This is a genomic window from Streptomyces crystallinus (assembly GCF_039521265.1).
GTDB lineage: Bacteria > Actinomycetota > Actinomycetes > Streptomycetales > Streptomycetaceae > Streptomyces > Streptomyces crystallinus.
This window is the reverse complement of sequence record NZ_BAAACA010000029.1, coordinates 1-48,367: the sequence shown is the minus strand read 5'-3', so window position 1 is coordinate 48,367 and position 48,367 is coordinate 1. Positions and strand designations below refer to the sequence as shown.

Annotated in this window: 42 protein-coding genes and 1 riboswitch; of the genes, 12 read left to right on the top strand and 30 right to left on the bottom strand. The window is 71.6% G+C overall.

Annotated elements, in window-relative coordinates:
- Nucleotides 1-39: 39 nt before the first annotated feature.
- Nucleotides 40-1,380 carry a class II 3-deoxy-7-phosphoheptulonate synthase gene (locus ABD236_RS21920; protein WP_425543925.1) on the bottom strand — a complete coding sequence of 447 codons (1,341 nt, stop codon included), beginning with the start codon at nucleotides 1,378-1,380 and terminating at the stop codon, nucleotides 40-42.
- 150 nt (nucleotides 1,381-1,530) lie between these two features.
- Between ABD236_RS21920 and ABD236_RS21915 the strand changes: the two genes are divergently transcribed.
- The 3 genes from ABD236_RS21915 (at nucleotide 1,531) to ABD236_RS21910 (ending at nucleotide 6,545) form a co-directional block, all read left to right on the top strand.
- A complete protein-coding gene (locus tag ABD236_RS21915; RefSeq protein ID WP_344075771.1) occupies nucleotides 1,531-4,326 on the top strand; it encodes an N-acetylmuramoyl-L-alanine amidase in 2,796 nt (931 codons plus the stop codon).
- Nucleotides 4,327-4,428: 102 nt separating this feature from the next.
- Complete coding sequence (locus tag ABD236_RS35040; RefSeq protein ID WP_101392327.1) at nucleotides 4,429-4,485, top strand: trp operon leader peptide; 57 nt, start codon at nucleotides 4,429-4,431, stop codon at nucleotides 4,483-4,485.
- 98 nt (nucleotides 4,486-4,583) lie between these two features.
- A complete protein-coding gene (locus ABD236_RS21910; protein WP_344075769.1) occupies nucleotides 4,584-6,545 on the top strand; it encodes an anthranilate synthase family protein in 1,962 nt (653 codons plus the stop codon).
- A 174-nt stretch (nucleotides 6,546-6,719) separates the two neighbouring features.
- Here the strand turns inward: ABD236_RS21910 and ABD236_RS21905 are convergent, their stop codons facing one another.
- From ABD236_RS21905 to ABD236_RS21885, 5 genes are all read right to left on the bottom strand, one after another.
- Nucleotides 6,720-7,721, bottom strand: a complete 1,002-nt coding sequence (locus ABD236_RS21905) for a 2-hydroxyacid dehydrogenase (protein ID WP_344075767.1) — start codon at nucleotides 7,719-7,721, stop codon at nucleotides 6,720-6,722.
- A gap of 127 nt (nucleotides 7,722-7,848) precedes the next feature.
- Nucleotides 7,849-8,877, bottom strand: coding sequence for a 6-phosphofructokinase (locus tag ABD236_RS21900; protein WP_344075766.1), 1,029 nt, complete (start codon nucleotides 8,875-8,877; stop codon nucleotides 7,849-7,851).
- A 178-nt stretch (nucleotides 8,878-9,055) separates the two neighbouring features.
- On the bottom strand, nucleotides 9,056-9,724 hold the full coding sequence (locus ABD236_RS21895; RefSeq protein ID WP_344075764.1) for a response regulator: 669 nt from the start codon (nucleotides 9,722-9,724) through the stop codon (nucleotides 9,056-9,058).
- A complete protein-coding gene (gene macS, locus ABD236_RS21890) occupies nucleotides 9,721-10,944 on the bottom strand; it encodes a MacS family sensor histidine kinase (RefSeq protein ID WP_344075762.1) in 1,224 nt (407 codons plus the stop codon). The genes ABD236_RS21895 and macS overlap by 4 nt, the downstream gene beginning before the upstream one ends.
- A 31-nt stretch (nucleotides 10,945-10,975) precedes the next feature.
- Entirely contained in the window at nucleotides 10,976-11,755 is a 780-nt protein-coding gene (locus ABD236_RS21885; protein ID WP_344075760.1) for a lysophospholipid acyltransferase family protein, read from the bottom strand.
- Between the two features lie 154 nt (nucleotides 11,756-11,909).
- Between ABD236_RS21885 and ABD236_RS21880 the strand changes: the two genes are divergently transcribed.
- Together ABD236_RS21880 and ABD236_RS21875 are read left to right on the top strand one after the other, a co-directional pair.
- Entirely contained in the window at nucleotides 11,910-12,689 is a 780-nt protein-coding gene (locus ABD236_RS21880) for an alpha/beta hydrolase (protein ID WP_344075758.1), read from the top strand.
- Nucleotides 12,601-13,227 (top strand): hypothetical protein, encoded by a 627-nt coding sequence (locus ABD236_RS21875; protein WP_425543924.1) that lies wholly within the window; start codon nucleotides 12,601-12,603, stop codon nucleotides 13,225-13,227. The genes ABD236_RS21880 and ABD236_RS21875 overlap by 89 nt, the downstream gene beginning before the upstream one ends.
- Nucleotides 13,228-13,554: 327 nt before the next feature.
- On the opposite strand, the gene ABD236_RS21870 is transcribed toward ABD236_RS21875, so the two are convergent.
- The 6 genes from ABD236_RS21870 to ABD236_RS21845 form a co-directional block, all read right to left on the bottom strand.
- Nucleotides 13,555-14,325: an endonuclease/exonuclease/phosphatase family protein gene (locus ABD236_RS21870; RefSeq protein ID WP_344075754.1), complete on the bottom strand. Its 771-nt coding sequence runs from the start codon at nucleotides 14,323-14,325 to the stop codon at nucleotides 13,555-13,557.
- A 126-nt stretch (nucleotides 14,326-14,451) separates the two neighbouring features.
- Nucleotides 14,452-15,393: an ROK family glucokinase gene (locus ABD236_RS21865; protein WP_344075752.1), complete on the bottom strand. Its 942-nt coding sequence runs from the start codon at nucleotides 15,391-15,393 to the stop codon at nucleotides 14,452-14,454.
- A 66-nt stretch (nucleotides 15,394-15,459) separates the two neighbouring features.
- A complete protein-coding gene (locus ABD236_RS21860; RefSeq protein WP_344075750.1) occupies nucleotides 15,460-15,972 on the bottom strand; it encodes a DUF5304 family protein in 513 nt (170 codons plus the stop codon).
- A 79-nt stretch (nucleotides 15,973-16,051) separates the two neighbouring features.
- The gene (locus tag ABD236_RS21855; RefSeq protein ID WP_344075748.1) at nucleotides 16,052-17,233 is read right to left on the bottom strand and encodes an ArsA family ATPase; all 1,182 of its coding nucleotides are present in this window, start codon (nucleotides 17,231-17,233) and stop codon (nucleotides 16,052-16,054) included.
- A gap of 1 nt (nucleotide 17,234) precedes the next feature.
- Entirely contained in the window at nucleotides 17,235-17,705 is a 471-nt protein-coding gene (locus tag ABD236_RS21850) for an SRPBCC family protein (RefSeq protein WP_344075746.1), read from the bottom strand.
- 93 nt (nucleotides 17,706-17,798) lie between these two features.
- Entirely contained in the window at nucleotides 17,799-18,560 is a 762-nt protein-coding gene (locus ABD236_RS21845; protein WP_344075744.1) for a metallophosphoesterase family protein, read from the bottom strand.
- A 271-nt stretch (nucleotides 18,561-18,831) separates the two neighbouring features.
- On the opposite strand from ABD236_RS21845, the gene ABD236_RS21840 reads away from it, so the two are divergent.
- On the top strand, nucleotides 18,832-20,628 hold the full coding sequence (locus ABD236_RS21840) for an AMP-dependent synthetase/ligase (protein WP_344075742.1): 1,797 nt from the start codon (nucleotides 18,832-18,834) through the stop codon (nucleotides 20,626-20,628).
- Nucleotides 20,629-20,641: 13 nt separating this feature from the next.
- Here the strand turns inward: ABD236_RS21840 and ABD236_RS21835 are convergent, their stop codons facing one another.
- Nucleotides 20,642-22,261: a GMC oxidoreductase gene (locus tag ABD236_RS21835; protein ID WP_344075740.1), complete on the bottom strand. Its 1,620-nt coding sequence runs from the start codon at nucleotides 22,259-22,261 to the stop codon at nucleotides 20,642-20,644.
- A gap of 264 nt (nucleotides 22,262-22,525) precedes the next feature.
- Nucleotides 22,526-23,668 carry a glycosyltransferase family 4 protein gene (locus ABD236_RS21830; protein ID WP_344075737.1) on the bottom strand — a complete coding sequence of 381 codons (1,143 nt, stop codon included), beginning with the start codon at nucleotides 23,666-23,668 and terminating at the stop codon, nucleotides 22,526-22,528.
- Nucleotides 23,669-23,782: 114 nt separating this feature from the next.
- On the opposite strand from ABD236_RS21830, the gene ABD236_RS21825 reads away from it, so the two are divergent.
- Nucleotides 23,783-25,030 carry a glycosyltransferase 87 family protein gene (locus ABD236_RS21825; RefSeq protein ID WP_344075735.1) on the top strand — a complete coding sequence of 416 codons (1,248 nt, stop codon included), beginning with the start codon at nucleotides 23,783-23,785 and terminating at the stop codon, nucleotides 25,028-25,030.
- Here the strand turns inward: ABD236_RS21825 and ABD236_RS21820 are convergent.
- Nucleotides 24,988-26,355: an MATE family efflux transporter gene (locus ABD236_RS21820; RefSeq protein ID WP_344075733.1), complete on the bottom strand. Its 1,368-nt coding sequence runs from the start codon at nucleotides 26,353-26,355 to the stop codon at nucleotides 24,988-24,990. The two genes, ABD236_RS21825 and ABD236_RS21820, sit on opposite strands and share 43 nt — an antisense overlap.
- 79 nt (nucleotides 26,356-26,434) lie before the next feature.
- Between ABD236_RS21820 and ABD236_RS21815 the strand changes: the two genes are divergently transcribed.
- A complete protein-coding gene (locus ABD236_RS21815) occupies nucleotides 26,435-26,959 on the top strand; it encodes a PadR family transcriptional regulator (RefSeq protein WP_344075731.1) in 525 nt (174 codons plus the stop codon).
- 12 nt (nucleotides 26,960-26,971) lie between these two features.
- On the opposite strand, the gene ABD236_RS21810 is transcribed toward ABD236_RS21815, so the two are convergent.
- The 5 genes from ABD236_RS21810 to ABD236_RS21790 all read right to left on the bottom strand — a co-directional run bounded on the left by ABD236_RS21810 (nucleotide 26,972) and on the right by ABD236_RS21790 (nucleotide 32,421).
- On the bottom strand, nucleotides 26,972-28,201 hold the full coding sequence (locus ABD236_RS21810; RefSeq protein ID WP_344075729.1) for a hypothetical protein: 1,230 nt from the start codon (nucleotides 28,199-28,201) through the stop codon (nucleotides 26,972-26,974).
- 16 nt (nucleotides 28,202-28,217) lie between these two features.
- Nucleotides 28,218-29,234 (bottom strand): C40 family peptidase, encoded by a 1,017-nt coding sequence (locus ABD236_RS21805; protein WP_344075727.1) that lies wholly within the window; start codon nucleotides 29,232-29,234, stop codon nucleotides 28,218-28,220.
- Nucleotides 29,235-29,485: 251 nt separating this feature from the next.
- Nucleotides 29,486-30,511, bottom strand: coding sequence for a C40 family peptidase (locus tag ABD236_RS21800; RefSeq protein WP_344075725.1), 1,026 nt, complete (start codon nucleotides 30,509-30,511; stop codon nucleotides 29,486-29,488).
- A gap of 257 nt (nucleotides 30,512-30,768) precedes the next feature.
- Nucleotides 30,769-32,130, bottom strand: coding sequence for an NYN domain-containing protein (locus tag ABD236_RS21795; RefSeq protein WP_425543923.1), 1,362 nt, complete (start codon nucleotides 32,128-32,130; stop codon nucleotides 30,769-30,771).
- Nucleotides 32,131-32,172: 42 nt separating this feature from the next.
- Nucleotides 32,173-32,421 carry a hypothetical protein gene (locus ABD236_RS21790; RefSeq protein ID WP_344075722.1) on the bottom strand — a complete coding sequence of 83 codons (249 nt, stop codon included), beginning with the start codon at nucleotides 32,419-32,421 and terminating at the stop codon, nucleotides 32,173-32,175.
- Nucleotides 32,422-32,616: 195 nt separating this feature from the next.
- On the opposite strand from ABD236_RS21790, the gene ABD236_RS21785 reads away from it, so the two are divergent.
- On the top strand, nucleotides 32,617-33,360 hold the full coding sequence (locus ABD236_RS21785; RefSeq protein ID WP_344075720.1) for a rhomboid family intramembrane serine protease: 744 nt from the start codon (nucleotides 32,617-32,619) through the stop codon (nucleotides 33,358-33,360).
- On the top strand, nucleotides 33,357-33,638 hold the full coding sequence (locus ABD236_RS21780; protein ID WP_067158275.1) for an Lrp/AsnC family transcriptional regulator: 282 nt from the start codon (nucleotides 33,357-33,359) through the stop codon (nucleotides 33,636-33,638). Before ABD236_RS21785 ends, ABD236_RS21780 begins: the two co-directional genes overlap by 4 nt.
- A 261-nt stretch (nucleotides 33,639-33,899) precedes the next feature.
- Here ABD236_RS21780 and ABD236_RS21775 read toward each other — a convergent pair whose 3' ends face one another.
- The 6 genes from ABD236_RS21775 to ctaE all read right to left on the bottom strand — a co-directional run bounded on the left by ABD236_RS21775 (nucleotide 33,900) and on the right by ctaE (nucleotide 41,155).
- Entirely contained in the window at nucleotides 33,900-35,330 is a 1,431-nt protein-coding gene (locus tag ABD236_RS21775; RefSeq protein ID WP_344075717.1) for an aminotransferase class V-fold PLP-dependent enzyme, read from the bottom strand.
- 240 nt (nucleotides 35,331-35,570) lie between these two features.
- Nucleotides 35,571-35,688: riboswitch (SAM riboswitch) on the bottom strand.
- 100 nt (nucleotides 35,689-35,788) lie between these two features.
- Nucleotides 35,789-36,853 (bottom strand): anthranilate phosphoribosyltransferase, encoded by a 1,065-nt coding sequence (gene trpD, locus ABD236_RS21770; protein ID WP_344075715.1) that lies wholly within the window; start codon nucleotides 36,851-36,853, stop codon nucleotides 35,789-35,791.
- Between the two features lie 134 nt (nucleotides 36,854-36,987).
- On the bottom strand, nucleotides 36,988-38,619 hold the full coding sequence (gene qcrB, locus ABD236_RS21765) for a cytochrome bc1 complex cytochrome b subunit (protein WP_344075713.1): 1,632 nt from the start codon (nucleotides 38,617-38,619) through the stop codon (nucleotides 36,988-36,990).
- Nucleotides 38,616-39,665 (bottom strand): cytochrome bc1 complex Rieske iron-sulfur subunit, encoded by a 1,050-nt coding sequence (qcrA, locus tag ABD236_RS21760; RefSeq protein WP_344075711.1) that lies wholly within the window; start codon nucleotides 39,663-39,665, stop codon nucleotides 38,616-38,618. Before qcrA ends, qcrB begins: the two co-directional genes overlap by 4 nt.
- Complete coding sequence (gene qcrC / locus ABD236_RS21755) at nucleotides 39,662-40,471, bottom strand: cytochrome bc1 complex diheme cytochrome c subunit (protein WP_101387985.1); 810 nt, start codon at nucleotides 40,469-40,471, stop codon at nucleotides 39,662-39,664. The genes qcrA and qcrC overlap by 4 nt, the downstream gene beginning before the upstream one ends.
- A 63-nt stretch (nucleotides 40,472-40,534) precedes the next feature.
- On the bottom strand, nucleotides 40,535-41,155 hold the full coding sequence (gene ctaE, locus ABD236_RS21750) for an aa3-type cytochrome oxidase subunit III (protein WP_067158287.1): 621 nt from the start codon (nucleotides 41,153-41,155) through the stop codon (nucleotides 40,535-40,537).
- 178 nt (nucleotides 41,156-41,333) lie between these two features.
- Between ctaE and ABD236_RS21745 the strand changes: the two genes are divergently transcribed.
- Entirely contained in the window at nucleotides 41,334-41,750 is a 417-nt protein-coding gene (locus ABD236_RS21745; protein WP_344075704.1) for a DNA-binding transcriptional response regulator, read from the top strand.
- Nucleotides 41,751-41,765: 15 nt separating this feature from the next.
- On the opposite strand, the gene ABD236_RS21740 is transcribed toward ABD236_RS21745, so the two are convergent.
- From ABD236_RS21740 to ctaC, 4 genes are all read right to left on the bottom strand, one after another.
- The gene (locus ABD236_RS21740) at nucleotides 41,766-43,019 is read right to left on the bottom strand and encodes a L,D-transpeptidase (RefSeq protein ID WP_344075702.1); all 1,254 of its coding nucleotides are present in this window, start codon (nucleotides 43,017-43,019) and stop codon (nucleotides 41,766-41,768) included.
- A gap of 174 nt (nucleotides 43,020-43,193) precedes the next feature.
- Entirely contained in the window at nucleotides 43,194-43,592 is a 399-nt protein-coding gene (locus ABD236_RS21735) for a cytochrome c oxidase subunit 4 (protein WP_344075700.1), read from the bottom strand.
- On the bottom strand, nucleotides 43,589-45,325 hold the full coding sequence (ctaD, locus tag ABD236_RS21730) for an aa3-type cytochrome oxidase subunit I (RefSeq protein WP_344075698.1): 1,737 nt from the start codon (nucleotides 45,323-45,325) through the stop codon (nucleotides 43,589-43,591). The genes ABD236_RS21735 and ctaD overlap by 4 nt, the downstream gene beginning before the upstream one ends.
- Nucleotides 45,322-46,293 (bottom strand): aa3-type cytochrome oxidase subunit II, encoded by a 972-nt coding sequence (ctaC, locus tag ABD236_RS21725; protein ID WP_344075696.1) that lies wholly within the window; start codon nucleotides 46,291-46,293, stop codon nucleotides 45,322-45,324. Before ctaC ends, ctaD begins: the two co-directional genes overlap by 4 nt.
- Before the next feature lie 279 nt (nucleotides 46,294-46,572).
- Between ctaC and ABD236_RS21720 the strand changes: the two genes are divergently transcribed.
- Nucleotides 46,573-47,955: a cysteine desulfurase/sulfurtransferase TusA family protein gene (locus tag ABD236_RS21720; protein ID WP_344075694.1), complete on the top strand. Its 1,383-nt coding sequence runs from the start codon at nucleotides 46,573-46,575 to the stop codon at nucleotides 47,953-47,955.
- Nucleotides 47,956-48,367 lie beyond the last annotated feature (412 nt).

Genomic DNA, 48,367 nt, shown 5'->3' with positions numbered 1-48,367 from the left:
CGCCCCACAGCTCGTACGAAGCTACCTACTGATCACCGCTCACTGGTCGCGGTACATCTCCGCGACCAGGAAGGCCAGGTCCAGCGACTGGCTGCGGTTCAGGCGCGGGTCGCAGGCCGTCTCGTAGCGCTGGTGCAGGTCGTCGACGAAGATCTCGTCGCCGCCGCCCACGCACTCGGTGACGTCGTCACCGGTGAGCTCGACGTGGATGCCGCCCGGGTGGGTGCCCAGGCCCTTGTGGACCTCGAAGAAGCCCTTGACCTCGTCGAGCACGTCGTCGAAGCGGCGGGTCTTGTGGCCGGAGGCCGCCTCGAAGGTGTTGCCGTGCATCGGGTCGGTGACCCAGGCGACGACCGCGCCGGACGCGGTGACCTTCTCGACCAGCTCGGGCAGCTTGTCGCGGACCTTGTCGGCGCCCATCCGGACGATGAAGGTCAGCCGGCCGGGCTCGCGGTCCGGGTCGAGCCGGTCCACGTAGGTGAGCGCCTCGTCGACGGAGGTCGTGGGGCCGAGCTTGATCCCGATCGGGTTGCTGATCCGGGAGGCGAACTCGATGTGCGCGTGGTCGAGCTGGCGGGTGCGCTCGCCGACCCAGACCATGTGGCCGGAGGTGTCGTAGAGCTTGCCGGTGCGCGAGTCGGTGCGGGTCAGCGCCGACTCGTAGTCGAGCAGCAGCGCCTCGTGCGAGGCGTAGAACTCGACGGCCTTGAACTCGGCCGGGTCGGTGCCGCACGCCTTCATGAAGTTCAGCGCGTTGTCGATCTCGCGGGCCAGCTGCTCGTAGCGCTGGCCGGACGGGGACTGCTTGACGAAGTCCTGGTTCCAGGCGTGCACCTGGCGCAGATCGGCGTAGCCGCCGGTGGTGAAGGCGCGGACCAGGTTGAGCGTGGAGGCGGACGCGTTGTACATCCGCTTCAGGCGCTCGGGGTCCGGGACGCGGGCGGCCTCGGTGAAGTCGAAGCCGTTGACGGAGTCGCCGCGGTAGGTGGGCAGGGTCACGCCGTCGCGGGTCTCGGTGCCCTTGGAGCGCGGCTTCGAGTACTGCCCGGCGATCCGGCCGACCTTCACGACGGGCACGGACGCCGCGTACGTGAGCACGGCGCTCATCTGGAGCAGGGTCTTGAGCTTGGCCCGGATGTGGTCGGCCGACACCGCGTCGAACGCCTCGGCGCAGTCACCGCCCTGGAGCAGGAACGCCTCGCCCTTGGCGACGGCCCCCATCCGGGCGCGCAGCTGGTCGCACTCGCCCGCGAAGACGAGCGGCGGATACGACTCGAGGTCCGCGATCACATCGCGCAGAGCCTCGGCATCGGGGTACTCGGGCTGCTGCGCCGCGGGAAGGTCACGCCAGGTGTTTACGTTCACGGTCACCCCCACCACCTTACGGGGTCGGCCAAGCCGTCCATACGCGCGCCCATCTGTTGAGACACGCGCGACGGCGGCCCGGTGACCGGACCCGCCCACCCGCCTGTTAGCCTCGGCCCGTTTCGGACTGCTTCAGAAATCAACAGAGCGATGCAGGGGTGGGCGTTGAGGCGGAGACACCGCAGAGACCGCAAGAAGAAGCTGATCGCTTACGGAGTGAGCACGGCGGTCGTCGCAGGCGCGGCGATCACCGGTCTGGCGGTGGCCGCGCCCGGCCCCGCCACCGCGCACACCAAGCCGACCGGCCCGGGCAGCGCGCTCCAGGCCCGGTTCGCCGACGCGGCGCGTGAGTTCCACGTCCCGCAGAGCGTGCTCATGGCGGTCTCTTACCGGCAGACGCTGTGGGAGACCCACGACGGGCAGCCGTCGACCACCGGTGCGTACAACGTCATGGGCCTGACCCGGGTGACGGCGGACGACGTCGAGCAGCCGACGGACGCGGAGCGGCTGTCGCACCTCAACATGAGCGGCGACCCGGCCGTCATGAAGCACTTCGACGCCAAGCGCGCCCTGAAGAACGCGCCCAAGGCCGTCGACACGAGCGACCCCCGGCTGCACACGCTGGACGAGGCCGCCGAGCTGATCGACAAGCCGGTGGACGCGGTCCGCGAGGACGAGAACCAGTCCGTCCGCGCGGGTGCGGCGCTGCTCGCGAAGTACCAGAAGGACGCGACGGGCTCGCTGCCCGAGGACGCGGGCAAGTGGTACGCGGCCGTCGCCCGCTACAGCCAGGCCCCCGACACCAAGGGCGCCTCGCTCTTCGCCAAGCGGGTGTACGAGTCGATCCGCACCGGCGAGGCCCGCGTCACCGCGGACGGCCAGCAGCTCGCCCTCCCGGCGGACCCGTCCGTGAAGCCGGTCCGGCCGGAGACGCTGTCACTGGCGGCGTTCAACGCGACGACGGCGCAGACGCCGGAGTGTCCGGCGGGGCTGAACTGTGACTTCGTACCCGCCAGCACGGCCAACTACAACGTTGCCAGCCGCCCGGACACGTTCGGCATCCGCCAGATCATCGTGCACGACACCGAGGGCAGCTACGAAGGTTCGGTCCAGACCTTCCAGGACCCCGCGAAGTCGGTCAGCACGCACTACTTGATCAAGGCTGATGGCAGCCTGGTCACCCAGATGGTGGCGACCAAGGACGAGGCCTACCACGCGGGTAACAAGTCGTTCAACATGCACGGAATCGGCGTCGAGCACGTCGGCTACGCCATCAAGGAAGGCAGCTGGTACTCCGAGCAGCAGTACGAGAGCTCCGCGCAGCTGGTCAAGTACCTGGCGAACAGGTTCAACATCCCGCTGGACCGCGAGCACATCGTCGGCCACGACGACGTTCCCGGCCCGGTGGACAAGCTGGTCTCCGGGCAGCACTGGGACCCGGGTCCGTACTGGGACTGGAACCACTACATGTCCCTGCTCGGCGCGCCCACAGGTGACCAGGGAGCGGGCGGCCCGCTGAAGGCCGGCCAGGTGGTCCGGATCGTGCCGCCGTTCACCACGGCGAACCAGCCGACGGTCGAGTACGGCGACCCCAATAACCCTCAGAAGAGCACGCGGCCCGCGAACTTCGGCTTCCTCTACCAGACTCCGTCGGCCTCCGGCCAGTCCGTGGGCGACCCGTACGTGAGCGCGCAGCCCGCGGCACGCGGCGACAACTGGACCAACAAGGTCGTCGCAGGCACCAGTTACGTCGTCGCCGAGGCGCAGACCAACTGGACCGCCATCTGGTACGGCGGCCAGAAGGCCTGGTTCTACAACCCAGGCGGCACGTACACCGCACCCGTCGGCAAGACCGGGCAGCAGGTCCTGAAGGCGAAGTCCGGCTCGACATCCATCCCGGTGTACGGGCGCGCGTACCCCGAGGACAGCGCCTACGCCGGGACCGGTGTGCCGGTCCAGGACAGCACGGTGTACGGCAAGAACTCGGACCCGCTGTTCAAGTACGGGCTCCCCACCGGGCAGGTGTACGTCCCCGCCGGTGCGCCGGCCGCGGGCGACTACTACTACGGCGGCACCACCGAGGGCACCCTGGTCAAGGGCACCACGACCTTCTACCCGATCCGCTACAACCACCGTCTGGCCTTCGTGAAGGCCTCCGACGTGGACGTCGCCACCAGCACCGCCCCCGACCCCGGCACCACCCGCTACAACCTGCTCGGCCGGGACTCCTCCGGCGTGCTGTGGCAGTACCAGGGCACCGGCAGCGCCTCGGCGCCGTTCTACGGGCGGTACAAGGTCGGCGGCGGCTGGCAGGGGTACAACACCGTCTCCGCGATGACCGCGCTGCGCGCGGACGGCACCGGTGACATGGTGGCCCGGGACGGCACCGGCACGCTCTGGTACTACCAGGGCAGCGGCAACCCGAACGTGCCGTTCAAGGGCCGTCTCAAGGTCGGCGGCGGCTGGCAGACGTACAACTTCCTGACCGGCGCGCGCGACCTGAACGGCGACGGCAAGGCCGATCTGATCGCCCGCGACGGCTCCGGCGTGCTCTGGTACTACCAGGGCACCGGCACCCCGGCGGCGCCGTTCGCCGCGCGGGTGCGGATAGGCGGCGGCTGGCAGGGCTACAACGCCATGGTCTCCACCGGTGACCTCAACGGCGACGGCCGGGCCGACCTGGTGGCCAGGGACGGCTCGGGTGTCCTCTGGTACTACAAGGGCACCGGCACGCCGACCGCCCCGTACGCCCCGCGCGTGCAGGTCGGCGGCGGCTGGCAGGGCTACAACGCCCTGCTCGGCCCGAGCGACCTGAACGGCGACGGCAAGGGCGACCTGGTGGCCCGCGACTCCTCGGGCGTGCTCTGGTACTACAAGGGCACCGGCAGCGCGACCGGCGCGCCGTTCGCCGCGCGCGTCCAGGTGGGCGGCGGCTGGCAGATGTTCAACCTGCTGGTCTGAGCAGAATCGATTCGGCACAGAGTCGATTCGGCAGGGGCCCGTCCATCCAAGGGGTGGACGGGCCCTTGGCGTCTCCCGCGCGCGATCCGCTAGGGTGCGGGCATGTTCGCGCACTCGAACCAGAACTGGTGGTGGACCGCTCATCCGGCGGCCCACTGATCGCGCGTACTCCAGACCACGCGAAAGGCCGCCCGAGGGGCGGCCTTCTCTGTTTCCCGGGGCCGTTCCTCCTCCGTATCCACCGGAAGGAACCCGCCATGCCCCACCCCGCGCACACGCCCACGCCCACGCCCACGCCCACGCACGCACACCTCAGCAGACTCCTCGACGACGACTGCCCGCCCTTCGCGCTGATCCGCCGCCGTACCCCCGGCCGCGCCCATGACGTGGTCGAGCTGCTGGTCGGCGGCGTACGGGAGGTGGAGCGGCTGGCCGACATCCCCTGCGGGGAGCGGCCCTCGCTGGCCCTGGTGCCGTTCCGGCAGATCCGTGAGCGCGGCTTCGACGTCCGCGACGACGGCACCCCGCTGGCCGTCCTGGAGGCCGAGGAGGCCTACGAACTGCCGCTGGCGGAGGTCCTCGAGGCGCTGCCCCGGCACGAGGTGGCGGTCGAGGGCGGGGGCTTCGACGTCGGGGACGAGGAGTACGCCGGGATCGTGCGGCGGGTGATCGAGGACGAGATCGGGCAGGGCGAGGGCGCGAACTTCGTGATCCGGCGCACCTACACGGGCGAGATCCCGGGCTTCGGCCGGGCGGACGCGCTGGCGCTGTTCCGGCGGCTGCTGGCGGGCGAGCGCGGGGCGTACTGGACGTTCGTCGTGCACACCGGAAACGGCACAGGGCCGGGAGGGCCTTCCCCGGCAGGGCGGGGGCGGGCGACGGGTGGGCGCACGCTGGTCGGGGCGAGCCCGGAGGTGCATGTGCGGATGTCGGGCGGGACCGTCGTCATGAACCCGATCAGCGGGACCTACCGCTATCCGGCGGGCGGCCCCACGGCCGACGGTCTGCTCTCCTTCCTCTCCGACGAGAAGGAGATCGACGAGCTCTCCATGGTCGTCGACGAGGAGCTGAAGATGATGTGCACGGTGGGCGACCGGGGCGGCGTGGTGGTCGGGCCCCGGCTCAAGGAGATGGCCCATCTGGCGCACACCGAGTACGAGTTGCGGGGGCGCAGCTCGCTGGACGCGCGCGAGGTGCTGCGCGAGACGATGTTCGCGGCGACGGTGACGGGGTCGCCGGTGCAGAACGCGTGCCGGGTGATCGAGCGGTACGAGGTGGGCGGGCGCGGCTACTACGCGGGCGCCCTCGCCCTGCTCGGCCGGGACGCGCACGGCGTCCAGACGCTCGACTCGCCCATCCTGATCCGTACGGCCGACATCGCGCCGGACGGGCGGGTGCGGGTGCCGGTCGGGGCGACGCTGGTGCGGCACTCGGACCCGGCGGCCGAGGTGGCGGAGACGCACGCCAAGGCGGCGGGGGTGCTGGCGGCGCTGGGCGGCCGGCCGGCCGCCGCACCCGCCGGCCCCGCCCTGGGCGAGGACCCCCGGGTGCGGGCGGCACTGGACGCGCGGCGGGCGGATCTGGCGCCGTTCTGGCTGCGGATGCAGGAGGCGGTCCCGCCGACCGGGGGCGAGGCGCTGGTGGTGGACGCCGAGGACACCTTCACGGCGATGCTGGCGCATCTGCTGCGGTCGTCGGGGCTCGCGGTGTCGGTGCTGCGGTACGACGCGGTGGGGCTGCGGGAGCGGGTGCTGGGGCATCGGGGCCCGGTGATCCTGGGGCCCGGCCCCGGGGACCCCTCGGACGCGTCCTGCGCGAAGATGCGGCTGCTGCGCCCGCTGGCGGCGGAGCTCCTGCGCTCCCATCGGCACGGGCTGCTGGGGGTGTGCCTGGGGCACGAGCTGATCGCGGCGGAGCTGGGGCTGCCGCTGGTCCGCAAGCGGGTGCCGCACCAGGGGGCGCAGCTGCGGATCGATCTGTTCGGCCGTGAGGAGCGGGTGGGGTTCTACAACAGTTTTACGGCGCGGTGCGGGGACGAGGAGGCGGCGGCGCTGGGGGCGCGGGGGGTCGAGGTCAGTCGGGAGGTGGCTACGGGAGAGGTGCACGCGGTGCGGGGGGCCGGGTTCGCGGGGGTGCAGTTCCATCCGGAGTCGGTGTTGACGCGGCGGGGGCCGGAGGTGGTGGGACGGCTGCTGGCCGGGCTGACGTCCCGGGTGTGAGGACCCCCACCCCACCCCTTCCCTGAACCCTCCGGGGGTGGGTGCTTCGTCTGCGGGTCGTGGCCGCTTCTCGCGCAGTTCCCCGCGCCCCTAGGTATTTGGGGGCGCGGGGAACTGCGCGCTCAGCCACCCACGGTCCGCAGACGACAAAGGGGGGTTGCAGGGCGAAGCCCGTCACGCGGTCGCGCGCGGCACCAGCACGTTCCCCGTCCGGCGCCCCGCCGCGAACGCCTCCACGTTCTGCACCGTCGCCGCCACGATCTCCCCCACCGCGTCCCGCGTGTAGTACGCCTGATGCGACGTCACCACCACGTTCGGAAACGTCATCAGCCGCGCCAGGGTGTCGTCGTCCACGACTTCCAGGGACTTGTCCAGGAAGAAGAGGCCCGCCTCGGCCTCGTACACATCGAGGCCCACCCCGGCCAGCCGGCCCGCCCGCAACTCCCCCACCAGCGCCTGCGTGTCCACAAGCCCGCCACGGCTGGAGTTCACCAAGATCGCGTCGTCCTTCATCCGCCGCAGGGCCTCGCGGTCGATCAGATGGTGGGTGGACGGCAGCAGCGGTACGTGCAGGCTCACCACGTCCGCCCCGGCGAGCAGCTCGTCCTTCTCGACGTACGTCATGCCGAGCTCCACACACGCCGGGTTGCGCTCCGCGTCCCAGCCGAGCAGGTTCATGCCGAAGCCATGGGCGATCCGGGTGAAGGCCTCGCCGATCTTCCCGGTGCCGAGCACCCCCGCCGTACGCCCGCGCAGATCCCGGCCCATCAGCCCGTCGAGGCGGAAGTCGAAGTCACGGGTGCGGTTGGCGGCCCGGACGATCCGGCGGTTGACCGCCATCGCCAGCGTCCAGGCGAACTCGGCCACCGAGTACGGCGAGTAGTGCGACACCCGCGCCACCGTCAGCCCCAGCCGCTCCGCCACATCGAGGTCGATGTTGTTGTACCCCGTCGAGCGCTGGGCGATCAGCCGGGTGCCGCCCACCGCCAGCGCCTGGAGCACGGAACGGCCGAGGTCCGCGTTGACGCTGGTCGAGATGGCCTCGTACCCGGCCGCGATGGGCACGGTGTCCTCGGTGAGGAACACGTCCAGGCACCGGACGTCGTGCCTGCCCTCGAAGGCCCGCTCGATCAGAGGCCGCTCCTCGGCCTGCACACCGAACGCCAGGATGTCCATGGAGCTCACCTAATGCGTGGATAGGGGCTGAGTACCACCGGAATACGGTGAATATACGGTCCCCAGCCCTGTCCCGCCCGCTCGCTCGCCCTGCGTTGCCCCTGCTCCTGCCCGGGGCCGCGGCTCCTCAGCCGAAGAAGACTCCCACCTCCGCGTACAGCGCCGGATCCACCGTCTTCAGCCGGGCCGTGGCCTCCGCGATCGGGACCCGGACGATGTCCGTGCCGCGCAACGCCACCATCTTGCCGAAGTCGCCGTCCCGGACCGCCTCGATCGCGTGCAGGCCGAACCGGGTGGCGAGCCAGCGGTCGAAGGCGCTGGGGGTGCCGCCGCGCTGGACATGGCCCAGGACCGTGGTCCTGGCCTCCTTGCCCGTACGCTTCTCGATCTCCTTGGCCAGCCACTCCCCCACGCCCGAGAGCCGCACATGCCCGAAGGAGTCGAGCGTCTGGTCCTTGAGGACCATGTCGCCGTCCTTGGGCATCGCGCCCTCGGCGACCACCACGATCGGCGCGTACGAGGCCTTGAAGCGGGAGGTGATCCAGCCGCAGACCTGGTCGACGTCGAAGCGCTGCTCGGGGATGAGGATGACGTTGGCGCCGCCCGCCAGGCCCGAGTGCAGCGCGATCCAGCCCGCGTGGCGGCCCATCACCTCGACGACCAGGACCCGCATATGGGACTCGGCCGTGGTGTGCAGGCGGTCGATGGCCTCCGTCGCGATGCCGACCGCCGTGTCGAAGCCGAAGGTGTAGTCCGTGGCGGAGAGGTCGTTGTCGATGGTCTTCGGCACGCCGACGCACTTCACGCCGTACTCGTCGCTGAGCCGGGCCGCCACGCCCAGGGTGTCCTCGCCGCCGATCGCGATCATCGCGTCGATCTCGTGCTTGGCGAGGTTCTCCTTGATGCGGCGCACCCCGTCCTCGGCCTTGAGCGGGTTGGTGCGCGAGGAGCCGAGGATGGTGCCGCCGCGCGGCAGGATGCCGCGCACGGCGGGGATGTCCAGCTTGACCGTGTCCCCATCCAGCGGGCCGCGCCAGCCGTCCTTGAACCCGGTGAAGTCAAAGCCGTACTCCTGCACGCCCTTGCGGACGACGCCGCGGATGACGGCGTTGAGCCCGGGGCAGTCACCGCCTCCGGTCAGTACTCCGACCCGCATGGAATTGTCCCTTCGCCGTGACGGACACATCGCGGCCCCGAGAGGGCCTCTATGGGTCACGCTAAGGGTGACGCAGGTCACCCCGGGATGGGGCGAAAGGTCAATTCCTTGAATTCAAGGGGCTGTTGACGGGTGGTCATTCACCCGTACGAGCGGAGCACGTCCTTACGCGGGCACCTCACACCTCGTCGAGCCCCTGCTCTATCGCGTACCTCACGAGCTCCACGCGGTTGTGCAGCTGGAGCTTGCCCAGGGTGTTCTGGACGTGGTTCTGGACCGTGCGGTGCGAGATGACCAGGCGCTCGGCGATCTGCTTGTACGACAGGCCCTTGGCCACCAGGCGCAGCACCTCGGTCTCGCGCTCGGTGAGCTGCGGGGCCTTCGGCTCGTCGGCGGCGGCGGGCGCGGGGTCCGAGGCCAGCCTGCGGTACTCCCCCAGGACCAGGCCGGCCAGGCCCGGGGTGAACACCGGGTCGCCGGCCGCCGTGCGGCGCACCGCGTCGGTGAGCTCCTCGGTGCTCGCCGACTTCAGCAGATAGCCGGTGGCCCCGGACTTCACCGCCTCCAGGACGTCCGCGTGCTCGCCGGAGGCGGACAGGACCAGGACCCGCAGCGCCGGGTTGGCGCCGACCAGCTCCTTGCAGACCTGGACGCCCGGCATACCGGGCAGATTGAGGTCCAGGACCAGCACGTCGGGCGTGACCGCCTGGGCGCGGCGGACCGCCTGCGGGCCGTCCCCGGCGGTCGCCACCACGTCGAACCCGGCGGCCGCCAGGTCGCGCGCCACCGCGTCGCGCCACATCGGGTGGTCGTCGACCACCATGACCTTCACCGTCTGCTCACTCATGCCTTCGCCTTCCCCCGCGGTACCTTCAGCTCTACTTCCGTCCCCTGGCCCGGCACCGAGATCAGCTCGGCGGTGCCGCCCAGGTCCCGCAGCCGGCCGCGGATCGAGAGGGCGACGCCCAGGCGCCCCTCCCCCTCGGCCTGCGCCAGCCGGCCCTCCGGGATGCCGGGACCGTCGTCCCGGACCGTCACGATCACTTCGTCCCCCCAGTCCTCGACCAGGATCCAGGCCTGGGCGGACTCCCCCGCGTGTCTGCGGACATTGTCCAACGCGGCACTGACAGCGGCCGCGAGCTCGCGGGCCGCCGGGGGCGCGAGCAGCACCGGAGCGCCGGGTTCCGCGAGCGAGACCCGCGATCCGGCGTGCGGGGCGAGCAGGGTGCGCAGATCGACCTCGGCCCCGTCCGCCGCCCCGCGCCCGTCGTCGGTGTCGTCGTACTCGACCGTCCGGACCAGTGCGCCGAGCGCCGGGTCCTCGGACGCGCGCGTGGGGGGCACCAGGCCGCTGGAGACCAGGGTCCGCAGGGCGACCTCCTGCTCGCCGGCCATCCGGCCGAGCTCGGCCGCCTCGCCGCCGAGCGCGGTGCCGCGCCGCTGCACCATGGCCAGGACCTGGAGCACGCTGTCGTGGATGTCCCGGGCCAGCCGCTCCCGCTCCCGGGTCGCCGCCTCGATCTCCAGGGCGCGGGCGAGCGTCGCCTCACTCGCGCGGGCGACCTCCACCACGTAACCGATGGCGATGGAGGCGACCCAGACGAGCAGCACGTTGTGGAGCGTGTCCCGGGTCGGCGTGCCGCGCTCGACCAGGTTGGCGGCGGCGACCAGCGAGGAGGCGAAGGCGGCCCAGCGCCAGCCGCCCTTGATGGCGAAGGCGAGCACCGAGCCCGCCGTCCATATGGTCGGCAGGGTCGGCCCGTTCACCGTCTGCGCCTGGGCGTCCGCCAGCGGGGTGAGCAGGATGCCGGTGAGGGCGATCGTGAGGTCGACGCCCAGGAACCGCTTGGTGCAGCTCGCCGCGTTCGCCACCCGGGGCAGCGTCGCCAGCGTCCACACGGCGAGCACCGACAGGAAGGCGACGCCCACCCAGGCGCGCTCGAAGTGGCGGTACTCCGACACGAAGACGAGCACCGCGTAGAGCATCGTCAGTACGCGGTACGCGGTGAGCGCGCGCCACAGCGGCAGCTCGACGGACATCCTGATGACGCGCTCGCGCTTCGCCATGCTCCCCACCCCTGAGAACGAACGGACCCGACTAGTCGCCGGGCTGTTCCGCCCGCTTGGCCTGCCCGGCCTCGCGAGCCCGCTCCGCCTTCTCCGCGGCCTTCTCCTCGTCGGCCTTGCGCTTGGCCTCGTCCGCGATCTGCCGCTTGGCCGCGGTCGCGTAGATGTCCACGTACTCCTGGCCGGACAGCTTCATGATCTCGTACATGACCTCGTCGGTCACCGAGCGCAGGATGAAGCGGTCGCCCTCCATGCCGTGGTACCGGCTGAAGTCGAGCGGCTTGCCGATGCGGATGCCGGGGCGCATCAGCTTGGGCATCACCTTGCCGGGCGGCTGGATCTTCTCCGTGTCGATCATCGCGACCGGGATCACCGGCGCGCCGGTGGCGAGCGCCACGCGCGCGAGGCCGCCGGGCTTGCCCCGGTAGAGGCGGCCGTCGGGCGAGCGGGTGCCCTCCGGGTAGATCCCGAAGAGCTCACCGCGCTCCAGCACCTCGATGCCGCTCTTGATGGCCGCCTCGCCCGCGCCGCGCGCGCCCGAGCGGTCCACCGGCAGCTGGCCGACGCCCTTGAAGAAGGCGGCGGTGAGCTTGCCCTTCACCCCCGGCGAGGTGAAGTACTCCGCCTTGGCGATGAACGTCACCTTGCGGTCCAGGACCGCCGGCAGGAAGAACGAGTCCGAGAAGGAGAGGTGGTTGCTCGCGAGGATCGCCGGCCCCTCGGCGGGAATGTTTTCGAGGCCCTCCACCCAGGGCCTGAAGGCAAGCTTCAGCGACCCGCCGATGGAGAACTTCATAGCGCCGTAGATCAACTCGGATGCCTTCCCTCTGTCTGTCGAACAGACCTTAACCCGTGTGGGGCCCGCCCTCCCGCGCGCGGGCCGGTGACGGCTCTGGTCGGTGTCAGTCCGGTCGCGTACCGTGAAGTACGACTCCCCCGCCCCTGCTCATGAACAGGAGATCCCGGTGCCCGTCCTCCCTGGAGCCGAGCCGTTCCGCCACGAGGGCGGAGAGGTCGGTGTCCTCCTCTGCCACGGCTTCACCGGTTCCCCGCAGTCGCTGCGCCCATGGGCCGACTTCCTGGCCGAGCGCGGCCTCACGGTCGAGCTGCCGCTGCTGCCCGGACACGGCACGCGCTGGCAGGACATGCAGCTCACCGGCTGGCAGGACTGGTACGCGGAGGTGGACCGGGCGCTGCGCGACCTGAGCAGCCGGTGCAGCCAGGTCTTCGTCTTCGGGCTCTCCATGGGCGGCGCGCTCGCGCTGCGCCTGGCGGCGAAGCACGGGGACGCGGTCAGCGGCATCGTGGTGGTCAACCCCGCGAACAAGGTGCACGGCGTGGCGGCGCACGCGCTGCCGGTGGTGCGCCACTTCGTGCGCTCCACCAAGGGCATCGCCAGCGACATCGCCAAGGAGGGCTCGGCGGAGGTGGGGTACGACCGGGTGCCGCTGCACTCGGCGCATGCCCTGCGCAACCTCTTCCGGCTGGTCGACCGCGAGCTTCCGCAGGTCACCCAGCCGATGCTGCTGCTGCACAGCCCGCAGGACCATGTGGTGCCGCCGGCCGACTCGGCGCGGATCCTCAGCCGGGTCTCGTCCACGGACGTCACCGAGATCCTGCTGGAACAGAGCTACCACGTGGCGACGTTGGACCACGATGCGGAGCGGATCTTCGAGGAGAGTTACGCGTTCATCGGCCGCCTCGCTCCTAGCGTCGGGAAGAAGGGGAGCACGACCGGTGGCTGAGCACGACGCGGACCGCGAGCCGCAGCCGATCGACGAGGAGGCTGCGTGGGCGGCGATCGTGGCGGGGTACGGTGAGGAGCCGTCCGACCCGCCGGGCACCAAGCCGTTCAAGTCGGTGGAGGACCTGGCGCTCCTGGAGACCGAGCCCAACGTCGCCCCCGAGCCGCCGGCGAGCCCTGAGCCGCCCGAGCCCAAGCCGCTGGGCAGCTCGGTGGTCTTCGCGCCGGGTGTGGGCGGGCCGCGCGACTTCACGCCGGCGGAGCCGTCCGACGACCTGGACGACGCGGACGAGGGCCACTTCGTCCCGCCGGAGCCGCCGCCGCTGCCGGAGACCGACGTCACGGCGAAGTTCGCCTGGCTGGCGGTGATCGGCGGCCCCCTGCTGATGCTGCTGGCGGCGGTGCTCCAGTGGGAGTTCACGTGGTGGCTCACGACGCTGGGGGTGGGCGGGTTCATCGGCGGCTTCGGCACGTTGGTGGCTCGGATGAGCCAGGACGACGAGGACGACGATGATCCGGGCCGGGGGGCGGTGGTCTAGCCCGGTCTTCGTCTGCGGCTGAGTGGGTGGTTGCTCGCGCAGTTCCCCGCGCCCCTGGGTAGTACGGGTCGTTCGGGCGGTTGCCCGCGTCCCTGGGGGCCTGTTTTCGTCTGCGGGTCGTGGCCTCTTCTCGCGCAGTTCCCCGCGCCCCTAAAAGATCTGTGGCTGAGCTGGGTTCTCCGGCTGCGGCCAACCCCCTAGGGGCGCGGGGAACTGCGCGAGCAACCGGCCACCGACCCGCAGACGAACACCGGGCGCAACAGGGGCGCGGGGAACTGCGCGACCAGCCGGCCACGGTCCGCAGACGGCCGCGCTCCCCCGGAGGGTTCAGGGAAGGGGTGGGGTGGGGGGATCCGTCGGGACCCGTAGGGCCGCCAGCACCGGCAAATGGTCCGTCGCCGCCACAAGATCCGCCCCCGACACCCCCACCAGCCCCGCAGGGACCCCGCACCCCAGCACCTCGACCCCCCGCGTGGCGAACACCGCGTCGATCCGCTGATGGGGATCCACCGGCGTCGACGTGTACTCCCCGCCCCACGGCCGCACCGCCCAGCAGTCCTGGAGCGCGCCCGCCAGCCGGCGGAACGCCCGGCCGTCGGGGCGGTCGTTGAGGTCGCCGCCCGCGACCGCGTGGGGCACGTCCAGCGCCGCGAGGTGATCCAGCAGCATCCCCGCCTGCGCCTCCCGCTCGTCCGCCTGGAGGCTGAGGTGGCAGCTGAGGACGCCGAGCCGGGCGCCCCCGACCCGTACCACCGCGGACGCGAACCCGCGCCGGTGCAGACCGGGCGTGAGCGGCAGCAGGACGTCCTCGGTGCGCTCCACCGTCGCCCGCAGCGAGCACAGCAGCAGCGGCCCGGCGGCCGTGGCGCCGCCGCTCAGGACCACGAGGTCGCTCGCCGCCGCGAGCCGGGCGGCGGCCTTGCGCCAGCGGAAGAACCGCGGCGCCTCCTGGATCAGCACCAGGTCCGGGTCGCAGGCGCGGATCACCCGGGCCAGCGCCGCGGTGTCGTCGCGCATCGAGCGGATGTTGTAGCTGAGGACGCGGATCACGGCCGAGCCGTTCTCCGTACGGGACGCGGGAAGATCCGTGAGCGGCATGGGGCTCAAGATAGGGCAGCGCCTGCCACACATGGCCGCGCCCGCCACACACAGCCGCACACAGCCGCGCCCGCCGCGTCCCTCATGGACGCGGCGGGCGCTCAACTGCCGTACGGGACGCGGCGCTCAGCCCTGGCGGGCCAGGTCCGCCGCGCCGACCAGACCGGCCTTGTTGCCGAGCTGGGCCGCGAGCACCTGGGCGTGCGGCCGCCACTGGCCGCCGATCAGCCAGCGCCGGAACGACTTGCGGATCGGGTCGAGGACCAGCTCGCCCTCGTCCGAGACGCCGCCGCCGACGATGAACGCCGAGGGGTCGAAGAGCGAGGCCAGGTCGGCCAGGCCCGCGCCGGCCCAGCGGGCCAGCTCGCGGAAGGAGTCCACCGCGACCAGGTCGCCCTGGCGGGCGGCGGCGCTGATGTGCTTGCCCTCGATGCCCTCGATGGTGCCGTCGCCGAGGCCGAGGAGGATCTCGGCGTTCTCGGGGGTCGCGTTGGCGCGCTGGCGGGCGTACCGCACGAGCGCGCGCCCCGAGGCGTACTGCTCCCAGCAGCCCTGGCTGCCGCAGCCGCACAGCAGCCCGTCGGGCACCACCCGGATATGGCCGAACTCAGCGGCCACCCCGAAGCGTCCACGGCGCAGCTTGTTGCCGATGATGATGCCGCCGCCGAGGCCCGTGCCGAGCGTGATGCAGATGACGTCCTCGTGGCCCTGCCCGGCGCCGAACCGGTACTCACCCCAGGCGGCCGCGTTGGCGTCGTTCTCGACGACCACGGGCAGCCCGACCCGCTGCTCGACCTTGTCCTTGAGCGGCTCGTGGCGCCAGTGGATGTTGGGTGCGAAGAGCACGGTGGCGCGCTTGTCGTCGACGTATCCGGCCGCGCCGATGCCGACGGCGTCGATCTCCGACCCCTTGCCGGCCCCTTCGACCGCGGCGCAGATCGCGTCCACGATGGCGTCAGCGGTCGGCGGCGTGGGCACGGTGTGCGTCTCGAGGATGTGGCCCTCCTCGTCGACCACTCCCGCCGCGATCTTGGTGCCGCCGATGTCGACGCCGATGGTGAGTCCCATTAAGTCCCTCAGTTTTCGGTCGAGCCCCGCTAAGGCCAACCGTACCCGAGGGCGGGCACCCGTCAGTCAGTCCAGGTCGATGTGCTCGCTCGGCCCGGCACCCGCCCCGCCGTCGTCCTTCTTCGACCCGCTCGCGGGTCCGCCCGAGGACCCCCCGGAGGAGCCGCCGGGCGCCCGGCCCGAGGGGCCGCCCGCGCCGGTGCCCGAGGAGGCGCCCTCGGTCCAGCGGCGCTCGGCGCCCTCGACCGCCGAGCGGTAGGCGGCGAGCAGCTCGCCGCCGGCCGCGGCGAGGTGGTCGAAGACGTCCGGGTTGCGCTCGATCACCGGCTCGACCACCGCCTTGGCCTGCCCGATCAGCTGCTGGACGGCGCTCTGCGCGGCCATCCCGGGCAGCGAGGACTGGAGGGAGGCGACCTTGTCGGCGACGGCGTCGACCAGCTTGCGCAGCTCCTCGGCGGCGGAGCCGGGCGGCGGCCCGTGGGCGGCGCGGCGGCGCGCCTTCTCCGCGGCGAGGTCCTCGGCACACGCGTCGGCCCAGGCATCCGCGTCGGGTGCGGGGCGCTCGGTGGCTTCGCTCATGGCGGACTCCAGCTGCTGAGGAGAAGGTGTCTGTTCTCCCGACGTTACCCGAATGGGGGTACGGCGTTGAGAGCCTGTCTCAGTGCGTCCGGGGCCACAGGTCCGGGTCGGGGGTGAACCGGATCCGCAGGGCCCCGTCGGTGAGCGCGGCGCCGGAGACCGTGCAGCGGCGCAGCGCGGAGGGCAGCGTGGCGATCCGGCGGAACGGGCCGACGGTGAGCAGGAGTTCGTCGCCCCGGCGCACCAGGCCCAGCTGGTCCTTGCGGGCGCCGGGCAGCGGCAGGTGCCACACCAGGACGCCGTCCTCGGCCAGCCGGTCCTCGACGCGCCACGGCCCGGGCGGTACGGCCTCGCCGTCCTCCGCCCACAGCCCGCTCTCGCCGGTGGGCCCGTCGATCAGCTCGTCGAGCTCCTCGGTGCCCCGCGGGTCGCGGCCCAGGTGCGGGACCTCGTGCAGCGGTACGCCGTCGAACTCCTCGGCCAGCTCCTTGAGCGCGCACTGCTGGTGCCCGGAGAGCGCGGAGAGGAAGCGGTCCGACGAGCCGGTCGGCAGCACCCGGTTGGCGATCACTGCGTCCAGCGGCAGCTCGTGCAGGGCGAGGCCGAGGCGGGCGGTGCGCAGGGCGGCCACGGCGGCCTCGCCCGGCTCGGCGACCAGCCGTACGGTCGTGGAGGGCGCCGACACCACGGCCTCGACGGCGGCCAGTTCCGCGTCCCAGCGGGCGGCCGTCTCGTACAGCCGACGCGCGGGCATCGGGACCCCGGCGAGCTGGGCGAGGACCGGGCGCAGCGAGCGGGCGGCCTGCCGCTCGGGCGGCAGCAGCCGGCGCAGATAGCGGCGCAGCTGCCCGGGCAGGGCGAGGGCCGCGATGCTCTGGTGGACCGGCGGCAGATCGACGACGACCAGGTCGTGTCCGCCCCCCGCCGTCTCGCGCACGGCCCTGAGCAGGGCGAGCTGCTCGGCGCCGGGCAGCTCGGTCAGCTCCTCGGCGTCCAGGCGCCCGGCGCCCAGGAGGTCGAGGACGGTCCCGGCCCGGTCCTGGAGGGCGAGCAGTTCGTCGCGGAAGTGGGCGCCGGAGTCGACCCGGACGACGTCGAGGCCGGGCGGCCGCTCGCCGCCGAGCAGCCGGGCCGTCGCGTCCTCGCGGTCGGCGGTGAGGAGCAGGGCGCGCTCCCCGCGCCGGGCGGCCGCGAGCGCGGTCGCGGCGGCGACGGTGGTGCGGCCCGCGCCGCCGGGACCGGTGACGAGGACCGTACGCACGTCAGGCCTTCTCGGCCCCGCCGGCGGATCCGGCCGCGCCGCTCTCGACGCGCTTCTTGAGACCCGCGAGCGCGCGGTCGATGATGACCTTCTCGGCCTTGCGCTTGATCATGCCGAGCATGGGGATCTTGACGTCCACGGTCAGCTGGTAGGTGACCTCGGTGTGGCCGCCGGGGGCGCCGGCGAGGCTGTACGAGCCGTCGAGGGCGCGCAGCATCTGCGACTTGACCAGGCTCCAGCTCACCTTGTGGGCGCCGTCCCAGGTGTACTTGAGGGTGTGGTCGTCCTTGATGGCGCCCGCGTCCAGCACCAGGCGGACCTGCTCGGCGCGGCCCTCGGCGTCCTTGGACAGCACCTCGGCCTCCTTCACCTCACCGGTCCACTCCGGGTACCGGGCGAAGTCGGCGATCACCCCCATCACCTCGGCCGGTGCCGCCTCGATGGTGATAGACGAGCTGGTGTGTTCCGCCATCGTCGTGGCTCCTCCAGTGCGCGGGCCGGTGTGTGGGGGTCGGTAGACGTGCAGGCTATCGCGTGCGGCCGGGGCCGCTCGCCGGAGCCCGGCTCACCACTGGAGGGCGAAGGGCCTGGAGGTGGCGGCGAAGTGGCCGACGTTCACGCACTCGGTGCGGCCGACCCGGACCCGGCGGGCGAGCGGCTGGTGGACATGGCCGAAGAGGGAGTACCGGGGCTTGGTCTTCCGGATCGCTTCGAGCAGGGCGCGCGAGCCGCGTTCGAAGCGGCGGGCCACGGTGTCGTAGACCAGCTCGGGGATCTCCGGCGGGATGTGCGAGCAGAGCACGTCGACCTCGCCGAGCGCCTCGACCTTCGCCGCGTACTCCTCGTCGGAGATCTCGTAGGGGGTGCGCATCGGGGTGCGCAGCCCGCCGCCCACGAAGCCGAAGACCCGGCCGCCGATCTCCACCCGCCGGCCGTCCAGGACGGTGGTGCCGGGGCCCGCGTACTGCGGCCAGAGGGCCGGTATGTCGACATTGCCGTAGGTCGCGTACGTAGGGGTGGGGAAGGCCGCGAACATCTCGGCGTACTGACGGCGGACCGCGGACTCGATGGCGGCCTCCCGGTCGAGGCCGGCCCACAGCGAGCGGCCCAGCTCACGGGCCTCGTCGAAGCGGCGGGCGGTGCGCAGCGCGACGATGCGGTCCGCGTTCTCGACGCCGAAGAGGTCGGGGAAGATCCCGCGCGAGTGATCCGCGTAGTCGAGGAAAAGGACGAGGTCACCCAGGCAGACGAGGGCGTCGGCGCCGTCGCCGGCCTTCGCCAGGCCCTCGGCGTTTCCGTGCACATCGCTGATCACATGTACTCGCATGGGGCCACCCTAGGCCGCCGGACCTGCGGTTACTTCCGAGTCGCGAAAGGAGTGGACTACTGTGCGCGAAGCGGCGCGAAAACCATGTGACGCAGCGAACATCTGGCCAGGACCCCCTATCGGGAACCCACTACCGGTGGGTAACGTCCGGGCAGTCCAGTCGTGCTCGGAGCAGTTCCCCAACAAGTTGCTCCGGGCACCTGCCCGATCTTGGACCGCAGCCGGTGCGTCACAGAGCCGTGGCACCGGCGCCCGATGAGGAGCAGCAGTCTTGCGCGAGTTCAGCCTTCCGGCCCTGTACGAGGTCCCCACGGACGGCAACCTGACGGATCTGATCCGCCGCAATGCCGCTCAGCATCCCGATGTCGCGGTCATGGGCCGCAAGGTCGCGGGACGCTGGACCGACGTCTCCGCCACCCAGTTCCTCGCCGAGGTCCGCGGCGTGGCCAAGGGGCTCGTCGCCGCGGGCGTCGAGCCGGGCGACCGGGTGGCCCTGCTCTCCCGCACCCGCTACGAGTGGGTGCTGCTCGACTTCGCCATCTGGAGCGCGGGCGCGGTCACCGTCCCCGTGTACGAGACGAGCTCGCCCGAGCAGATCCAGTGGATCCTCGGCGACTCCGGCGCCACCCTGTGCGTCGTCGAGTCCCAGGCGCACCAGGACTCCGTCGCCTCCGTGCAGTCCGCGCTGCCCGCCCTCAAGAGCGTGTGGCAGCTGGACGCGGACGCGGTGGCCCAGCTCACCGCGAGCGGCGCGGACATCTCGGACGAGCTGCTCGACCAGCGGATGTCCTCGGCGCACGCGGACGACCCGGCGACGATCGTCTACACCTCCGGCACCACCGGCCGCCCCAAGGGCTGTGTGCTGACCCACCGCGCCTTCTTCGCGGAGTGCGGCAACGTGGTCGAGCGCCTCAAGCCGCTCTTCCGCACCGGCGAGTGCTCGGTCCTGCTCTTCCTGCCCGCCGCGCACGTCTTCGGGCGCCTGGTCGAGGTGGCGTCGGTGATGGCGCCGATCAAGCTCGGCTGCGTACCGGACATCAAGAACCTCACCGACGAGCTGGCCGCCTTCCGGCCGACGCTGATCCTCGGTGTGCCGCGGGTCTTCGAGAAGGTCTACAACGCGGCGCGGGCCAAGGCGCAGGCGGACGGCAAGGGCGGCGTCTTCGACAAGGCCGCGCACACCGCGATCGCCTACAGCCGTGCGCTCGGCACCCCGCAGGGCCCCTCGCTCGGCCTCAAGCTCAAGCACCGGGTCTTCGACAAGCTGGTCTTCAGCAAGCTGCGCGCGGTGCTCGGCGGCAAGGGCGAGTACGCGATCTCCGGCGGCGCCCCGCTGGGCGAGCGCCTGGGCCACTTCTACCGGGGCATCGGCTTCACGGTCCTGGAGGGCTACGGCCTCACCGAGTCCTGTGCCGCGACCGCGTTCAACCCGTGGGACCGGCAGAAGATCGGTACGGTCGGGCAGCCGCTGCCCGGCTCGGTGGTGCGCATCGCGGACGACGGCGAGGTGCTGCTGCACGGCGAGCACCTGTTCACCGGGTACTGGAACAACGAGGCGGCGACCGCCGAGGCGCTGGCCGACGGCTGGTTCCACACCGGCGACATCGGCACCCTCGACGAGGACGGCTACCTCGCGATCACCGGCCGCAAGAAGGAGATCATCGTCACGGCGGGCGGCAAGAACGTCGCCCCGGCGGTGATCGAGGACCGCATCCGCGCGCACGCGCTGGTCGCGGAGTGCATGGTGGTCGGCGACGGGCGGCCGTTCGTGGGCGCGCTGGTCACGCTCGACGAGGAGTTCCTGGCCCACTGGGCCGCGGACCACGGCAAGCCGGCCGGCTCCTCGGCGGCCTCGCTGCGCCAGGACGTGGAGCTGCTCGCGGAGGTGCAGCGGGCAGTGGACGACGGCAACGCCGCGGTCTCCAAGGCGGAATCGGTGCGGAAATTCCGCATTCTCACCTCCCAGTTCACGGAGGAGGCGGGGCACATCACCCCGTCGCTGAAGCTGAAGCGCAACGTCGTGGCGAAGGACTTCGCGGACGAGATCGAGGCGATCTACGCCCACTGAGGTCCGCCGAGCACTACGCCGCCAGGTCCTGCGCCACGATCCGCTCGAGGTTGCGCTCGGCGAGCGCGGTGATCGTGACGAACGGGTTGACGCCGATGGAGCCGGGGATCAGGGCTCCATCGGTGACGTACAGGCCCGGATACCCCTTCACCCTGCCGTAGCCGTCGGTCGCCCGGCCCAACGGGCAGCCGCCGAGCGGGTGGTAGCAGAAGTCGTCGGCGAACGGGGTGCCGTTGCCGAACAGGTCGTACCGGTAGATCGTCGCGTTCCTGAGGTTGATCCGGTCGAAGAGCCGCTTGGTGGCGTCGACCGAGGGCTGGTTCTGCGCCTTCGTCCAGTTGAGCCTGGCCGAGTCGGTCGCCGGGTCGTACGAGAAGGTGCCGCGCTGCGGGTTCTTGGTGATCGCCAGATACAGGCTCACCCAGTGCTCGAAGCCCATCGGCAGCGGGGCGATCTCGGCGAAGACGGGGTTCGCGGCGTTGTCCCAGTCGTCGATGCCCAGGGCGGGCATGGTCGCCTCGTTGGCGCCGACCGTGTCCCACATGTGGTTGGCGCGGGCGGTCATGATGTTGCCGTTGGTGCCCCAGGCGGTGCCGACGGCCGCGTCGAGCGCGGGCAGGGCGCCGGTCTCGCGGGCGCGCAGCAGCAGTTCGGTGGTGCCGAGGCTGCCGGCGCCGAGGAAGAGCCGCCCGCAGCCGATCTCCCGGGTCTCGACGACCCTGCCGGTGAGGTCGGTGCGGTCGGCGGTGACGACGTACGTGCCGTCCGGCTGTCTGCGGATGGCGCGAGCGTGGTGCAGGGTCTCGATGGTGACGTTGCCGGTGCCCAGGGCCGCGGCGAGGTAGGTCTTGTCCACCGAGCGCTTGCCGTGGTTGTTGCCGTAGATGACCTCGCCCGCGAGCGCGGACCTGGTGGCGGTGCCGGCGGCCTCGCGCTGCATGTACCCGAAGTCGTAGACGTTGGGTACGAAGACGGTCTTGAGGCCGGCGTTCTGGGCGGCCTTGCGGGAGGTACGGGCGAACTTGTACCACTCGGTGGACTCGAACCACGCCGGGTCGATGCTGTTGACCCCGAGCATGGCGCCCGCGCGCGGGAAGTACGTGGCGTACATCTCGGCGGCGTCCACCTGGGGCAGGACCTCGGCGAAGTAGTCGCGGCGGGGGGTGACGGCCATACCGCCGTTGACGAGCGAGCCGCCGCCGACGCCGCGGCCCACGTACACGGACATGTCGCCGTAGTTCACCCGGTCCAGGACGCCGGGGTAGGGGCTGATGTCCTTGTTGACGACATCGAGCCAGAGGAACGTGGCCAGAGGTGCCTCGGTCCGGGTGCGGAACCACATCGAGCGTTGGTCCGGGGCGGCGGTGGAGCAGAAGATCTTGTTGTCCTGGGCGGGGGTGTCCCAGAGCCGTCCCATCTCCAGGACGAGCGTCCTGACACCGGCCTGGCCGAGCCGGAGGGCGGCCACGGCGGCTCCGTAGCCGGAGCCGATGACCAGGGCGGGGGTGGAGGAGGGGGCCTGCGCCTGCGCGGCGCGGGCGGGGTCGAGGGTGATTCTGGTCAGGCCGAGGAGTGCGGCCGTCTGGAGGGCGCCGAGACCCAGCAGGTGACGGCGCGTCAGTTTTCGTGTCATGCGCGCAGCATGGGCGGAATTTGGGCTTCCGCCCAGCGTTCACGTTGTCTTAAATCTGAGTCACCATCAGAAATGGGAATGTGTTGCGCCCGGCCTTCGTCTGCGGGTGCGTGGGTGGCTGGTCGCGCAGTTCCCCGCGCCCCTAGGGGGGTTGGCCGCAGCCGGAGAACCCAGCTCAGCCACAGGCCTTTAGGGGCGCGGGGAACTGCGCGAGCGACCGGCCACTCAGCCGCAGACAAAGGCCGGGCACAACAGGGGGCATCCTCAAAGCAGGGCGCGGAGTTTCTCCGCCAGCAGGTCCCAGCGCCATTTCTCCTCCACCCACGCCCTCCCCCGCTCCCCCATCCGACGCCGCAGCTCCTCGTCCTGGAGGAGCGTCACGATCCGGGACGCCGACTCCTCCGGGGAGCCGCCCCGCACCACCCACCCCGTCTCGCCGGGCAGGACCGCGTCCGGCGCGCCGCCCGAGTCGCCCGCCACCACCGGGAGGCCCGTCGCCGAGGCCTCCAGGTAGACGATGCCGAGGCCCTCGACGTCGAGGCCGCCCCGGCGCGTACGGCAGGGCATCGCGAAGACGTCACCGGCGCCGTAGTGCGCGGGCAGTTCGGCCCACGGCACGGGGCCGGTGAAGCGGACCGAGGCCGCCACCCCGGTCCGGTCGGCCAGGGCGCGGAGCTCCTTCTCGTACGGCCCGCCCCCCACGATCAGCAGCACCGCGTCCGGCACCCGCGCGAGGATCTCGGGCATCGCCAGGATCAGGGTGTCCTGGCCCTTGCGCGGGACCAGCCGGGAGACGCAGACGACGACGGGGCGGTGGGAGAGGCCGAGCCGGGCGCGGACCTCGGCGCCGCCCGACCCGGGGTGGAAGGTCTTCTCGTCCACGCCGGGCGGCAGTTGGACCATCCGGTCCGCCGCCGACGGCGTCAACGCGGCCGAGATCCGCGAGCGGGTGTACTCGCCCAGATACGTGAGCGTGTCCGTACCCTCGCCGATCCGCCGCAGCAGCTGCCGCGAGCCGGGCAGCTGGGCCCACCCCGCCTCGTGTCCGTGCGTCGTGGCGACCAGCCGTTCCGCGCCCGCCCGGCGCAGCGCGGGCGCCATCAGACCGAGCGGCGCCGCGGCCCCGAACCACACCGAGGAGCAGCCGTGCTCCTTGAGCAGGCCGACCGCCCGCCGGGTCACCCGGGGCGTGGGCAGCAGCATGGTGGTGCGGTCGCGGACCACGGTGAACGGCTGCTCGGCGTCGAAGGCGGCGGTCGCCGCGGCGCCCTCGCGGCCGCGCTTCCAGGTGGAGGCGTAGACGACGAGCTGCTCGGGGTCCAGCCGCAGCGCCATGTTGTGCAGGAACGCCTGGATCCCGCCGGGGCGCGGCGGGAAGTCATTGGTCACGATCAACGTCTTGTGCATCGCCGCCGACAGTACCGAACGGCCCCGCCTCGTCGCTCGCGCCCGGCCCCGCCCTGCATCATGACTGCTTCGGGCACAACGGCCGGATACGCCTGATACAGGGACGGGGTGTGCATGTCGGAAGGAAGAGGCACGGGAAGCGGCACGGGAAACACGGGGAGCGTGCGCGGCCTGCTCGCCGTGTTCGCCGTCACCCGGTGCCTGCTGCTGCTCTGCGTCCTGCGGGTGCTGGTCGTCCCGGGCCCGGACGTCACCAGCGACGTCTCGGTCATCTACCAGGGCTGGTACGAGGTGCTGAGGACCGGCACGTATCCGCTGGACGACGTCACCTGGCAGTACCCGCCGGCCGCCGCGCTCGCGATCCTCTCCCCCGCCGCGCTCCCCTTCCTCGACTACGCCAGCGGCTTCTTCGTCCTCGCGCTCCTCGCGGACACGCTGGTGTTCGGGCTGCTCCTGTACGCGGCCGGGCGCCCCGGCAAGTCCCGCGCGGGCGCCCGGCTCTGGGTCTGGGGCGTACCGCTGCTGGGGCCGACCGCGTACGCGCGCTACGACCTGATGGTGACGGCCGTCGCGGTGGCCGCGCTGCTGGCCGGGGTGCGCCGCCCCCGGACCCTGGGCGCGCTGGCCGCGTTCGGCGCGCTGCTGAAGGGGTGGCCGGTGCTGCTGCTCGCCCGGGCGCCCCGCCGGGCGTGGGCGGCGGCGGCCGTGACCGCGGGAGCGTTCCTGCTGGTCTGCCACGCGCTCGCACCCGGCGCCTTCGCGTTCCTGACCTTCCAGCGGGACCGTGGCACCGAGGTCGAGTCGCTGGGCGCCCTCGTCTTCCATGTGGCCCGCCATCTCGGCTGGCGGGGCCGGGTGCAGCTGAACTACGGGTCGGTGGAGTTCCTCGGCCCGTACGTGCCGCTGGTCTCCACGCTGGCGATGGCTCTGACGGCGCTGGCGTTCGGCTGGCTGCTGGTGTGGCGGCTGCGGGCGCGCCGCACCGGTCCCGGCACCCTCGCCGACGCCGCCTTCACCGCCGTGCTGCTCTTCACCACCACCAGCCGGGTGATCAGCCCGCAGTATCTGATCTGGCTGGTGGGGCTCGCGGCGGTGTGCCTGGTCTTCCGGCGCTCCCCGATGGCCCGGCCCGCGTATCTGGTGCTGGCCGCCTCGGGGGTGACCCTGCTGGAGTTCCCGGTCTGGTTCTCGCACGTGGTAGCGAGCGACTGGCTGGGGGTGCTGCTCCTGTTCGTCCGCAACGGGCTCCTGGCCGTGGCGTCGGTGAGCGCCTGCCGGCGGCTGTGGCGGAGCACGGTTCCGGTGCGCCCGCTGCCCGTTCAGCAGGTCCGCGCCAGGGTCTTCTCGGTGCTGGTGCGCTGACCCGCCGTACGCAGCCGCCGGTGCATCCGTACGACGGCGGCGCACTGGAGTCCCATCGAGAGCGCCATGGCCAGACAGATCCCCGGCAGCCCGAGCCCGGACAGGCCGAGCGCCAGCGGCAGTTGGAGGGCGACGCCGCTCGCGGTGATCCCGGCGAGCGCCGGGCTGCCGCCGCCGCCCTGGAAGACCCCGCCCAGCGCGATGACGACGCAGAGCAGCACGAGGTACGGGCCCAGGCACCGCAGATAGAGCGCCCCGGCCGCCGCGACTTGGCCGGTGGCGCCGAACGCCGCCATGATCCAGGGCGCGGTCACGAGCAGCAGCAGCGCGGCCGTGAGCCCGAGGCCGCCCGAGAGGAGCACGGCCGCGCGTCCCACCGCGAACCTCTCGTCGCGCCCGGCGCCGAGCAGATGGGCGGTGTGGAGGGAGGCGGCCTGGCGTACCGCGTAGAAGGCCATGGTGGCGGTGTACATCGCCTTGGTGGCGATGCCGTACGCGGCGACCTCGCCCACCCCGATCCGGGCGACCACCGCGACCAGCGCCAGCGCCCCGGCCATCCGTACGACGAAGTCCAGCGACATCGGCAGGCCGGTGGCGAAGGTCCGGCGCAGGGCGGCGGCCCGTGATCCGCGCGCCGCGGCCCGCCGGGCGGCGCGCAGGTGCGGGTCGCGCCGCAGCGCCCGCAGGCCGACGGCGAGGGCGGCCGCCCGGCCGGTGACGGTGGCGAGGGCCGCGCCGCGCACGCCGAGGCCGCAGCCGAGGATCAGCAGCGGGTCGAGGACGAGGATCAGCGCGTTGGCGAGGAAGGCGAGCCGCATCGGGGTGCGGGTGTCCCCCGTGCCCTTGAGGATGCCGTCGACGACGTTGGTGGCGAAGAAGACGGCCGTGCCGGGCAGTGCGATCGCGAAGTAGCCGCAGGCCAGGGCGAGTACGCGCGCGTCCGCGCCGCCCAGCACCAGCCGGGCCAGCGGCTCGCGGCAGAGGTAGCCGCCGACGGCGACCACCGGCGTGATCAGCGCCCACAGCGCCCAGCCGCCGCGCACGGCCGCCCGGATGCCGCCCGGGTCCTCGGCGCCCCTGGCCCGGGCGACCAGCACGGTGGTGCCGGTGCCCGCCATCAGGATCAGGCCGAGCAGCAGGTTCTCCACATTGGTGGCGACGGCGACGGCGGCGACCGAGTCCCCGCCGAGCCGGGCCACCCAGACCATGTTGATCACCCCGGCCGCGACCCCGGCCAGGAGCTCGAAGTAGACCGGGTACGCGAGCGAGACCAGCCGACGGCGGTGCGACACGGAGCCCACGGAGATCGCGGAGACCACGGACATTCCTCCCCCTCTTTTCGCTGTACCTCGATTCGAGGTACAGCGAAAAGAGATACCATGGCGGGGCCGAGAGGAGAAGTGGGTGCTGGAGCTGACGATCCTGGGGTTCCTCGACGAGGAGCCGCTGCACGGCTATGAACTCAAGGAGCGCATCCGAGGGCTGAGCGGCCATGTCCGGCCGGTGAGCGACGGCGCCCTCTACCCGGCGATCACCCGGCTGGTGAAGGCCGGGAAGCTGGAGCAGCGCACCGGGCCGGGCAGCGGCGCCGCGCCGCGCCGGATCCTCTTCCTCACCGACGCGGGCCGCGCCGAGCTGCGCGAGCGGCTGCGCCACCCCAAGGACGTCGACATCACCGACGGGCAGCGGTTCTTCACCCTGCTGGCGTTCCTGGGGCGGCTGCCCGACCCGGCCGAGCAGGCCGCCGTCCTCCGCCGCCGCCAGGCGTTCCTGAACACCCCGGCGAGCTTCTTCTACCGCGACGGCGAGCCCGTGCGGGCCGAGGAGAGCCCCGACCTGTTCCGCCAGGGGATGCTCAGGATCGCCCGGGCGACCGGGACGGCCGAGAAGAAGTGGCTGACCGAGGCGATCGAGGCGCTGGAGGGGTGACCCGCGCGGCGCTCAGCCCAGCTGGTCGCGGACATAGCCGCGCCACAGCGCGGTGAACTCCTCGGGCGTGGTGCCCAGCTGGTCGTTCATCGCCTTCTCCAGCGCGCCCTCGCGGTGCCGTTGCCCGCCCACCTCGGTGTAGAGGGCGGCGAGCTTCGCCTCGCCCCAGCGCTGGGCGATCATGCGGCAGGCCAGCCAGCCGCCCTCGTACGCGCGCGCCAGCCGGTCCGCGCCGCCCTCGAAGCCGAAGTCGGCGTCGGCCGGCAGCGCGGCGGGCGGCTCACCGCGCCGCACCGCCTGCTGGAGCTCCGGCGCGGCCTCGGCGGCGGTGCGCCCGGTGCCCCGGTAGCCGACCCAGTCCGCGTAGCCCTCCGAGAGCCACATCGGGGTCGCGGGCGAGGTGCGGGCGCGGGTGGCGACATGGGTGGTCTCATGGGTGAGGACGACCCGCTGGCCGAGGTCGCCCAGGACGCCGTACGCCTCGGGGTTGACGATCACCCGGTCCGCGGCCGCCGTCCCGGCCCCGCCCGTGGCGCCCGTGGTGACCGCCGCTATGCCGCGGTACGAGGCCGGGGGCGCGGCGAGCAGCGCCGCCATCGCGTCGAGCGAGGCGGGCACCAGGACCACGATCCGGTTGGCCCAGCGGCCCGGCCAGGCGGCCGAGACGGCGGGCACCGCGCGGTCGGCGGTCCGCGCGATCCGCTGGAGCAGCCGCGGCTCCTGGCCGACGCCGAGGACCAGGCTGTGCGTGCCGCGCACCACGGCGACCGGGCCCTGCTGCCAGAGCGGTTCGGCGGCGCCCTCGCCCGCCCGGTCGCCCGTCACGTACCAGCGCCCGGCCCGCTCGTCGAGGTCCACGACCCTGGCCGAGGTGACCGGCGCGCTGTCGTACCCGGCGAGCCGGTAGCGCAGCTCGACCTCGGCGGTGGCCCGGTCGCCCTTGCGGCTGACGTCGGTCACCCGGTACGCCCAGGCGCTCAGCGGCACCTGGCGCAGATTGGCGAACTCGGCGCGCTGGGCGGCCCGCAGGGCTCCCGCGCCCGGGTCGAGGGCGGCCAGATAGCCGTTCTCGTCGTGCCCGAGGACGGCGGCCGCCCGCCCGTCCAGGGTGCGCTGCACCTGCCCGGTGACGGGGTCGGGGGCGTGGGCCGGGCCCGAGCAGGCCGAGGCGCACAGCAGCACGGCGAGCCCGAGTCCCGCCGTGCGCCGTCGCCCTGTGCCGCTCAGCCAGCCGTACGCCATCCTCCCGATCGTACGTTCACACGCGGGTGACCGAGGAGATCGGCATCATGCCCACCGGGTCGTAGCGCACCGGCGCGCCCGGGTAGGGGGCGTGGATCACCTGGCCGTTGCCCACGTACATCGCGATATGGCTGGCGTCGGAGCGGTAGGCGACCAGGTCTCCGGGCTGCGCCTCGGCGAGCGAGACCCGCTGCCCGGCGTACCGCTGCGCCTGCGAGGTGCGCGGCAGCCCCACGCCCGCGTGGGCGTAGGACCACTGCATCAGGCCCGAGCAGTCGAAGCCGGAGGGCCCGTTGGCGCCCCACACATAGGGCTTGCCGACGGCCTGGCGGGCCGCCGCCACCGCGGCCGCCGCGCGCCCGGAGGCGGGCACCGATCCGACCGGGCCGGGCAGCGCGCCGCGCCCGGAGCGCGAGACGCGGTCGAAGGCGGCGCGCTCGGCGGTCGGCAGCGCGAGCAACACCCGGCGGGCCTCGGCGAGCTTGGACTCGACCGTGCGCTTGTGCCGGGCCACCTCGACGCGGCTGCGCTCCAGCTCGGCGAGCTTGCGGGTGGCCTCGGTGCGCTGCTGGCCGATCCGCCGCTGCTCGTGCTGGAGTTCGCGCAGCTCGGCGCTCTGGCGCTCGCCGATCCGGTCGAGGGCGGCCGCCTTGTCGAGATACGTGTCAGGGTCCTCGGAGAGCAGCAGCGCGATCGAGGGGTCGAGGCCGCCCGCGCGGTACTGGGCGCCCGCGATGGCGCCGAGCGCGCCCCGCATCCGGTTGATGCGCTCCTGGCCGCGGGCGACGCTGTCCTGCGCGTGCCGGACCTGCTCGCGCAGCAGGCCGGCGTGCTCCTCCGCCTTGTTGTACTGCTCGGTGGCCTCCTCCGCCTGGGCGAAGAGCCGGTCGACCCGCTCCTTGCCGGTGGCGCCCGGGTCGGCGCTCGCGGGCGCGGCGAAGGCCGCGGCCGCGGTGGCCGCCGCGGCGGACAGGACGGTGACCCGGGTGCTCTGGGAGAGGCCGGACTGCGTGGGACGGCGATGGGACGCCAAGGAAGCCGCACTCCTTCCGCTGCGCGGGCCCCTGCCGCCCGGGCGGGCGGACGAGTCACGGGGGGAACCGCACGCCGGACAGTAGTCGGACGACCACACGGGGTCCAAAGACCCCGGCGTGTACGCAAAGTGACGCCCCGCCGGAGAACACAGGTCACCGGCGGGGCGTGGCGTCAGCGCGGGCCGCCGGAATTCGCCCGTTCGGAGGGCGGCGGCAACCGAGTTGTTATACGCGTCGGATCAGCGGCGGTTCAGCTGACGCGGACGCCGAACTGGAACGGCATGTTGTCCATCGCCTCGTAGCGCACGGAGGCGCCGGGCCTGGGGGCGTGCAGCACCTGGCCGTTGCCCGCGTAGAGGCCGACGTGGTGCAGGTCGCCGTAGAACAGGACCAGGTCGCCCGGCTTGAGCTGGCTGCGGCCGATCTGGGTACCGGCGCCGGCCTGGGCCTGCGAGGTGCGGGGTATGGAGACGCCCGCCTGGCGGTAGGCCCAGGAGGTGAGCCCGGAGCAGTCGAACGAGGCGGTGCCGGTGGCGCCGTAGACGTACGGCTTGCCGATCTGGCTCTGGGCGGCCGCCAGGGCCGCGGCGCCGCGGCCCGAGGCGGGCGCCTCGTGGCCGAGGTCGGCGCGCTCGTTGGCGCGGTTGGCACGCGCGTCGTCGGCGGCCAGGGACGCCTTCTCGGCGGCCGTCAGGGAGTTGAGGAGCTTCTGCGCGGCGGCGAGCTTGGACTGGGTCTCGGCCTTCTTGGTGCCGAGCTCCTTGCGGGTGTCCGCGAGGTCCTTGAGCTTGTCCTGGGCCTCCTTGCGCTGCTGCGCCAGGCTGCGCTGCTTCTCCTGGATCTTCTGGAGCGCCTCGGTCTGCTTGGCGCTCAGCTGGTCCAGCGAGGAGGCCTTGTCCAGGAAGTCGTCCGGGTTGGCGGAGAGGAAGAGCTGGACCGAGGGGTCGATGCCGCCCGAGCGGTACTGCGCCGAGGCCATCGAACCGAGGCCGTCGCGGAGCTTGTTGAGCTCGTCCTGGCCGCGGGCCACCTTGTCCTGGAGCGCGCCGACCTGCTTCTCCAGCTGGTCCTGCTTCTCCTTGGCGCCGTTGTACTTCTCCGTCGCCTGCTCGGCCTCGTCGTAGAGCTTGTCGACCTTGGACTTCACTTCGCTCTTCGACGGCTTCGGGTCCGCGTGCGCGGCCTGGGACGTGAGAGCGACGGCCGCGGCGGCGGTCGCGGTGAGCACGGTCACGCGGGTACGGCTCGCGGGCTTGGGTCGACGGTGGGACGCCACGAAGGCGAGCTCCTTCTTCCTCAGCCGCCGAACAGCGCAGACTCGGCGGGACCTCCACGGTCACCCCGGACGAGTGATCTACCGCGTGAAGGTTCGAGCCCCGACCCTAGTGACCCTCTTGTGATCAGTTCAAATCCTGATAGCAAAAAACTCGGTCGCGAGAAGGATTCTTTACAGTCATCCCACGCGTAGTAATGGGCACTTGACGGAGCGCTGGGAACCGATCACCCGAATTCGGGCATTGAACGCAGGAGTTGCTAGACGCGCGAAAGCCGCTTCAAGAGCATGACGGACGCAACGGGCCGGGCCCCGGCCTTGGCCACCCCGTCGGCCACCTCGCGGTCGGTCGAGACGACCACCACCGGCCGCCCCGACGGCTCCGCCCGCACCAGCTGGCGGATCAGCTCGTCGGCGGTCACACCCGGCTTCGAGAAGAGCACCCGTACGCCCCTGGGTGGTGCAAGGAGCACCGGGGCGGCCAGCTCCGCCCCGTCGAAGACGCAGGTGACCTCGGCGCCCGTCTGCGCGGCGAGCACCGAGAGACCGCCGAGCAGCCGCAGCCGCTGCTTCTCCAACGGCATCGTCGGATAGCCGGTCTTGGTGACGTTGTAGCCGTCCACCAGCAGATGCACCTGGGGCAGTGCGAGCAGCTGGTCGAGGAGCGCCGGATCGGTCTCCGAGAGCGCCCGGGCCGCGATGTCCTTCGGGGTCATCTGCCCCGGTTCGACCGCTTCCACGGTGTCGGCGGGCCGCACCGAGGCCGGGGGCAGGGCGAGTTCACGGCGCAGCCCGGAGGCCGCGTCCAGCACCGTGTCGAGCAGCAGCCGCAGCCGCATGTCCTCGATCGAGCGGCCCTCGCGCACCGCGCGGCGGCTCGCCTCCACGGACGCCTCGGCCTCGCCCAGCCGGGTCCTGATCCGCCGCGACTCGCTCTCGGCGGCGGCCACCTGGGCCGCCGCCTCCGCTCTGATCCCGTCGATCTCGCCGGTGACCTTGCGCAGGGCGGCCTCGCCGCGCTTGACGTCGCTGAGCGCGCTGCGCAGCTTGCGCTGGAGCGCTTCGGCCTCCTTGCGGGCCGCGGCCAGTTCGGCGCGCAGCTCCTCCTGCTCGGTGCGCAGCCGCTCGTGCGCCTCGGCCAGCTCCTGGCGCAGCCGCTCCAGTTCGCGCCGGCCCTCCTCGTCGGCCCGCTCGGCGTCGGCGCGCTGGGCCTCCTCGCCGGCGGCGGCGACCAGCTTGACCCAGCCGGTGGGCCGCAGCACATACGCGGCGGCCGCCACGTCCACCGGGTCGGCGGCCGCGGGCGGCGCGCCGGACTCCAGGGCGCCCGCCAGCTCCGGCTGCGCCTCCTTGAGCCGCTCCCCGATCCGCTGGCGGAAGACCGGGTCGGACTCCAGGGCGGCGGCCATCGCGTTGCCCGCGAACTTGGCACGACGAGTCGGGGTGAAACGGGCGTACTGCCGCAACTGCGAGGGCAGTTCGGCGACGGTCAGCCCGCCGAAGGCGTCCGAGACCAGCGCGACGACCCTGCGCCGCACCCCTTCGGGAAGCGGTCGGTCGAGCACCTCGGCGGGGCCGTCACCGGCCGCGCCGGCCGGGTCGGCACCGCTTGCATGCTCCACGATCGGTCACCTCAACTGTCGTCCGTCACTCACCGGGGCCGCTCACTCGGAGCCGGCGCCCGGCCTGTCCACCAGCTCGATCTGGTCCACCGCGTTGCACCAGCGGCAGCGCACCGACTCGATGGTCTCACTGACCACCTCGCGTTCCTCGACCTTCGGCTCCCCGGCGAGGTCCAGATGGACGTACTCGACGACCTTCGACGAGCGGGTGACGTCGAAGCGGGTGAGATTGCCGCAGAGGGTGCAGCGCCACCGGGTGGTGGCGCTCGGGAGGGGAACGCTCGTCGTCATGTGGTGCCGTCCTCTTTCCACGGTTCTCGCGTCGAAGCCGTCGAGACTGTCGAGGCTGTCGAAGCGGTGGTCCAGGATCTCGCGGTGCGCCGTCGAACTGCGGATGTACTGCCCGTAACCCTACGGCCTACCGGGTACCCCCCGGCACGGCGAGGCGGTCTGTACCCATCGGTCCTGTTACGTCATGCTCTTTTCATGATCAAGCCGAGCGTCGTACGGACGGCGGTGGCGCGGGGCCCCGCGGTCACCTACACCGTGCTGGCGACCTGCTGCCTGGTCTTCCTCATGAGCCCCGTGTCGGGTCTCAATCCCTCGTACGGGACGGGGGACGCGCTGCTCGCCGCCCAGAGCGCGTATTTCGCCCGCTGGGGTGTCATCCCGAACGAACTCACGGCCGGTGACCCCGGCGCGCTCGTCACCCCCCTCACGGCCCTCTTCGTGCACGGCAACTGGCTGCACCTGCTGGGCAACATGCTCTTCCTCTACGTCTTCGGCGTGATGGCCGAGGAGCGCATGGGCAGGATCGGCTTCGCGCTGTTCTATCTGGGCGCGGGCTACCTCGCCCTGCTGGCGTACGCGATGGCGCACTCGGCCTCCGACCAGACGCTGGTGGGCGCGTCCGGGGCGATCTCGGCCGTGCTGGGCGCCTTTCTCTACCTGTTCCCCCGGGCGAGGGTGACCAGCCTCTTCCCCTTCCTCTTCTTCCTCCCGCTGCGCTTCCCGGCGGCTCCGGTGCTGGTGTTCTGGTTCGTGCTGCAGTGGCTGGCCGTACGGGCGGCCCCGACCGGGCCCGGGGTGGCCTATCTGGCCCATCTGGTCGGCTTCGGCCTGGGCTTTCTCTACGCCTGGGTCCGCTTCCGGGGGACGGCTAGAGTGAAACGACCGAAACGACCGAAGCCATCCGCGTCGGCCGCCACCGAGGGAGAGAACCAGCCGTGATCACCGCGATCGTGCTCATCAAGACCAGCGTGGACCGGATCCCCGAGATCGCGGAGTCGATCGCGTCGCTGGAGAACGTCAGCGAGGTGTACTCGGTGACCGGCACCTACGACCTGATCGCCCTGGTCCGGGTGGCCCGCCACGACGACCTCGCGGACATCATCCCCGGCCGGATCAGCAAGATCCCCGGCGTCGAGGTCACGGACACGCACGTGGCGTTCCGCACGTACTCCCAGCACGACCTGGAGGCGGCGTTCGCGATCGGCCTCGACGCGTAGCCCTTGGGCGGGCGGCAGAACCGGTCATTCCTGGGTACGCCGTCGTCTGCGGACCGTGCTGGGTTGCTCGCGCAGTTCCCCGCGCCCCTAGGCAGTTAGGGGCGCGGGGAACTGCGCGAGGAGCGGCCACCGGCCCGCGGACGAAAACGGGGTGCAGGGGCCGCAGGCCCGCGATGGGGTCCGGGAGCGCAGCCCCCGGGAAACCGTCCTCAGCCCCCACCCACCCCCGGAGGGTTTAGGGAAGGGGTGGGGAGGGGCAATTCAGACCGCGGGGACGCAGCGGCCGTCCTCCACCCGGTACGACCACTTCGCCCCCTCCGCGCACAACTCCCGCACCGCCCCCACAAACCGCTCCACATGCTCATCCGGCGTCCCCGCCCCGAAGCTGACCCGGATCGCGTTCAGGGACCCCGGCGCCCCCTCGGGCGCCCCGCACTCCCCGGGCTCCTGCTCCGAGCCACCGAGCAGCGTCCGCACCAGCGGGTGCGCGCAGAACAGGCCGTCCCGCACCCCGATCCCGTACTCCGCCGACAGCGCCGCCGCGAAGTGCGAGCTGTTCCAGCCGTCGACGACGAACGAGATCACGCCGACCCTCGGCGCGTCATCGCCGAACAGGGACAGCACGCGCACCTGCGGAAGGGCCGCCAGCCCCTCCCGCACCTTCGCGATCAGATGCCGCTCCCGCTCCACCAGCTGGTCGAAGCCCGCCTCGGTGAGCGCCTTGCAGGCGGACGCGATGGCGTAGACGCCGATCACGTTCGGGGAGCCGGCCTCGTGGCGGGCGGCCGTGGTGTGCCACTCGACGTCCACCCCGCCGTCGGTACGCCGCGCGACCTTGCGCGAGGCGCCGCCGCCCGCCAGGTACGGCTCGGCCGCCTGGAGCCAGTCCGCGCGGCCCGCGAGCACACCCGAGCCGAACGGCGCGTACAGCTTGTGCCCGGAGAACGCGATCCAGTCGACGTCCAACTCCCGCACCGAGACGGGGTGGTGGGGCGCCAGCTGCGCCGCGTCCAGCACGATCCGCGCCCCGTGCGCGTGCGCGGCCGCCGCCAGCTCCCGTACCGGCCACAGCTCGCCCGTGACGTTGGAGGCACCGGTGACGCAGACCAGGGCGGGGCCGTACGGGTCGCGGTCGGCGAGCGCCTGCTCCAGCGTCCGCACCGCCTGCTGCGGCGTACGCGGCGCGTCGAGGTAGGTCACCCGCGCGTCCCGCCACGGCAGCAGCGAGGCGTGGTGCTCGGTCTCGAAGACGAAGACCTGGCAGTCGGCCGGGAGCACCTGGGCGAGCAGGTTGAGCGAGTCCGTCGTCGAGCGGGTGAAGACCACCTGGTCGGCGGGGCGGCAGTCGAGGAACTCGGCCACCGCCGCCCGGCTGTTCTCGAAGAGGTCCGTGGACAGCTGCGAGAGGTAGCCCGCACCCCGGTGGACGCTGCCGTAGTAGGGGGCGTACGCGGCCACGTCGTCCCACACCCGCTGAAGGGCCGGGGCGCTCGCCGCGTAGTCGAGGGCCGCGTAGGTCACCTCGCCGCCGGTGACCAGCGGCACGGTGACGTCCCGGCCGAGCACCGGCAGCGGCGCGGCGCAGCAGGGCTCCTCGGCGGAGGCGGAGGCGGAGGCGGCGGACGCGGAGACGGAGGCGGAAGTGGCGGCGGAAGTGGCGGCGGTCGTGGACGTGGACGCGTATGCGGACATGGCGGTATCTCCCGGCGGGACGAGGCGAAACGACTGTGGAGCCCCACGACACGGCGGCGGACCGACCGGCGCCGGATGTGCGGGGGTTGACCTCGACGTACGCCGAGCAGAGGTGCGGAAGGCGTACGGAGGTGTACAGAGAAAGGGGCCGAAGGCCCTATCGCATTCGCTTGCTCACGAGACTGCTCCCTTGAGGACCAGGACCCCAGGGACGCGCCACTCACAGAAAGAGTGCGCAGGGGTCCGCGCTTGCCGCAGACCTTGTTGTCTGCGGCCTGGTCTTCACCCGGGGCACCCCGCCACGGACGGAGGGTTGCCGGACAGCGGGCCGGGGCCGTAGTCGCTGTCACTCATGACCTTGGAAAGCATCCTGCCATACGTCCGCGTACGCGCAAGGCGCAGTCCGGATGCCGGACTGCGCCTTGCGTCACACCTCGCGTCACACCGGAGGAGCGACCTCAGGCGTTGCTGGCGGCCACCCACCGCTCCAGGGCGCGTCTCGCCGCCCCGGAGTCCACCGACTCGGCCGCCCGGGCGATGCCGTCCCGGATCTGGTCCGCCAGGCTGCCGCCGCCGGGCTCCAGGGCGACCAGCGCCGCCGCCGAGTTGAGCAGCACCGCGTCCCGCACCGGCCCGGTCTCCCCGGCCAGCAGCCGCCGGGCCACATCCGCGTTGTACGAGGAGTCGGCCCCGCGCAGCGCCTCGACGGGCACCAGGTCGATGCCGACGTCCCTGGGGTCGAACGCCTCCTCGCGCACCGACCCGTCCCGTACCACCCACACCCGGGAGGTCGCGGTGGTGGTGAGCTCGTCCATGCCGTCGTCGCCCCGGAACACCAGCGCGCGGGAGCCGCGCTCGGCGAGCACCCCGGCCACGATCGGCGCCATCCGCGCGTCCGCCACACCGGTGGCCTGGGCCTTGACCCGGGCCGGGTTGGTGAGCGGGCCGAGGAAGTTGAAGGTGGTGCGGATGCCGAGCTCGCGGCGGGCGGCGGCCACGTACCGCAGGGCGGGGTGGAACTTGACCGCGAAGCAGAAGGTGACGCCCGCCTCCTCGGCGACCCGGACCACCTGGCGGGGGGTGAGGTCGAGGTTGACGCCGAGCTTCTCCAGGACGTCGGAGGCGCCGCTGGCGGAGGAGGCGGCCCGGTTGCCGTGCTTGACGACCTTGGCGCCGGTGCCCGCCACCACGATGGCGGACATGGTGGAGATGTTCACGGTCTTGGCGCCGTCGCCGCCGGTGCCGACGATGTCGACGGTCGGGCCGGGCACCTCGATGAGGTTGGCGTGCTCGTACATCGCCCGGACCATGCCGGTGATCTCCGCCACCGTCTCGCCCTTGGCCCGCAGGGCCACCGCGAAGCCGGCGATCTGCGCGTCGGTCGCCTCGCCGCGCATGATCGAGTCCATCGCCCAGGCGGTGGCCTCGGCGCTCTGGTCGGCGCCGTTCAGCAGGGCGTCCAGTACGCCCGGCCAGGAGTAGGCCGCCACGCTGTCGCCGCCTACCGGGGTCACAACGTTCATGGTCCGCTCCTGGGTCCATCGACGGATAAGGGATGGGAACACCCTATCCAGCCCGGGACACGGCGAAGGGCCCCGTCCATCGCCTGGACGGGGCCCTGTGCTGTGTGGCGTACAGCGGTGACGCTGGGAGGGGATCAGTGGTGGCCGTGGCCGCTGGTGATCTCCTCGAACTCCTCGGCGGTCGGCTTGGCGATCTGGCTCTGCTCGCCGAAGTAACCCTTGTGGAGCTTGACGCGCAGCTTCTCCATCGCGGAGACCTTGCGCTTGACACCGTTCTCGTCGACGGCCGCCGGCAGCTCGGCCGGGCGGGTCTGCTCGTGCGCGGTGAGCTTGTAGAGCTGACCGGCGTCGAGCGGCTCGTGGACCTCGACGAACTCACCGTGCGGCAGCCGCTTGATGATGCCGGTCTCCCGACCGTGCAGCACCTTCTCGGCGTCCCGGCGCTGCAGGCCCAGGCAGATCCGCTTGGTGACGATGAACGCGACGACCGGGCCGACGAAGAAGGCGATCCGGACGAACCAGGTGATGGCGTTGAGCGACAGGTGGAAGTTGGTCGCCCACAGGTCGTTGCCACCGCCGACCAGCATCACCATGTACGCGGTCACCCACGCCACACCGATACCGGTGCGGACGGGAGCGTTGCGCGGACGGTCGGCGATGTGGTGCTCGCGGGTGTCCTTGGTGATCCAGGCCTCGATGAACGGGTAGGCCGCGATCGCGAAGAGCACCAGCGGGAAGATCACCAGCGGGATGAACACACCCAGGACCAGCGTGTGGCCCCACAGGTTGATCTCCCAGCCCGGCATCACCCGGATGAGGCCTTCGGCGAAGCCCATGTACCAGTCGGGCTGGGCGCCGGTCGACACCTGGTCCGGGCGGTAGGGGCCGATCTCCCAGATCGGGTTGATCGAGGCGATCGCCGCGATGACCGCGATGACACCGAACACCAGGAAGAAGAAGCCACCGGCCTTGGCCGTGTAGACGGGCAGCAGCGGGGCGCCCACGACGTTCTTGTTGGTGCGGCCGGGGCCCGCGAACTGGGTGTGCTTGTGGTAGAAGACCAGGATCAGGTGAGTGATCATCAGGCCGAGCATGATGCCGGGCAGCAGCAGGATGTGGACCGAGTAGAACCGGGCCACGAAGTCGCCGCCGGGGAACTCGCCGCCGTAGATGAAGAACGACAGGTACGTGCCGACGACCGGCACGCCCAGGATGGCGCCCTCCATGAACCGGACGCCGGTGCCCGAGAGCAGGTCGTCCGGGAGCGAGTAGCCGGTGAAGCCGGTGAACATGCCGCAGAAGAACAGCAGGAAGCCGAAGAGCCAGTTGACCTCGCGCGGCTTGCGGAACGCGCCCGTGAAGAAGACGCGCATCATGTGCACGAACATGCCGGCGAGGAAGATCAGCGCCGCCCAGTGGTGGATCTGCCGGATCAGCAGACCACCGCGCACATCGAAGCTGATGTGCATGGTCGAGTTGAACGCCTCGGACATCCGCACACCCTGGAGCGGAACGTAGGAGCCGTCGTAGACGACCTCGTTCATGCTCGGGTGGAAGAACAGCGTCAGATACACACCCGTGAGGATGATGATGATGAAGCTGTACATGCAGATCTCGCCCAGCATGAAGGACCAGTGGTCCGGGAAGATCTTGCGCATGTTGGTCTTGGCCAGGGTGTAGATCCCCAGCCGGCCGTCCGCCCAGTCGGCGAACTTCTCGCCGTTTCCGGGCTCGCGCCGTTCGTCTGTCGCAGTGGTGGTGCTCATCCGCGCTCCCAGAAGGCAGGACCGACGGGCTCTTCGAAGTCGCCGAGCGCTTCGAGGTAACCCTCGCTGTTCACGCCGATGCGCAGCTGCGGCAGAGCGTGACCGGCCGGGCCGAAGATGACGCGGGCCCCGTCGGAGAGGTCGAAGGTGGACTGGTGGCACGGGCAGAGCACGTGGTGGGTCTGCTGCTCGTACAGGCTGATCGGGCAACCGACGTGGGTGCAGATCTTCGAGAACGCCACGATGCCCTGGTGCGACCACTCCAGCTCGCGCTTGTCCTTGATGTTCTCCGGCTGGAGCCGGACGATCATCAGGGCGGCCTTGGCGATCTGGGTCTGGAAGTCGTGCTGGTCCTCCTCCAGGCCCTCGGGCTTGGCGAAGGTGAGCGAACCGACGGCCACGTCCTCGGGACGCAGCGGCTCGTTGGTGTTCATGTTGATGAGGGCCTTGCCCTTGGCCCACATCGTCTTGCGCAGCTTGTCCTCGGGCAGGGTGCCCAGGTCGCGCAGGAGCACCACACCCGCGAGCGGCACCATGGCCAGCGCGCCGTACATGGTGTTGCGGATGAGCTTGCGGCGGCCGAAGCCGGACTCGCGGACGCCGTCCGCCCAGTCCTGCATGACCTTCTCGCGGACCTCCGGCGGCGCGGCGATCTCGTGGCGGTCGTCCGACATCTCCTCGTCGGCCATCAGCGTGCGGGCCCAGTGGACCGCGCCGGCGCCGATGCAGAACAGCGCGACGCCCAGGGTCAGACCCAGGGAGAAGTTCAGCGCGCTGACGTGCCCGAACGGGAAGATGTAGACGATCTTGTCGATCGGGAAGATCACGAAGGAGGCGATGAAGCCGACCGTCGCGACCATCGAGAGCATGAAGAGACCGGCGACCACGCGCTCGGAGCGCCTGGCGGCCGCCTCGTCGATGTCCTGGACGCGCGGGCGGTGGGGCGGCAGCCCCGGGTCCGCGAACGGGTCGCGGGCGCGCTCGACCGAGCCGTGCTCGGGGTCCTGCTCGCTGGGCAGGTTCTCGGAATTGTCTTGGCTACTCATGACTTCTTGGCCTTAGCGGAGTGGGCCGCGATCCAGATGGCGACTGCGATGAGGGCACCGAGGCCGAAGATCCACGCGAACAGACCCTCACTGACGGGGCCGAGGCCACCGAGCGAGAGGCCACCGGGGCTCGCCGTCTTCTCACTGTTCACGGCGTCCAGGTACGCGATGATGTCCTGCTTCTGCTTCTGCGGCATCGTCGTGTCGGGGAAGGACGGCATGTTCTGCGGGCCGGTCTGCATGGCCTCGTAGATGTGCTTCGGTTCCACGCCCTCCAGGCTCGGGGCGTACTTGCCGTGCGTGAGCGCACCGCCCTTGCCGGAGAAGTTGTGGCACTGGGCGCAGTTGGTGCGGAACAGCTCGCCACCCTTGGCGATGTCCGCGCCTTCCGGGCTGTACTGCTTCTCGGTCGGCTTGATCGGGCCGGCGCCGAGGGAGGCGACGTACGCGGCGAGCTGGTCGATCTCGGCCTGCGAGTAGATGACCTTCTTCTTCGGCACCTGGGCGCCGGGCTGCTGCGCCGGCATACGGCCGGTGCCGACCTGGAAGTCCACGGCGGCGGAGCCGACGCCGACCAGGGAGGGGCCGTCAGAGGTGCCCTGACCGCCGGTTCCGTGGCAGCTGGCGCAGCCGACGGAGTAGAGCTTCTTGCCCTCGTCGATGGCGAGGGACTGGGCGGTTTCGTCGGCCTTCGCCTTGTCCGCGGGCGCGAACGCGGCGTACAGCCCCCCGGTGGCCGCCAGCGCGAGGAGTAGGACGACGAGCGCCGCCAGCGGATGGCGTCGTCGTGCGGAGAGCTTTTTCACGGATTACCCCGGTGTCAGGATCTTCTGCGTCGATGCGGGATGGTGTCGGGTCTGCGGGCCCGATTACTTGATCAGGTAGATCGTGGCGAAGAGGCCGATCCAGACGACATCGACGAAGTGCCAGTAGTAGGACACGACGATGGCGGCGGTCGCCTGCTCGTGGGTGAACCTTCTGGCCGCGTAGGTCCTGCCGAGGACCAGCAGGAAGGCGATCAGACCGCCCGTCACATGCAGACCGTGGAAGCCGGTGGTCAGGTAGAACACCGAGCCGTACGGGTCGGAGGACAGCGAGAGGCCGTCCTTCTTCACCAGCTCGGTGTACTCGAAGACCTGGCCTCCGATGAAGATCGCACCCATCACGAACGTGATCGTGAACCAGGTGCGCAGCTTCTTCACGTCGCCCCGCTCGGCGGCGAAGACGCCGAGCTGGCACGTGAGGGAGGAGAGCACCAGGATCGTGGTGTTCGTCGCCGAGAACGGAAGGTTCAGCGAGGACGCCATTTCCTTCCAGTGCTCGGCACCCGTCACCGATCGCAGGGTGAAGTACATCGCGAAGAGGGCCGCGAAGAACATCAGCTCGGAACTCAGCCAGATGATGGTTCCGACGCTGGTGAGGTTCGGCCGATTGACCGACGGGTGCGCGTGCCCGGTTTCTACTGTCGTTGCTGTCGCCACGACCGACATTATGTCGGTCGCTTATCTCGCGCTCACTCCGGGGGGTGCCGTTCGGTGTGTCCGCACCCCGTGTCCTGCCCGAACGGCCCATCCGGGCGCTCGCCGAACCGGTGTTGACACGGTGTCGGACGGAGTAGCATCCGCGCATCGGCTCCCGAGCCCGTACCGCCGTCGAATCGGAGGAACAATGCAGTCGAGCGCCACCGTACTTGTCTACAGCGACGACGCGAACACCCGTGAGCAGGTGCGGCTCGCCGCCGGACGCAGGCCCGCCTCCGACGTTCCCCCGGTGACCTTCCTGGAGTGCGCCACCCCGCACGCCGTCCTCAAGGAGCTGGACCGCGGCGGCATCGACGTGTGCGTCCTGGACGGGGAGGCCGTCCCGGCCGGCGGCATGGGGGTGTGCCGGCAGATCAAGGACGAGATCTTCGAGTGCCCGCCGGTGCTGCTGCTCATCGGGCGCCCGCAGGACGCCTGGCTGGCCACCTGGAGCCGTGCGGACGCCGCGGTGACCCTCCCGGTCGAGCCGGTGGAGTTCGCGGCCGCGCTGGCCGCCCTGATCCGCTCGCGCCGCCCGGACGGCGCCCTGGCCACCCGGGCCTGATCCCCCCACCGGGTCTCAGACCTGGGGCCGCAGCCGGGCGGAGTTCAGCTTGCTCTGCCCGGCCTTCAGGTCGGCCTGGAGCACGCTGCCCTTGCGCCACTTGTCCCAGTCGACGTTCCAGTCGCCGAAGCCGTTGTCGAAGGGCGTCATGTCCTCGCCGATGCTGTTGACGACCTTGACGATGTCGCCCTCGGTCACGGTCTCGAAGAACCAGGCCGCGTTCCCGGTGGACATGCCCGTACAGCCGTGGCTGACGTTCTCGGCGCCCTGCGAGCCCACCGACCAGGGCGCCGCGTGCACGTACTCGCCGCTCCAGGTGACCCGGGTGGCGTAGTAGACCGGCAGGTCGTACGCGTCGGCGCTGTTGGAGGAGATACCGACCGTCTCCCCGCGCATCCGTACGAAGTACTGCTTGCCCAGCACCACCTTGACGCCGTTTCGGGTGGAAAAGCCCGGCTTTCCGGTGGTCACCGGAATGGTATTGATCACTTCTCCGTTGCGTTTGACCGTCATGTAGTGCGAGGACGCGTCCGTGATGGCCTCGATCCGGTCGCCCGTGGTGATCTTCAGGGGCTGCGCGGGGCCGCCGTACAGCTTGTCGGCGATCTTCACCCCCTCCAGGCGCGAGGTGGCCCGGATGGTGGCGTGGGTGGGCCAGTACTCCTTGGGCCGGTAGTGCAGCGTCTTGTCGTCGACCCAGTACCAGGCGCCCTCGGTGGCGGGCGTGGACTCGACCTTCAGGGCGCGCTCGACGACCGCGCGGGCCGCCTTGTCCTTCACCGGCTTGCTGAGCTCCGCCGTGATGGGCTGTCCGACGCCGTACTTGCCCTTGTCCGGGCCGAATTCCACCTTCACGGCGTCTTTGGGCGCGGTCGTGTCGAACGTCAGCGTACGGCGCCCAGGAGCCCCGTCCGAGTCCTCCGTGGAGACCACCACCGTGTAGTGGGTGCCGGCCACCAGCGGGGCCGTGGAGTGCCAGCGGTGGCCGTCGCCGTCCAGCTCGCCGGCGAGGTAGCGGCCCGCCGCGTCGGCGGCGGTCACGTCCGTGATGCGCCCGCGGCCGCCCCTGGCGGTGATCTCCAGCGGCCGGTCCGGATCCGCCTTGGCGCTGCCCGCCGGGCCGTTGTACGCGACCTGGCCCGCCGCGTCGTACGGCTTGGCCGAGAGCGGGTTGCCGTCGGAGCCGCCGCACCCGGTGGCGCCCGCCCCGAGGGCGGTGACCAGCAGGGTGCAGCCGAGGACGGTACGGGTACGCGGTGCGTGACTCATGACCACACGTTATGAAGAGCGGGCCGGTTCGGCGCGCCGGGTGACTGCAAACGGGCGGCGGCCCCCGGGACTCCCCGGCGCGGCCGAGGGGCCCCGCGCCCGGCCCCGGGTACGCGAAAGGGCCCCGCGGGCTCGTCCGAGCCGCGGGGCCCCTTCACAGGTGCGTGCGAGGACCTACTGGTTCTGGTTCTCGCCGCGGTAGTACTCGAACACCCAGCCGTAGATGCCGACCAGGATCAGCGGCGCCGAGAAGTACAGCAGCCACCAGCCCATCGCGATGGCCAGGAACGCGAGCGCGCCACCGACCGCCAGCGAGAGCGGCTGCCAGCTGTGCGGGGAGAAGAATCCCAGCTCACCGGCGTCGTCCGCGACATCGGCCTCCTTGTCGTCCTGCGCACCCGCGTCGACCCGCCGGGCCGTGAAGGCCAGGTAGAAGCCGATCATCACGCTCAGGCCGAAGGCCATCACGAGAGCGGTGGCACCGGCCGGCTCCTTCGACCACACGCCGTACACGACGGCCATGATCAGGATGAAGACGGAGAGCCAGAGGAACATCTTGCCCTGGATCTTCACTTGCCGGCCTCCTTGCCACCGGAGAGCGCCTTGTCACCGGCGCCGTGGTTCTCGAGCTGGTCGAGAGCCGCGATCTCCGGGTGGTGCAGGTCGAACGCCGGGGATTCGGAGCGAATACGCGGCAGGGTGAGGAAGTTGTGCCGCGGCGGCGGGCACGACGTCGCCCACTCGAGCGAACGGCCGTAGCCCCACGGGTCGTCGACCTCGATCTTCTTGCCGTACTTCGCCGTCTTCCAGACGTTGTACATGAACGGCAGGATCGACAGACCGAGCAGGAACGAGCTGATGGTCGAGATCGTGTTCAGCGCGGTGAAGCCGTCGGCCGCGAGGTAGTCCGCGTAACGACGCGGCATGCCCTCGGCACCGAGCCAGTGCTGCACCAGGAACGTGCCGTGGAAGCCCACGAACAGCGTCCAGAAGGTGATCTTGCCCAGCCGCTCGTCCAGCATCTTGCCGGTGAACTTCGGCCACCAGAAGTGGAAGCCGGAGAACATCGCGAAGACCACGGTGCCGAAGATGACGTAGTGGAAGTGCGCGACGACGAAGTACGAGTCGGAGACGTGGAAGTCCATCGGCGGCGAGGCCAGGATGACGCCGGTCAGACCACCGAAGGTGAAGGTGATCAGGAAGCCGACGGCCCAGAGCATCGGTGTCTCGAAGGACAGCGAGCCCTTCCACATCGTGCCGATCCAGTTGAAGAACTTCACACCGGTCGGTACCGCGATGAGGAACGTCATGAACGAGAAGAACGGCAACAGCACGCCGCCGGTGACGTACATGTGGTGGGCCCACACGGTCACGGACAGACCGGCGATGGCGATCGTCGCGCCCACCAGGCCCATGTAGCCGAACATCGGCTTTCTTGAGAACACTGGGATGACTTCGGAGATGATGCCGAAGAAGGGCAAGGCGATGATGTACACCTCTGGATGGCCGAAGAACCAGAAGAGGTGTTGCCACAGCAGTGCGCCGCCGTTGGACGCGTCGAAGACATGGGCACCGAACTTGCGGTCCGCCTCCAGGGCGAACAGCGCGGCGGCCAGGACCGGGAACGCGAGCAGGACCAGCACACCGGTCAGCAGGACGTTCCACACGAAGATCGGCATCCGGAACATCGTCATGCCGGGCGCGCGCATGCAGATGATCGTGGTGATGAAGTTGACCGAGCCGAGGATCGTGCCGAAGCCGGAGAAGGCCAGACCCATGATCCACATGTCGGCGCCGACGCCCGGCGAGCGGACCGCGTCCGACAGCGGGGAGTAGGCGAACCAGCCGAAGTCGGCCGCGCCCTGCGGGGTGAGGAAGCCACCGACCGCGATCAGCGAGCCGAACAAGTAGAGCCAGTAGGCGAACATGTTCAGCCGCGGGAACGCCACGTCGGGCGCGCCGATCTGCAGCGGCATGATCCAGTTCGCGAATCCGGCGAACAGCGGCGTCGCGAACATCAGCAGCATGATCGTGCCGTGCATCGTGAACGCCTGGTTGAACTGCTCGTTCGACATGATCTGCGTGCCGGGTCGGGCCAGCTCGGCGCGCATGAAGAGCGCCATCAGGCCGCCGATGCAGAAGAACGCGAACGACGTGACCAGATACATCGTGCCGATCGTCTTGTGGTCAGTGGTGGTCAGCCACTTCACGACGACGTTCCCCGGCTGCTTGCGCCGGACCGGCAGCTCGTTCTCGTACGAGTCGTCTGCTGCCGCGGCACCCTGAGATTCGTTGAGGATGCTCACAGTTTGTTCGTCTCCGCGTTCTTGGCGGGGTCGGTCTGAGCGATGCCCGCCGGCACGTAGCCGGTCTGGCCCTTCGCCGCCAGCTCCTTGAGGTGCTGCTGGTAGCGCTCCGGGGAGACGACCTTCACGTTGAAGAGCATCCGGGAGTGGTCGACACCGCACAGCTCGGCGCACTTGCCGAGGAAGGTGCCCTCCTGGGTCGGGGTCACCTCGAAGGAGTTGGTGTGCCCCGGGATGACGTCCTGCTTCATCAGGAAGGGGACCACCCAGAAGGAGTGGATGACGTCACGGGACGTCAGCACGAAGCGGACCTTCTCGCCCTTGGGCAGCCACAGGGTGGGCCCGGGGTTTCCGGTCTGCGGGTTCCGCGTGCCGGGGATGCCGACGTCGTAGACGCCGTCGGCGCCGGCCGGGAAGTCCTTGGTGAAGCGGTCCGGGATGGCGGACAGCTCCTTGGACTTCGCGGCGTCGCCCGAGGCCGGGTCGCCGTCCACGTTCTCGACGTAGTTGAAGCCCCAGCTCCACTGGTAGCCGACCACGTTGACGGTGTGGGCCGGCTTCGGGGAGAGCTCGAGGAGCTTCGACTCATCGCGCGCGGTGAAGTAGAAGAGCACCGAGACGATGATGAGGGGGACGACCGTGTACAGCGCCTCGATGGGCATGTTGTACCGGGTCTGCGGAGGTACCTCGACCTTGGTGCGGCTGCGCCGGTGGAAGATGACGCTCCACAGGATCAGGCCCCAGACCAGCACGCCCGTGGCGAGCGCGGCCGCCCACGAACCCTGCCAGAGGGAGAGGATCCGCGGAGCCTCCTCCGTCACCGGGGTGGGCATACCGAGGCGAGGGAAGTCTTTCCAGTTGTACGAGCAACCGGAGGCGGTAGCCAGGACCAGGCCCGCGGTCAGCACCTGCAGCAGCTTCCGCCGCATCGGGCGCCGCGACGAGCGGTCGGAGCCGTTGGGACTCACGTAGCGCCTTCCCGAGAGTCTCGCCCGCGCCGGCCGGCTCCGGCCGTCCGTCTCGCTGGTCGGTCGCCGCCCTGGCCGCGGGCAGGGGTTTGGATGTTTATGCGGACCAAACCCTACTGGACGCTATTTGGGGTCGCGCGGGGAGGGTGCCCAACGCGCCGCCGGGGCCCCCGAAGGGGTGGAATCCGGGCCTCCGGGGGGTATCTGACGGGGCTTCCTGTACCGGTCGGGGCGGGTCGGCCCCGCTCCGGCCGCCCGGCCCGGGGTTAGCGTGACCGGGTGCCCTACTTCGACGCCGCCTCCTCCGCGCCCCTGCACCCCGTCGCCCGCCAGGCCCTGCTCGCCTCCCTGGACGAGGGGTGGGCCGACCCCGCCCGGCTCTACCGCGAGGGCAGGCGGGCCCGGCTGCTGCTCGACGCGGCCCGGGAGGCCGCGGCCGAGGCGGTCGGCTGCCGTCCGGACGAGCTCGTGTTCACCTCTTCGGGGACACGCGCGGTGCACGACGGGATGTACGGCGCCCTCGCGGGGCGCCGGCGCGTCGGCCGCCATCTGGTCGTCTCGGCCGTGGAGCACTCCTCCGTACTGCACACGGGCGGCGCCCTGGAGGCGGACGGAGGCGAGGTGACCCAGGTGCCGGTCGACCGGACCGGGGCCGTCTCCCCCGCCGCGTACGCCGCCGCCCTGCGCCCCGACACCGCGCTGGCCTGCCTCCAGTCGGCCAACCACGAGGTCGGCACGGTCCAGCCGGTGGGCGAGGTGGCCCGGGCGTGCCGGGAGGCGGGGGTGCCGCTGCTGGTGGACGCGGCCCAGTCGCTGGCGTGGGGCCCGGTCGAGGAGGGCTGGTCGCTGCTGGCCGCGAGCGCGCACAAGTGGGGCGGGCCGGCGGGGGTGGGGCTGCTCGCGGTCCGCAAGGGCGTCCGGTTCGCCCCGCGGGGCCCCGCCGACGAGCGCGAGTCGGGCCGGGCCCCCGGCTTCGAGAACCTTCCGGCGATCGTGGCGGCGGCCGCGTCGCTGCGGGCGGTACGGGCGGAGGCGGCGGCCGAGGCGGCCCGGCTGCGGGAGCTGGTGGACCGGGTGCGCACCCGGGTGGCGGAGCTGGTGACGGACGTGGAGGTGGTCGGGGACCCGGTGCGGCGGCTGCCGCATCTGGTGACCTTCTCCTGTCTCTATGTCGACGGGGAGACCCTGCTGCACGAGCTGGACCGCGAAGGCTTCTCCGTCTCGTCCGGTTCGTCCTGTACGAGCAGCACGCTGACGCCGAGCCATGTGCTGCGGGCGATGGGGGTGCTGAGCGAGGGGAACGTCCGGGTCTCCCTTCCCATGGGCACGGAGTCGTCCGACGTGGAGCGCTTCCTGTCGGTGCTGCCCCGGGTGGTGTCCTCGGTCCGCGAGCGGCTGGGCGCGCCGACACCGTCCCCGGCCCCCGCCACGCCCTCCCCCGACCTCACGGTCGACGCGCTGGGCAGACGCTGCCCGATCCCCGTGATCGAACTCGCGAAGGTGATCACCGAGGTCCCCCTGGGCGGCACGATCACGATCCTGGCCGACGACGAGGCCGCCCGACTGGACATCCCGGCGTGGTGCGAGATGCGGGGGCAGGAGTACGTGGGGGAGACGCGGCGGGAGCGGGGGTCGGCGTATGTGGTGCGACGGAGGTCGTGACCGGTCGCGGGGCCCCGGGCGGGGCTTACGTGGTGCGGCGGGCCGCCCGACGGGGGGCCGGGCGTAGCCCAGGCCCTTCAGGTCGCCCGAGGGGGCCGGCGTAGCCAGGCCCTTCAGGGGCGCGGGGAACTGCGCGACCAGCCCCCACGCACCCGCACCCGCCGACGGCGGAACCGGGGCAGACGGGGTGCGCAGCCCGGCGGAAACGGGGACGCCGCTGTGCCCACCCGTGCCGCCCCTAGCGGCACGCATGCCCACAGCGTCGTGGGGGGGACGGCAGGCACCGGCCACAGCGGCGTGGGAGATGGCAGGCGCCGGCCACAGCGACGCGGAGGGGGCGCCGCGCCCCACAGCGACGCGGGCGGGCGGCGGGCAGGCCCGGAGCGGCGCGGGCGGCGCGGCCGCAGCGGGG

What these genes read in the sequence shown, in the direction of transcription:
- ABD236_RS21910 (WP_344075769.1), top strand. Translation starts at nt 4,584, where the DNA reads ATGCCCCACCCCGCGCACACGCCCACGCCCACGCCCACGCCCACGCAC.
- ABD236_RS21905 (WP_344075767.1), bottom strand. Translation starts at nt 7,721, where the DNA reads ATGGACATCCTGGCGTTCGGTGTGCAGGCCGAGGAGCGGCCTCTGATC.
- ABD236_RS21900 (WP_344075766.1), bottom strand. Translation starts at nt 8,877, where the DNA reads ATGCGGGTCGGAGTACTGACCGGAGGCGGTGACTGCCCCGGGCTCAAC.
- ABD236_RS21895 (WP_344075764.1), bottom strand. Translation starts at nt 9,724, where the DNA reads ATGAGTGAGCAGACGGTGAAGGTCATGGTGGTCGACGACCACCCGATG.
- macS (WP_344075762.1), bottom strand. Translation starts at nt 10,944, where the DNA reads ATGGCGAAGCGCGAGCGCGTCATCAGGATGTCCGTCGAGCTGCCGCTG.
- ABD236_RS21875 (WP_425543924.1), top strand. Translation starts at nt 12,601, where the DNA reads ATGCGGAGCGGATCTTCGAGGAGAGTTACGCGTTCATCGGCCGCCTCG.
- ABD236_RS21870 (WP_344075754.1), bottom strand. Translation starts at nt 14,325, where the DNA reads ATGCCGCTCACGGATCTTCCCGCGTCCCGTACGGAGAACGGCTCGGCC.
- ABD236_RS21865 (WP_344075752.1), bottom strand. Translation starts at nt 15,393, where the DNA reads ATGGGACTCACCATCGGCGTCGACATCGGCGGCACCAAGATCGCGGCG.
- ABD236_RS21860 (WP_344075750.1), bottom strand. Translation starts at nt 15,972, where the DNA reads ATGAGCGAAGCCACCGAGCGCCCCGCACCCGACGCGGATGCCTGGGCC.
- ABD236_RS21850 (WP_344075746.1), bottom strand. Translation starts at nt 17,705, where the DNA reads ATGGCGGAACACACCAGCTCGTCTATCACCATCGAGGCGGCACCGGCC.
- ABD236_RS21845 (WP_344075744.1), bottom strand. Translation starts at nt 18,560, where the DNA reads ATGCGAGTACATGTGATCAGCGATGTGCACGGAAACGCCGAGGGCCTG.
- ABD236_RS21835 (WP_344075740.1), bottom strand. Translation starts at nt 22,261, where the DNA reads ATGACACGAAAACTGACGCGCCGTCACCTGCTGGGTCTCGGCGCCCTC.
- ABD236_RS21830 (WP_344075737.1), bottom strand. Translation starts at nt 23,668, where the DNA reads ATGCACAAGACGTTGATCGTGACCAATGACTTCCCGCCGCGCCCCGGC.
- ABD236_RS21825 (WP_344075735.1), top strand. Translation starts at nt 23,783, where the DNA reads ATGTCGGAAGGAAGAGGCACGGGAAGCGGCACGGGAAACACGGGGAGC.
- ABD236_RS21820 (WP_344075733.1), bottom strand. Translation starts at nt 26,355, where the DNA reads ATGTCCGTGGTCTCCGCGATCTCCGTGGGCTCCGTGTCGCACCGCCGT.
- ABD236_RS21810 (WP_344075729.1), bottom strand. Translation starts at nt 28,201, where the DNA reads ATGGCGTACGGCTGGCTGAGCGGCACAGGGCGACGGCGCACGGCGGGA.
- ABD236_RS21790 (WP_344075722.1), bottom strand. Translation starts at nt 32,421, where the DNA reads ATGACGACGAGCGTTCCCCTCCCGAGCGCCACCACCCGGTGGCGCTGC.
- ABD236_RS21785 (WP_344075720.1), top strand. Translation starts at nt 32,617, where the DNA reads ATGATCAAGCCGAGCGTCGTACGGACGGCGGTGGCGCGGGGCCCCGCG.
- ABD236_RS21775 (WP_344075717.1), bottom strand. Translation starts at nt 35,330, where the DNA reads ATGTCCGCATACGCGTCCACGTCCACGACCGCCGCCACTTCCGCCGCC.
- trpD (WP_344075715.1), bottom strand. Translation starts at nt 36,853, where the DNA reads ATGAACGTTGTGACCCCGGTAGGCGGCGACAGCGTGGCGGCCTACTCC.
- qcrB (WP_344075713.1), bottom strand. Translation starts at nt 38,619, where the DNA reads ATGAGCACCACCACTGCGACAGACGAACGGCGCGAGCCCGGAAACGGC.
- qcrA (WP_344075711.1), bottom strand. Translation starts at nt 39,665, where the DNA reads ATGAGTAGCCAAGACAATTCCGAGAACCTGCCCAGCGAGCAGGACCCC.
- ctaE (WP_067158287.1), bottom strand. Translation starts at nt 41,155, where the DNA reads ATGTCGGTCGTGGCGACAGCAACGACAGTAGAAACCGGGCACGCGCAC.
- ABD236_RS21745 (WP_344075704.1), top strand. Translation starts at nt 41,334, where the DNA reads ATGCAGTCGAGCGCCACCGTACTTGTCTACAGCGACGACGCGAACACC.
- ABD236_RS21740 (WP_344075702.1), bottom strand. Translation starts at nt 43,019, where the DNA reads ATGAGTCACGCACCGCGTACCCGTACCGTCCTCGGCTGCACCCTGCTG.